The sequence below is a fragment of the Streptomyces sp. NPDC003720 genome, from assembly GCF_042875075.1.
In the GTDB taxonomy this organism is placed as follows: domain Bacteria; phylum Actinomycetota; class Actinomycetes; order Streptomycetales; family Streptomycetaceae; genus Streptomyces.
Map to the genome: position 1 here is coordinate 333277 of NZ_JBIANZ010000002.1, position 55651 is coordinate 388927.

At 68.2% G+C, this 55651-nt stretch carries 49 protein-coding genes and 11 pseudogenes (2 of these 60 running past the window's edge); 28 read left to right on the plus strand and 32 right to left on the minus strand.

What is annotated here, in order from left to right:
- The 3 genes and pseudogenes from ACFYU0_RS06990 to ACFYU0_RS07000 all read right to left on the minus strand — a co-directional run.
- On the minus strand, positions 1-519 hold the start of the coding sequence (locus ACFYU0_RS06990) for a glycoside hydrolase family 5 protein (protein ID WP_389298379.1). Its footprint begins 1407 nt before the window's first position; the window shows 519 of its 1926 coding nt (coding positions 1-519); the start codon lies at positions 517-519; the stop codon falls past the left edge of the window.
- Positions 520-744: 225 nt separating this feature from the next.
- A pseudogene (locus ACFYU0_RS06995) lies at positions 745-926 on the minus strand (transposase); the annotation flags it as partial.
- 20 nt (positions 927-946) lie between these two features.
- Positions 947-1027: pseudogene (locus ACFYU0_RS07000) on the minus strand (snapalysin family zinc-dependent metalloprotease); the annotation flags it as partial.
- A 62-nt stretch (positions 1028-1089) separates the two neighbouring features.
- Here ACFYU0_RS07000 and ACFYU0_RS07005 point away from each other — a divergent pair.
- From ACFYU0_RS07005 to ACFYU0_RS07015, 3 genes are all read left to right on the plus strand, one after another.
- Positions 1090-1527, plus strand: coding sequence for an NAD(P)H-binding protein (locus ACFYU0_RS07005; RefSeq protein ID WP_389298381.1), 438 nt, complete (start codon positions 1090-1092; stop codon positions 1525-1527).
- 199 nt (positions 1528-1726) lie between these two features.
- The gene (locus ACFYU0_RS07010; RefSeq protein WP_389298383.1) at positions 1727-2353 is read left to right on the plus strand and encodes an ISAs1 family transposase; all 627 of its coding nucleotides are present in this window, start codon (positions 1727-1729) and stop codon (positions 2351-2353) included.
- Positions 2354-2757: 404 nt separating this feature from the next.
- Positions 2758-3297 carry a manganese efflux pump gene (locus ACFYU0_RS07015; RefSeq protein WP_351669426.1) on the plus strand — a complete coding sequence of 180 codons (540 nt, stop codon included), beginning with the start codon at positions 2758-2760 and terminating at the stop codon, positions 3295-3297.
- Positions 3298-3363: 66 nt separating this feature from the next.
- Here the strand turns inward: ACFYU0_RS07015 and pqqE are convergent, their stop codons facing one another.
- The 9 genes from pqqE to ACFYU0_RS07060 form a co-directional block, all read right to left on the minus strand.
- Entirely contained in the window at positions 3364-4497 is a 1134-nt protein-coding gene (gene pqqE / locus ACFYU0_RS07020) for a pyrroloquinoline quinone biosynthesis protein PqqE (RefSeq protein WP_389298384.1), read from the minus strand.
- Positions 4490-4819 (minus strand): pyrroloquinoline quinone biosynthesis peptide chaperone PqqD, encoded by a 330-nt coding sequence (gene pqqD / locus ACFYU0_RS07025; protein ID WP_389298386.1) that lies wholly within the window; start codon positions 4817-4819, stop codon positions 4490-4492. The genes pqqE and pqqD overlap by 8 nt, the downstream gene beginning before the upstream one ends.
- Before the next feature lie 2 nt (positions 4820-4821).
- Positions 4822-5520 (minus strand): pyrroloquinoline-quinone synthase PqqC, encoded by a 699-nt coding sequence (gene pqqC, locus ACFYU0_RS07030; RefSeq protein ID WP_389298388.1) that lies wholly within the window; start codon positions 5518-5520, stop codon positions 4822-4824.
- Positions 5521-5524: 4 nt separating this feature from the next.
- Positions 5525-6412 (minus strand): pyrroloquinoline quinone biosynthesis protein PqqB, encoded by an 888-nt coding sequence (gene pqqB, locus ACFYU0_RS07035; RefSeq protein WP_389298390.1) that lies wholly within the window; start codon positions 6410-6412, stop codon positions 5525-5527.
- A 109-nt stretch (positions 6413-6521) separates the two neighbouring features.
- Complete coding sequence (gene pqqA, locus ACFYU0_RS07040) at positions 6522-6653, minus strand: pyrroloquinoline quinone precursor peptide PqqA (protein ID WP_351669435.1); 132 nt, start codon at positions 6651-6653, stop codon at positions 6522-6524.
- A gap of 47 nt (positions 6654-6700) precedes the next feature.
- On the minus strand, positions 6701-8410 hold the full coding sequence (locus tag ACFYU0_RS07045) for a PQQ-dependent dehydrogenase, methanol/ethanol family (RefSeq protein ID WP_389298392.1): 1710 nt from the start codon (positions 8408-8410) through the stop codon (positions 6701-6703).
- A 22-nt stretch (positions 8411-8432) separates the two neighbouring features.
- Positions 8433-8894 carry an MSMEG_3727 family PQQ-associated protein gene (locus ACFYU0_RS07050; RefSeq protein WP_351669439.1) on the minus strand — a complete coding sequence of 154 codons (462 nt, stop codon included), beginning with the start codon at positions 8892-8894 and terminating at the stop codon, positions 8433-8435.
- Positions 8895-9326: 432 nt separating this feature from the next.
- Complete coding sequence (gene katG, locus ACFYU0_RS07055) at positions 9327-11534, minus strand: catalase/peroxidase HPI (RefSeq protein ID WP_389298921.1); 2208 nt, start codon at positions 11532-11534, stop codon at positions 9327-9329.
- A 78-nt stretch (positions 11535-11612) separates the two neighbouring features.
- A complete protein-coding gene (locus ACFYU0_RS07060; RefSeq protein ID WP_389298394.1) occupies positions 11613-13007 on the minus strand; it encodes a LytTR family transcriptional regulator DNA-binding domain-containing protein in 1395 nt (464 codons plus the stop codon).
- A gap of 692 nt (positions 13008-13699) precedes the next feature.
- On the opposite strand from ACFYU0_RS07060, the gene ACFYU0_RS07065 reads away from it, so the two are divergent.
- Both ACFYU0_RS07065 and ACFYU0_RS07070 read left to right on the plus strand, forming a co-directional pair.
- Complete coding sequence (locus ACFYU0_RS07065) at positions 13700-14107, plus strand: TipAS antibiotic-recognition domain-containing protein (protein ID WP_389298396.1); 408 nt, start codon at positions 13700-13702, stop codon at positions 14105-14107.
- Positions 14108-14640: 533 nt separating this feature from the next.
- On the plus strand, positions 14641-14967 hold the full coding sequence (locus tag ACFYU0_RS07070; protein WP_389298398.1) for an STAS domain-containing protein: 327 nt from the start codon (positions 14641-14643) through the stop codon (positions 14965-14967).
- A 529-nt stretch (positions 14968-15496) separates the two neighbouring features.
- Here the strand turns inward: ACFYU0_RS07070 and ACFYU0_RS07075 are convergent.
- The 7 genes and pseudogenes from ACFYU0_RS07075 to ACFYU0_RS07105 form a co-directional block, all read right to left on the minus strand.
- The gene (locus tag ACFYU0_RS07075; protein WP_389298400.1) at positions 15497-16003 is read right to left on the minus strand and encodes a hypothetical protein; all 507 of its coding nucleotides are present in this window, start codon (positions 16001-16003) and stop codon (positions 15497-15499) included.
- A gap of 615 nt (positions 16004-16618) precedes the next feature.
- Positions 16619-16867 carry an XdhC family protein gene (locus ACFYU0_RS07080; protein WP_389298402.1) on the minus strand — a complete coding sequence of 83 codons (249 nt, stop codon included), beginning with the start codon at positions 16865-16867 and terminating at the stop codon, positions 16619-16621.
- A 39-nt stretch (positions 16868-16906) separates the two neighbouring features.
- Positions 16907-17383, minus strand: coding sequence for a (2Fe-2S)-binding protein (locus ACFYU0_RS07085; RefSeq protein WP_351669453.1), 477 nt, complete (start codon positions 17381-17383; stop codon positions 16907-16909).
- 9 nt (positions 17384-17392) lie between these two features.
- Positions 17393-19726, minus strand: a complete 2334-nt coding sequence (locus ACFYU0_RS07090; protein WP_389298404.1) for a molybdopterin cofactor-binding domain-containing protein — start codon at positions 19724-19726, stop codon at positions 17393-17395.
- 405 nt (positions 19727-20131) lie between these two features.
- Complete coding sequence (locus tag ACFYU0_RS07095) at positions 20132-20929, minus strand: hypothetical protein (RefSeq protein ID WP_389298405.1); 798 nt, start codon at positions 20927-20929, stop codon at positions 20132-20134.
- Between the two features lie 600 nt (positions 20930-21529).
- Positions 21530-21826: a hypothetical protein gene (locus tag ACFYU0_RS07100; protein ID WP_389298407.1), complete on the minus strand. Its 297-nt coding sequence runs from the start codon at positions 21824-21826 to the stop codon at positions 21530-21532.
- A gap of 229 nt (positions 21827-22055) precedes the next feature.
- Positions 22056-22274, minus strand: a pseudogene (locus ACFYU0_RS07105) (SOS response-associated peptidase family protein); the annotation flags it as partial.
- A gap of 975 nt (positions 22275-23249) precedes the next feature.
- Here ACFYU0_RS07105 and ACFYU0_RS07110 point away from each other — a divergent pair.
- The 4 genes from ACFYU0_RS07110 (at position 23250) to ACFYU0_RS07125 (ending at position 26357) form a co-directional block, all read left to right on the plus strand.
- Positions 23250-23411, plus strand: coding sequence for a hypothetical protein (locus tag ACFYU0_RS07110; RefSeq protein ID WP_389298409.1), 162 nt, complete (start codon positions 23250-23252; stop codon positions 23409-23411).
- 436 nt (positions 23412-23847) lie between these two features.
- Positions 23848-24051: a cold-shock protein gene (locus ACFYU0_RS07115; RefSeq protein ID WP_210867802.1), complete on the plus strand. Its 204-nt coding sequence runs from the start codon at positions 23848-23850 to the stop codon at positions 24049-24051.
- Between the two features lie 358 nt (positions 24052-24409).
- On the plus strand, positions 24410-25906 hold the full coding sequence (locus ACFYU0_RS07120) for a DEAD/DEAH box helicase (RefSeq protein ID WP_389298411.1): 1497 nt from the start codon (positions 24410-24412) through the stop codon (positions 25904-25906).
- A 46-nt stretch (positions 25907-25952) separates the two neighbouring features.
- Positions 25953-26357: a CBS domain-containing protein gene (locus ACFYU0_RS07125; protein ID WP_389298413.1), complete on the plus strand. Its 405-nt coding sequence runs from the start codon at positions 25953-25955 to the stop codon at positions 26355-26357.
- Positions 26358-26739: 382 nt separating this feature from the next.
- On the opposite strand, the pseudogene ACFYU0_RS07130 reads toward ACFYU0_RS07125, so the two are convergent.
- From ACFYU0_RS07130 to ACFYU0_RS07140, 3 genes and pseudogenes are all read right to left on the minus strand, one after another.
- Positions 26740-26842: pseudogene (locus ACFYU0_RS07130) on the minus strand (IS30 family transposase); the annotation flags it as partial.
- A 164-nt stretch (positions 26843-27006) separates the two neighbouring features.
- Positions 27007-27834, minus strand: coding sequence for a class I SAM-dependent methyltransferase (locus ACFYU0_RS07135; protein ID WP_389298415.1), 828 nt, complete (start codon positions 27832-27834; stop codon positions 27007-27009).
- Between the two features lie 690 nt (positions 27835-28524).
- A complete protein-coding gene (locus tag ACFYU0_RS07140) occupies positions 28525-29529 on the minus strand; it encodes an NADP-dependent oxidoreductase (RefSeq protein ID WP_389298417.1) in 1005 nt (334 codons plus the stop codon).
- A 100-nt stretch (positions 29530-29629) separates the two neighbouring features.
- Between ACFYU0_RS07140 and ACFYU0_RS07145 the strand changes: the two genes are divergently transcribed.
- Positions 29630-30529 (plus strand): LysR family transcriptional regulator, encoded by a 900-nt coding sequence (locus tag ACFYU0_RS07145; protein WP_389298419.1) that lies wholly within the window; start codon positions 29630-29632, stop codon positions 30527-30529.
- A 43-nt stretch (positions 30530-30572) separates the two neighbouring features.
- On the opposite strand, the pseudogene ACFYU0_RS07150 reads toward ACFYU0_RS07145, so the two are convergent.
- Positions 30573-30719 (minus strand): annotated as a pseudogene (locus tag ACFYU0_RS07150) (DNA primase); the annotation flags it as partial.
- Positions 30720-30830: 111 nt separating this feature from the next.
- Here ACFYU0_RS07150 and ACFYU0_RS07155 point away from each other — a divergent pair.
- Positions 30831-31034 (plus strand): hypothetical protein, encoded by a 204-nt coding sequence (locus ACFYU0_RS07155; protein WP_389298421.1) that lies wholly within the window; start codon positions 30831-30833, stop codon positions 31032-31034.
- Between the two features lie 199 nt (positions 31035-31233).
- Here the strand turns inward: ACFYU0_RS07155 and ACFYU0_RS07160 are convergent, their stop codons facing one another.
- Positions 31234-31392: a zinc ribbon domain-containing protein gene (locus tag ACFYU0_RS07160; RefSeq protein WP_389298923.1), complete on the minus strand. Its 159-nt coding sequence runs from the start codon at positions 31390-31392 to the stop codon at positions 31234-31236.
- 875 nt (positions 31393-32267) lie between these two features.
- On the opposite strand from ACFYU0_RS07160, the gene ACFYU0_RS07165 reads away from it, so the two are divergent.
- Genes ACFYU0_RS07165 through ACFYU0_RS07175 form a run of 3 tightly spaced genes read left to right on the plus strand, consistent with a single transcriptional unit; the run spans position 32268 to position 35365 of the window.
- A complete protein-coding gene (locus tag ACFYU0_RS07165; RefSeq protein ID WP_389298423.1) occupies positions 32268-34547 on the plus strand; it encodes a nitrate- and nitrite sensing domain-containing protein in 2280 nt (759 codons plus the stop codon).
- Positions 34537-34974 (plus strand): roadblock/LC7 domain-containing protein, encoded by a 438-nt coding sequence (locus tag ACFYU0_RS07170; RefSeq protein WP_389298425.1) that lies wholly within the window; start codon positions 34537-34539, stop codon positions 34972-34974. Before ACFYU0_RS07165 ends, ACFYU0_RS07170 begins: the two co-directional genes overlap by 11 nt.
- Before the next feature lie 7 nt (positions 34975-34981).
- The gene (locus ACFYU0_RS07175) at positions 34982-35365 is read left to right on the plus strand and encodes a DUF742 domain-containing protein (RefSeq protein WP_389298427.1); all 384 of its coding nucleotides are present in this window, start codon (positions 34982-34984) and stop codon (positions 35363-35365) included.
- A gap of 337 nt (positions 35366-35702) precedes the next feature.
- Here the strand turns inward: ACFYU0_RS07175 and ACFYU0_RS07180 are convergent, their stop codons facing one another.
- Both ACFYU0_RS07180 and ACFYU0_RS07185 read right to left on the minus strand, forming a co-directional pair.
- Positions 35703-36509 (minus strand): MarR family transcriptional regulator, encoded by an 807-nt coding sequence (locus ACFYU0_RS07180; RefSeq protein ID WP_389298428.1) that lies wholly within the window; start codon positions 36507-36509, stop codon positions 35703-35705.
- Positions 36510-36769: 260 nt separating this feature from the next.
- Positions 36770-37267, minus strand: a complete 498-nt coding sequence (locus ACFYU0_RS07185) for a hypothetical protein (protein WP_389298429.1) — start codon at positions 37265-37267, stop codon at positions 36770-36772.
- A gap of 9 nt (positions 37268-37276) precedes the next feature.
- Here ACFYU0_RS07185 and ACFYU0_RS07190 point away from each other — a divergent pair.
- Positions 37277-37591: pseudogene (locus ACFYU0_RS07190) on the plus strand (LysR family transcriptional regulator); the annotation flags it as partial.
- Positions 37592-37847: 256 nt separating this feature from the next.
- The gene (locus ACFYU0_RS07195; protein ID WP_389298430.1) at positions 37848-38960 is read left to right on the plus strand and encodes a catalase family protein; all 1113 of its coding nucleotides are present in this window, start codon (positions 37848-37850) and stop codon (positions 38958-38960) included.
- Positions 38961-39539: 579 nt separating this feature from the next.
- Here ACFYU0_RS07195 and ACFYU0_RS07200 read toward each other — a convergent pair.
- Together ACFYU0_RS07200 and ACFYU0_RS07205 are read right to left on the minus strand one after the other, a co-directional pair.
- Positions 39540-40592, minus strand: coding sequence for an alcohol dehydrogenase catalytic domain-containing protein (locus ACFYU0_RS07200; protein WP_389298432.1), 1053 nt, complete (start codon positions 40590-40592; stop codon positions 39540-39542).
- Positions 40593-40606: 14 nt separating this feature from the next.
- Entirely contained in the window at positions 40607-40834 is a 228-nt protein-coding gene (locus ACFYU0_RS07205) for a hypothetical protein (RefSeq protein ID WP_389298434.1), read from the minus strand.
- Positions 40835-41309: 475 nt separating this feature from the next.
- On the opposite strand from ACFYU0_RS07205, the pseudogene ACFYU0_RS07210 reads away from it, so the two are divergent.
- A pseudogene (locus ACFYU0_RS07210) lies at positions 41310-41573 on the plus strand (transposase); the annotation flags it as partial.
- Positions 41574-41762: 189 nt separating this feature from the next.
- Positions 41763-42028, plus strand: a pseudogene (locus tag ACFYU0_RS07215) (alpha/beta fold hydrolase); the annotation flags it as partial.
- Here ACFYU0_RS07215 and ACFYU0_RS07220 read toward each other — a convergent pair.
- Positions 42018-42194, minus strand: a complete 177-nt coding sequence (locus ACFYU0_RS07220; protein WP_351669492.1) for a hypothetical protein — start codon at positions 42192-42194, stop codon at positions 42018-42020. The pseudogene ACFYU0_RS07215 and the gene ACFYU0_RS07220 overlap by 11 nt on opposite strands.
- Positions 42195-42711: 517 nt before the next feature.
- On the opposite strand from ACFYU0_RS07220, the gene ACFYU0_RS07225 reads away from it, so the two are divergent.
- The 4 genes and pseudogenes from ACFYU0_RS07225 to ACFYU0_RS07240 form a co-directional block, all read left to right on the plus strand.
- Entirely contained in the window at positions 42712-43665 is a 954-nt protein-coding gene (locus tag ACFYU0_RS07225) for an ATP-binding cassette domain-containing protein (protein ID WP_351669494.1), read from the plus strand.
- On the plus strand, positions 43662-44459 hold the full coding sequence (locus ACFYU0_RS07230; RefSeq protein WP_351669496.1) for a hypothetical protein: 798 nt from the start codon (positions 43662-43664) through the stop codon (positions 44457-44459). Before ACFYU0_RS07225 ends, ACFYU0_RS07230 begins: the two co-directional genes overlap by 4 nt.
- A 33-nt stretch (positions 44460-44492) precedes the next feature.
- Positions 44493-45086 (plus strand): TetR/AcrR family transcriptional regulator, encoded by a 594-nt coding sequence (locus ACFYU0_RS07235; protein ID WP_351669498.1) that lies wholly within the window; start codon positions 44493-44495, stop codon positions 45084-45086.
- A 236-nt stretch (positions 45087-45322) separates the two neighbouring features.
- A pseudogene (locus tag ACFYU0_RS07240) lies at positions 45323-45601 on the plus strand (RNA polymerase sigma factor); the annotation flags it as partial.
- Between the two features lies 1 nt (position 45602).
- Here the strand turns inward: ACFYU0_RS07240 and ACFYU0_RS07245 are convergent.
- A pseudogene (locus ACFYU0_RS07245) lies at positions 45603-46047 on the minus strand (transposase); the annotation flags it as partial.
- Positions 46048-46457: 410 nt separating this feature from the next.
- Here ACFYU0_RS07245 and ACFYU0_RS07250 point away from each other — a divergent pair.
- The 3 genes and pseudogenes from ACFYU0_RS07250 (at position 46458) to wrbA (ending at position 50570) form a co-directional block, all read left to right on the plus strand.
- Positions 46458-47193: pseudogene (locus ACFYU0_RS07250) on the plus strand (beta-phosphoglucomutase family hydrolase).
- Entirely contained in the window at positions 47190-49535 is a 2346-nt protein-coding gene (locus ACFYU0_RS07255; protein WP_389298437.1) for a glycoside hydrolase family 65 protein, read from the plus strand. Before ACFYU0_RS07250 ends, ACFYU0_RS07255 begins: the two are co-directional and overlap by 4 nt.
- A 432-nt stretch (positions 49536-49967) precedes the next feature.
- Positions 49968-50570: an NAD(P)H:quinone oxidoreductase gene (gene wrbA / locus ACFYU0_RS07260; protein WP_389298439.1), complete on the plus strand. Its 603-nt coding sequence runs from the start codon at positions 49968-49970 to the stop codon at positions 50568-50570.
- A 141-nt stretch (positions 50571-50711) separates the two neighbouring features.
- Here wrbA and ACFYU0_RS07265 read toward each other — a convergent pair whose 3' ends face one another.
- Both ACFYU0_RS07265 and ACFYU0_RS07270 read right to left on the minus strand, forming a co-directional pair.
- Positions 50712-51917: a cysteine desulfurase-like protein gene (locus tag ACFYU0_RS07265; protein WP_389298441.1), complete on the minus strand. Its 1206-nt coding sequence runs from the start codon at positions 51915-51917 to the stop codon at positions 50712-50714.
- Between the two features lie 513 nt (positions 51918-52430).
- The gene (locus ACFYU0_RS07270; protein ID WP_351669508.1) at positions 52431-53024 is read right to left on the minus strand and encodes a hypothetical protein; all 594 of its coding nucleotides are present in this window, start codon (positions 53022-53024) and stop codon (positions 52431-52433) included.
- Between the two features lie 828 nt (positions 53025-53852).
- Here ACFYU0_RS07270 and ACFYU0_RS07275 point away from each other — a divergent pair.
- The 3 genes from ACFYU0_RS07275 to ACFYU0_RS07285 form a co-directional block, all read left to right on the plus strand.
- A complete protein-coding gene (locus ACFYU0_RS07275; protein ID WP_351669510.1) occupies positions 53853-54467 on the plus strand; it encodes a sigma-70 family RNA polymerase sigma factor in 615 nt (204 codons plus the stop codon).
- A complete protein-coding gene (locus ACFYU0_RS07280) occupies positions 54454-55245 on the plus strand; it encodes an anti-sigma factor (RefSeq protein WP_389298443.1) in 792 nt (263 codons plus the stop codon). Before ACFYU0_RS07275 ends, ACFYU0_RS07280 begins: the two co-directional genes overlap by 14 nt.
- Before the next feature lie 258 nt (positions 55246-55503).
- Positions 55504-55651, plus strand: the 5' portion of a protein-coding gene (locus tag ACFYU0_RS07285) for a hypothetical protein (protein WP_351669514.1). The gene runs 65 nt beyond the window's last position; only the first 148 of its 213 coding nucleotides appear in the window; its start codon is at positions 55504-55506; its stop codon lies beyond the right edge, outside the window.

The window sequence follows — 55651 nt, forward strand, 5'->3', positions numbered from 1 at the left end:
GAACCCGCTGCGGCTGAGCGCCTCCACGACGGCGTCGTAGACCTGGAGCGGCGTCCTGTCGCGCAGCTGGGGGTTGGCGGTCACGGCGTTGTTGGGCACCGAGGCCGTGCTGTGGATCATCTCGTTGGAGAACGGCAGCCGGACGGTGTTGATGCCCAGGTCGTGGAAGTCGGTGAGCAGGCTGTCCAGCGGCACGCGGTCGAGACCGAGCGGTATCCCGTGGGAGTCCTGGCCCGCGTGGTGGCTTGCGGGATCGCCGATGTCGCCGCTGCCCGTCCACGAACCTTGCGCGCCGTCCCAGTTGGCCGCCTTCAGCCGGAAACGGTCACCCCGGGCGTCGACTATGTAGCGGCCCCGGGTGGACAGCGGCGGATACCAGGTCTCGGCCGCCGCCGAGGCGGTGGTCGGGGCTAATGAGCGTGGCGGCGGCGCGGCGGACGCAGTCGTTGTCTGCGCGGTCAGGAGCACGAGGCCGGCGACCGCTCCGGCCAGACGCAGGACAGTTGGTGCCATCGACATGTGGCCAGCCCTCGGTTGGTGTGGGGAACCGTTCTCCGAGGCTGTACGGTGCCCTGTCCCGCCGGGAACGTCCAGACGGCCGACGCACGCGGCGCCATCCACGCACCGCGGCGGCTCAGACGTAGCTCGGGCCGCTTGCTGTGCCTTCCCTCTCGGTGACTGCATCAGCACCGGTTCGAGCGGCAACAACATTCACCAATGGGGGAGCACACGGGACACGAGCGTGTGGAGCCAGGCGAAGGTGCGCTCGACGACCCAGCGGGTTTTGCCGAGGTCGGAACCGTGGGCGATGCCTCGTCGGGCGATGAGGGGTTTGATGCCGCGCTTCCACAGCAGGCGACGGTATTTGTCGTAGTCGTGTCGTACCCACGGTCGGCGAACAGCCGCTTCGGTCTGTTGCGGGGGCGACACGGCCACTCGTCGACACACGCTCGGTGGCGTTCGGTTTGCGGTTGGTGCAGGACGGGCCAGGTCCGCCGCCCGACATCAGCTCACTGCACGGCCCGCTTTAGCAGGGCGGCGTCGTTCAGGCGGTGTGTCCGTCTTGATGCCGATTCAGGCAGCTGGGTGATGACGCTGGCCGGCACCTTCCACCTCCGCCGCCGGGAGTACAGCGCAATCGGCGCGAACGCCGTCACCCTGAGCGTCATGGCCGAACAGGGCATCCGCCGGATCGCCCTGACCTCCTCACAGGGCGCCGGCGACGACTGGGCCCGCCTCAACCCGCTGATGAAGGCATTCATCAACCTGTCGAACATCAAAGTCGGCTTCACCGACCACACCGGCGTCGACCAGGTCGTGCGCGCCTCCGACACCGACTGGACCCTCGCCCGCGCCGTCGCCCTCACCGACAGACCCGCCATCGGACCCCTGCACGCCGCCGCCCCCGGCACCACCGCCCCCGGGCGCTGGATCAACCGGGCCGACCTCGCCCGCTTCCTCCCCGACTCCGTCGAGGAGGAGACCTGGATCCGCCGCGCCCCGCTGGTGTGGAACGCTCGCGGCTAACTGGCCGTCCGCGGGACCGCCCGCCAGCGGGTAACCCGCGGCTGTACGCGGGGAGAGGATCTTGGCCGGTGTCATCACAAGGCGGGAGACCGTGCCTGCCCGATCATCGTCGCCCATCCCCGCCGGCCTGGGCGGGCTCGCCACCGGCCGTCCTGCCGAGCCCGGGGAACACGCGCAGCCGCTGGATCGCCCCGCGGCCGTGCCCGATCAACGGAGGGCCAAGGGGCGCCACCACCCCCTCGCCTTCGTCCTCGCACTCGCCGCGTGCGCGGTACTGGCCGGCGGGAAATCCCTGACTGCGATCGCGGAAGGGGCAGCCGACGCCCCAGCCGCCGTGCTCACCGCCCTCGGCGGCCCCAGTCGCGAACCCGCCAGGCCCACCACCCCGACCGAAGCCACCGTGCGCCGAATCCTGCAGCGCGTGGACGGCGACGCCCTCGACGAGGCGATCGGCGCCTGGCTCGCCGCCCGCGACCCCGACCGCCCGCCACCGGACCATGACTTGGGCAGACGCGTCCGCCGCTCGCTGGCCGTGGACGGCAAGACCGTTCGCGGCGCGCGCCGCGCCGACGGCATCCCGGTCCACCTTCAGGCCGCGATGACCGGGACCGGCCTGGTCGCAGCCCAGCGTGAGGTCAGCGCCAAGACCAACGAGATCACCGTCTTCCGGCCGATGCTCGCCGACCTCGACCTGGCCGACACCGTCGTCACCTTCGACGCCCTGCACTCCCAGACAGCCCATGCCCGCTTCCTGGTGGAGGAGAAGAAGGCCCACTACATCGCCGTGATCAAGAGGAGTCAGCCGCTGCTGCACCAGCACCTCTAGCAGCTGCCCTGGCGGGAGGTTCCGCTGCTGGACAAACACTGCCGAGACGCCACCCGACCACTGGCCACCCTCGGCATCATGTGATCAAACCGGACAGAACCCGTCGAGGAAGGGTGTGGCCGCTTCCGTGGCCGTCGGTAGAGGCGTGGGACCCGCGGGGGTCGTTGCCTCGGCGTAGGAGAAGTCGCCGCTGTCGTACTCAACCAATTAGGCGTGCTGGCTCGAACTGTGAGTCGTTGTATGCGCTGGTCACCCTCGGGTGAGTAGCGTCGAAACTCCGCCGAGAATTCGGCTTGCCGGGTTTTTTGGTCGATCCTGCCGAGATACCCTATAGGCATGATGGAAGTGAGTCGAAGCAGAGTCGCTTTCTCTAACGCCGGTCTTCATCGGGCAGTTGCATCGCCATGATCTGGGAAATACTGGTCCTGGGCTTCGTACTCAGTCTCGACAATTTCCGAGTATCGATCGCGCTCGGCACGGTCCCGTTCGGCTTGAAGCGCGCGGTGCAGGTCGCGCTGACCTTCGGACTGTGGGACGCCGTTATGCCCTTGGTCGGGCTGTTGATCGGTCGCCGGATCGGGGAATTCGTAGGGGGCGTCGCCGATGTGGTGGGCGCGGCCGCGCTCGGTGGGTACGGTCTCTACCTCGTCATCTCGTCCGTTCGCAACCCGGAGCCGGAGGAGTTGGACCACCCTTGGGCGTTGTTCGGTATTCCGTTGACGCTGAGCCTGGACAATTTGTTCGCCGGGGCGAGCCTGGGAGTTCTTGGTCTCTCGCCGTGGTTCTCGGCGGCAACGTTCGGCTTGATGACGGCAGTGTTGTCGCTGCTCGGTCTGCAGCTCGGGCGGGCCGCGGCGCGCCTCATCCGGATCCGCTCGGACCTGCTGAGCGGGATCACCTTGATCATCGCCGCTGCGGCGCTGCCGTTGTGGTTCGGCAACTGATCCGCTCCGCCGGGAGGCGGGCCCGCGGGCGGGGAGGAAGGAAGGTCGCCGAGTTACGAGTCGGCGTCAGCGCCTTCGATCGCCTTGGCGACCATGTGGACGGGTGACAGGTGGCAGACCTGGCCGGTGCGGGCGGGGGATCAGCGGAGCATCGCCGGCACGCGGGTCGGTGTTGGCGGCCTCGACTGCCCGGATGACGAGGTCGTGGTCGGGTGAGAGGTAGCAGACCGGGTCGGTGCGGGAGGCGTCACCAGTGAGCAGGAACGCCTGGCAGCGGCACCCGCCGAAGTCCAACTCCCGCCGGTAGCAGCTCCGGCAGGGCTCTGGCATCCAGTCGGTTCCCCGGAACGCGGTCATCACGGGGGCCTCGGCCCAGATCCGCTCCAGTGGGTCGTCGCGCACGCTGGCCCGCGGCAGCGGCAGGGGCTGGGCAGCCGGGCAGGGCAGGACGTCGCCGTTCGGCGTTACGGTCAGTTGCCGAGAGGCCCAGCCGCCCATGCAGGGCTTCGGGAAGCGGCTGTAGTAGTCGGGGATGACGTAGATGATGTCCATGCGGTCCCGCAGCCGCTCGCGTGCCGCCCGCACGACCACTTCGGCCGCTTCGAGCTGGGCCCGGCTCGGCAGCAGCGCGTCACGGTTTCGCCAGGCCCATCCGTAGTACTGGGTGTTGGCCAGCTCCAGCCGGTCGGCGCCCACGTCCTCGGCCAGTTCGAACAGGTCGGCGATGCGGTCGATGTTGTGCCGGTGCAGCACCACGTTGATGGTGAGCGGCCACCCCAGTTCCTTGACGATGTGCATTGCCTCGATCTTGCGTTGGAAGGAGGGGGTGCCGGCGATCCGGTCGGACACCTTCGGTTCGTCGGCCTGGATGCTGATCTGCACGTGGTCCAGGCCGGCGGCCCGCAGCTCGTCGGCCCTCGATCGCGAGAGCCCGAGGGCGCTGGTGATGAGGTTGGTGTAGAGGCCGAGGTCGTGGGCGTGCGTCACGATCTCCGCCAGGTCGCGCCGCAGCAGTGGCTCCCCTCCCGACAGGTGGCACTGGAGGACGCCCAGGTCGCTTGCCTCGGTCAGCACGCGCCGCCACTCCTCGGTGGTCAGCTCGTCCTGATAGCCGGCCATGTTCAGCGGGTTGGAGCAGTAGGGGCAGGCCAGTGGGCACCGGTAGGTGAGCTCGGCCAGGAGTCCGAACGGGCTATCCATCGGTGAGCTCCAGCCAGCGCCGGGAGACGAGCCGGGTCAAGAACTGTCGCACCTCGTCCTCGGGGACGGTCTGATAGCGCGCGCCCAGCTCGGTGACGATCTCGGCCACGGTGTGCCGCCCGTCGCACAGCTCGAGGACGGCCGCGCCGCTGCCGTTCAGAATTACCACCGTCTCGGGGTGCAGCAGAATTCGGCGCCTCCTGGTCCGGCAGAAGGCCAGCCGGACATGGCGCGACAGCCGGGGCCGGTCAAGGGCCGATATTCCGACGGCGGGTCGGATTCTGGTGCCGGTCCGGGTCGTTGCGGTGTGGGTCGGGTCCATGGTCACTCCGGGTAGGCCTGGTCGATGGCGTCCATCAGGCTCCACAGGACGTCGCACTTGAACGACAGCGCGTCGACGGCACGCGCCTGGGACTCGGCGGAGAGGCAGTACGCGGTGACCACCTGGAGGGCGTGTTCGCAGTCGCGGGGCGCCTGTTCCAGACGGGAGCGGAAGTAGGCAAGGCCCGCGGGGTCGATCCACGGGTACCAGCGTTCGAATGCCTGGAGCCGGGCCGCCATCAGGTCGGGCGCGAACAGCTCGGTGAGCGAGGACGCCACTGCTTCCACCCAGGGGCGGGTCCGGGTGAAGTTCACGTAGGCGTCGACGGCGAACCGCGCAGCGGGTACCAGGTGCCGGTGGTCGCGGACCTCCTCGCGGGTCAGCCCCGTGGCTTCGCCGAGGCGCAGCCATGCCTCGATGCCGCCCTCGCCGTCGGCGGTACCGTCGTGGTCGATGATGCGTCGGATCCAGCGGCGGCGGACATCCAGGTCGGGGCAGTTGGAGAGGATCGCGGCGTCTTTGCGGGGGATGTTCTCCTGGTAGTAGAAACGGTTGGCGACCCAGCCACGGATCTGTCGGCGGCTGAGCCTGCCGGCGTTCATCCGGACGTGGAACGGGTGCTGGTCGTGGTATTGCCGCGAGTGGGCCCGCAAGCTCTCGACAAAGTCGTCGGCGCCGGTTGTCGTGGTTGTTGTCGTCACGGCTCTACACCTGGACCTCGAGGCCGTCTATGGCCACTTCCATGCCGTTTTCCTCCACGGTACGCCGTTCGGGTGTGTCCTCCAGGAGGATGGGGTTGGTGTTGTTCATGTGCACGAAGATCGTCCGCCCCGCACGCAGCGAGGGGAGTTGGGCAAGGCTGCCGTCCGGGCCGTCGATGGGCAGGTGGCCCATGTCCCGGGACGTCTTGCCGGACAGGCCGAGTCGGACGAGTTCGTCGTCGCGCCAGCAGGTCCCGTCGATCAACAGGCATGTGCAGTCCTCGATCTCCATACGCAGCGCCGGCGTCAGCGATTGCACCCCGGGCAGGTACACCAACGTTCCCCCGCTGCGCTGGTCGGTCAGCCGGTAGCCGACGACGCGACCGTGGTCGACCGCGGCTGCGAACCGGGCGGGTTTGGTGGTGGGTACGTCGAAGACCCGGCAGGACAGCCCGTCCGCCAGGGCGAGGTCGGCGCCGGGAGTCGCTGCACGCCACTCGACCGGGCAGTAACGCTCGAGGGTTGGCAGAATTCCCGAGCCGTCACACAGTGTCGTGCGCGTGGCCGGTGTGGTGTACAGCCGCAGGGTGCGGGCCTCGCGCAACAGAAGCAGGCCGAGTGTGTGGTCCAGCTCGGCGTCGGTGAGCAGCGCCGCCTCCAGGGGTGTCGTCCGGTCGCCGCGCGGGTGCAGGGCGGGGAAGGCCTCGATCTGGGTGCGGACGTCGGGCGAGGCGTTGATGAGGAACCACCGGCGGCGGTCGGTGCTGACCGCGACCGACGACTGGGTGCGGGCGAGGCCGGACCGTGAGCGGACTTCGGTGCACACCGGGCAGCCGCAGTTCCACTGCGGGGAGCCGCCCCCCGCCGCCGAGCCCAGTACGCGCAGCAACACGCCAGCACTCCGTTCGCCGTATATCCGGGGCCGTTGCCGGCGCGGCCGTCCGGGGCCGTCCCGGGCTGTCCGGGGGCGCCGGACCAGGTCCGGCGCCGCCCCGGATCCGCTACTCCTCCAACCGATCGAGGTACATGGTCACCTCGGCCGCGACGGCTATCTCGTCGAACTCGGGCGTTTCCCACGCGGCGAGTTGAGATTCCGTCTCGGGGGTCTCCCACGCAGTGAGCTGGGATTCCATGGATTCACCTCCTTTCCGCGCGGACTGCGGCGGGCTCCGGTCGTGCGCTACGACGATTCAGGGAGGGCGAAGACGATCAGGGCGCTGCCGTGCCCCGCGCCGAGCATGCCGGGGAGGAACCCCTCGGCCCAGCCGCCCCAACCGACCGGCACGGCGATGTACTGCCTGTCGTCGACCATGTAGGTGCTCGGGCTGCTGTGGTGGCCGCTTCCGCACTGGAACTGCCACAACAGCTCGCCGGTGCGGGCGTCGAGCGCGTTGAACTCCCCGGAGGCTTCACCGGCGAACACCAGGTCGCCGCCGGTGGCCAGCACCGAGGCGCACATCGGGAGTTCGTTGCGCCAGCGCCACTTCTCCTCACCGCCTGCGTCGAACGCGCTGATGGACCCTGCCATGTCCTCAATGTCCACCTGAACGCCCGCACCCCAGTACGGAATGCTTTCCTTGAACTCCCGGCGTCGCCGCGTGGCCGTGGCGCCGGTGTCCTGGACCGGGACGTAGAAGAGCTGGGTCTTCGGGCTGTAGGCCGCGTGGGTCCATTCCTTGGCGCCGGCCGGGCCCGGGTAGAAGTGGACCGGTTCTCCCTCCTTGTCCGGGTACACCTTGGCCGTCACCTGGCCGTCCCTCGTGATCGCTCCCCATGTGATCCGGTCCACGAACGGGGTGATGTGTACTCTCTCGCCGTTGGTCCGGTCGAGTACGAAGAAGTAGCCGTTCTTGTCGAAGTGCCCGAGCAGTTTGCGCCCGTCGTGCTCGAACAGGATGCACTCGGCGATGCTGTCGTAGTCCCACAGGTCGTGCGGAGTGCACTGGTAGTGCCAGCGGATCTGACCGCTGTCCACGTCGACGGCGATGACGCTGTCCGTGAAGAGGTTGTCGCCCTCGCGGACACCTCCGTCGAAGTCGGGCGCCGGGTTACCGGTGCCGACGTACAGGAGGTTCGTCTCCGGGTCGAAGGTGCCGGTGACCCAGCAGTTCGCGCCGCCCCGTGCCCAGGCCTCGCCGTCGGCGGGCCAGGTCTCCGAGCCGGGCTCTCCGGGCTTCGGCACGGTGTAGCAGCGCCATTGGTGTTCGCCGGTTTCGAGGTCGAACGCGTCGAGGTGGCCGCGCACGCCGAACTCGCCGCCGGAGCTGCCCACGATGACCATGTTCTTCACGATCAGCGGGGCGACCGTGGCGCTTTCTCCGGCTCGGACGTCTCCGTAGGTTTTGTCCCAGACCCGCTTGCCGGTGGTGGCGTCGAGCGCGAGGATACGGGCGTTCGCCGTGACGAAGAAGACCTTCCCCTGAGCCACGGCGACCCCGCGGTTCACGTTCCCGCAGCACAAGGACACGTCGAAGGGGACCGCGTGCTTGTACCGCCAGATCTCCACACCCGTCTTCGCGTTGAGGGCCCAGACCCAGCCGTCCCAGCCGGAGACGAACATGACCCCGTCGACGACGATCGGGGTTGCCTCGAACGAATAGGTTGACGCGCCCGCGATCAGGCCGGTCGTGCCGGCCTGGAAGACCCAGGCGGGGACCATGCGCTTGACGTTCTCGGTGTTGATCTGATCCAGCGGGCTGTACCGCTGCCCGTTATAGGCGCCGTAGTAGGTGAGCCAGTTCTGGGGTTCCTCGCGGGCGTTGAGTATGCGTTCGTAGTCGACGCCCGCCACTACCGGCGGTGCGACCTCGCCGCCCGCAACCTTGCCGCTCAGGGCTCCCTGATCGACAGCCTCACCCGCGTCGACGTAGTCGGCGTAGTCGACGGTCATTTCCTCCACCTCCTACTTGTTGCTACGGCCGCGGCTGTTCGGGACGGTCGAGGCGGGCCTCTGGCGGAGCGTCCCCCAGGACGACGATGGCCCCGGTCAGCCCCCGCCCCTCGTCGTTGCCGGTGGGCGAGGCGTACCAGTAGTAGCCCGGCCCGTCGAGGTTGAGGTGCGCGCGTCCGTGTGAATGGTTCACCAGCCAGATGAACTTCCGGTCGCCGTTGCTCGGCAGGAGCGCGCAGTGCGTATTCTGGTCGTCGTTGACGAGATCCAGCTCGATATCGCCTCCGTGAGGCATAACGAGAATGGAGGGATCAAAGGTCAGCTCATCCGGGTGGATGCGAATTGTGGCCTCCATGTGGCCATCCGATTTCTCGGTGGCCTGCCCAATGCTTCCGGTTCCCAGCACTTGCCCCAGCGCTGCTTTGTTCTGTGCGGCCAGCCCGATCTTGTCCAGCAGGTCGGCTCGCTCCTGCGTGGTCGTCATGGGGGCTTCACTCCCCTCATCCCAATCTCTGCGCCCAATTCGCATAAGGCGCGCTTAAGCACACACTTCGCTGGCCGGGTGTCCTGTCACTCGGCGGGGATATTCTTTCTGAATTGATAGTCCGCTACGCCGGATGAGTCAGACCGAGAAGGGTGAGATATCTGTACTCAAAAGGCACGGTACGCCGGATGGATCACACCGACAAGGTGAGCCCCAGTTCGGGCGACTCACGCCGCTCGTCCGCCACCAGCTACCGTTCGCACCCGGATGGCCGCCGTTGGCAGGAGCCGGCTGCACTGCAGCGAGACGCGTCAGGTCCGGCCGCAGACTGACACAACCGTCGCCGGATATGGAGGTGCTGGAGCGTTTTGTTCGTCCACGCGCGCTGACCGGTCTGCACGCCCCTCCTGGCGGCTTGACCTCGACGGAGGATCATACGAGGTCGTAGCGATCAAGGTTCATGACCTTGTCCCACGCGGCGATGAAGTCCCGCACGAACTTCTCCCGTGCATCGTCGCTCGCATAGACCTCCGCGACGGCGCGCAGCTCGGGATTCGAGCCGAAGACGAGGTCGACCCGGCTACCGGTCCACTTGACCTTGCCGGTGGCGCGGTCGCGACCCTCGAAGATTTCCCCGGCCGCGGATGTCGGCTGCCATTGCGTGCCCGTGTCGAGGAGATTCACGAAGAAGTCGTTGGTGAGCGCCCCGGGCACAGAGGTGAAGACGCCCAGCGGCGATCCCTGATAGTTGGCGCCCAGCACCCGCAGGCCACCCATCAGGACGGTCATCTCGGGCACGGTCAGGTTCAGCAGGTCCGCGCGGTCGACCAGCTGGTGCTCCGGCGGTAGTCGGTTGCCCTTGCCCCGGTAGTTGCGGAACCCGTCCGCTTTCGGCTCGAGCGGGGCGAAGGACTCTGCATCGGTCCACTCGTGCGTGGCGTCCGTGCGTCCCGCAGTGAACGGGACCTGGACGTCGTAGCCGGCGAGCTTGGCTGCCAGTTCCACGGCGGCGGCTCCGCCGAGCACGATGAGGTCGGCCAGCGAGACCTTCTTGTCCCCTCTCTGGGAGGTGTTGAAGGACTTGGCAATCCCCTCGAGAGTGCGCAGCACCTGTGCCAGCTCGTCCGGTTCATTGACCTCCCAGCCCCGCTGCGGCTCGAGGCGGATACGCGCGCCGTTCGCCCCGCCACGCTTGTCGCTGACGCGGAACGTCGAGGCCGACGCCCACGCGGTCGAGACGAGCTGGGAGACCGACAGCCCGGAGGCGAGTATGCGGCTCTTGAGCGCGGCGATGTCCGCCGCCCCGACGAGCTCGTGGTCGACCGCGGGGACCGGGTCCTGCCAGCGCAGCGTCTCCCGGGGGACCAGCGGTCCGAGGTAGCGCTGGACCGGACCCATGTCGAGGTGCGTCAGCTTGAACCACACCCGGGCGAACGCATCCGCGAGCTGGTCCGGGTTCTCCAGGAACCGCCGGGAGATCGGCTCGTAGACCGGGTCCGACCGCAGCGCGAGATCGGTCGTCAAAATCGTCGGGGCGTGTGCCGTCGACGGGTCGTGGGCGTCCGGCACGGTGCCGGCCCCGCCGCCGTCCCTCGGGGTCCACTGCCACAGACCGGCTGGACTCAGCTCCAGGTCCCACTCGTAGCCGAACAGGGTCTCGAAGAAGGTGTTGTCCCATCTCGTCGGGGTGGGTGTCCACGTACCCTCCAGACCGCTGGAGATGGTGTCCCTGCCCTTTCCGGTGCCGTAGCTGCTCTTCCAGCCCAGGCCCTGCTCCTCAAGGGGGGCGCCCTCGGGTTCGGGGCCGAGGTAGGACTCCGGGTCGGCCGCGCCGTGGGTCTTGCCGAACGTATGGCCGCCCGCGATCAGCGCGACGGTCTCCTCGTCGTTCATCCCCATGCGCCGGAACGTCTCACGGATGTCCCGGGCCGCGGTGAACGGGTCCGGGACGGTGTTCGGCCCCTCCGGGTTGACGTAGATCAGGCCCATCTGGACCGCGGCGAGAGGGTCCTCCAGCTCCCGGACGCCGCCATGGCGTTCGTCTCCGAGCCAGGCGCGCTCGGGACCCCAGAAGATCCCCTCGTCGGGCCCCCAGACCTCCGCCCGGCCACCGGCGAAGCCGAAGGTCCTCAGGCCCATCGTCTCGAGGGCACGGTTCCCCGCGAAGATCATCAGGTCGGCCCACGAAATCTTGCGGCCGTACTTCTTTTTGATCGGCCACAGCAGCCGGCGCGCCTTGTCGAGGTTGCGATTGTCCGGCCAGCTGTTCAGCGGCGCGAAACGCTGCATGCCGGTGCTCGCGCCACCGCGGCCGTCGGCGATGCGGTACGTCCCGGCGCAATGCCACACCATGCGGATCACCAGCGGCCCGTAGTGGCCGAAGTCGGCCGGCCACCACTCCCGCGACGTCGTCAGCGCCTCGTCGACGTCCCGCGCCAGGGCGTCGAGGTCAAGCGTGAGGAACTCCGCGGCGTAGTCGAAGTCCTCGCCCATCGGGCCGGCGACGGCGGAGTGGTTCCGGAGCACCGTCAGGTTGAGCTGGTCCGGCCACCAGTCGCGGTTGCCCGCACCCCCGGTCGGACGACGACGGTGCTCGGCCGAGGCAGACAGGCCGAGGCCGCCCGCGCTCCCAGCGTTCATCTCGCCGCTCACAGCGTCCGGATTGTCAGACACGGGAACCTCCTTCCGGGCCCAGGGGCCGTGTCGGCCTCGCTTTAGTCAGATGTCCAGCGCGCGACGCACGGCCGGCGCGTTCCGTCGGGAAACCGGCACCATCTCCCGCACCCGGCCGTCCATGATCAGAATCAGGTCGCCCTTGACCCCCCGCTCGATCTCCCGGACACGGCTGAGGTTGACCACGTACCGGCGGTGCACCCGCAGGAAACCGAAATCCGCCAGCTCATTGTCGAGCTTGTCCAGGCTCACAGAGGCGGCTCGCAGTCGCCCCTGCTCGGTGCAGAGCCACACGTCGTTCCCCATCGATTCAGCGAAGGAGACCTCCGGCAGCTGCAGCAGCACCATCCGGTTGCCGCGTACCGCCACCAGCCGACGCGGCTGCACCGACGGGTGCGCGGAACCCTCCGCCTGGGGCAACTGCGCCCCGTCGGACGCACCGAACGCGACCAGGTTCCCGATCAGGTGCCCGGACGAGAAGACGGGTCGGAAACTGATCGATGTCGGCTCGTCGGCGAGATGGGCGAATATCTGCGTCGAGCCCACCCAGTCCGGGTTGTGAGCCGCCTGGCCGGCGGCGTATCGGGCGGCCGCGATCAACTCCGGCAGACCGGGGTTCCAACGCAGTGTCGGGTCGACCGCCGGGGTACACGCCGGGACGCCCAGGAGCACGCTTGCCATGTCGTCGGCGATCACCACCTTGCCCCCGGTGTCCAGCGCGGCGAGCGCCGCGCTGGAGCGTCCCCTGGCCTGGGTGTAGGCAGCGACCAGCTCCGCGCCGCTATCCCTGGCGCGCCTCTTCAGCGGGTGCTGGGTCATGGTCACCGCCTTCGCCAGCCAGCTTTCCGCGGACGCAGGAAGCTCGCTGCGCCAACAGCAGATGGTCAGCACCGCGATCGGTTCCGTGGTCACCACGTCACGCACCGCCATACCCGCGCAGAACCAATCGTGGAACGCCCGGCACCAGTGCTCCGCACCCCGGATCGGTACCGGACCGTGCGCCTCGAGCGCCGTCCCCATACCGTTCGTCCCGACCGCACACTCGGACCAGCAGAACCAGGGCGCCAGATTGCACCCGCCGGCCTTGGCGAGCGTGGCCTGATCACCCCACTCGGCCAGTATTCGCCCGGCGGCATCGGTGACGGTGACGACGCAACCCAGGCTGCCCACTTCATGCGCCACGGAGGCGGCACGAAAACCCAGCTCAGCGAACACGACATCATGCTCGGGGGCATGGCCGAACTCCGCGACGGCCACCGGAGCCTCCGTGAGGTAAGGATCGACCCGGTACTGCTCTCGGCAGCGATGCCAGGAGATCGCCACCAGAGGCCGGACACCCGGAATGTGATCCTCGCCCCGCACGAACCGCTCCCACGCCGCGAGCACGCTGCCACCGCCCGGGTCCGCCGACGTGGGTTCAAGCCGATGTACATCCCTCATGGTTCAGAACCGCCTCTGGTCCATCCCCAACGCCCGACGACGTGCGCGCGCTCCGCGCCGGCCTCCGCTGCCGGGCCTCCAGCTCACTGGGCGCCGCGTCGCGGGCCCTCCTGCTTCGTCACTCGTTCCAGGCCGTGTCACACACCTGCACCTCCCACCCTAGGTACGGTTGTCGGGCTGTGCACGTCCCCTCCGGGCCGCGTATGCGCCCCTCAACCCCGGGGGGAACTGGAGGTCGTGCGCAGTGCGCACAGCGTCCTGCACGACGTCAACGAAAACCAAGATCACCCGACGTGACGAAGCGACTACGGCCGCGTACCGGAAACAGATCTTGAACTGTGAATGGTCACGGCTCACGGGTCGGGCAGATCTCAGGGGCGAACAGTCATGGAACCGGCCCGCTGCCGGCCGAGATCGTCCTGCCGCGCGACGTCGCCGGGAGAATCCGGGCCGCGCGGTCGAGCGGCTGAACGCCCCGCCCCGACGGCTCGCCGTTCGAGCTGCACCTTTCCACCACCGGCTGACCGGGACTGAGCGCCGGAGGGCCCGAGAAATGGTTTGCCCACCCGGTAGCTCTGTGTCACCGTTCGGCCTGGACCGGCAGTTGATCATCTGCGGCCGGTCGACGTCGACGTATCGACGGCCTCTCGGGGATCCACCGCAGAGGTGACGAAACGATGGGAACCGGTGCCGTGGGGAACAGTTACGAGGACAAGTGCCGCCGGGCGTTGGCCGAGGAGCAGGCGAAAAGCCTTGCCCTGACCAACAACTGGGAACATGTGGACAAGGAGCAGGTCCACCAGGACTGGGACGTCCTGTACCGGGAGATCACGGCATTCCTGGACGGCGGCTCCCTGCCAGGGGACCAGCAGATCCAAGAGCTCGTCCGCAGGCACTTCGACATCGTCAGCCGGTTCTACACGCCCTCGAGGGAGGCTTACGTCGGCATATCGCTCTTCTACGCCGAGGACGAGGCCATGAGGGCGTTCCACGATTCCTACCACCCCGGGATGGTGGAGTTCCTGGGCGCCGCGATCAAGGTGTTCGCCGAGCAGGGGAGCGGGTTCGCCCCCCGCGCAGGGGCCGAGGCTTCGGCGTAGTCGGGCGACACGGGCCAGGATCCGCAAGGGCGGGGTTCAGCGTCCGGGGTGTCGGGCTGGTGCCCAGGCAGCCTCGTGCCTGAGGACGACTTCGCCTGCGTCTTGTGTGTGAGCGTTCTGCCGACGGCGTGGAACGAGGACCCGCCGCGTAAGACCGCGGGTCACAGCCACTCGTCAATGGTCGCGACGAGGACGCCCGAGATACCAGATTTGGCAGAGCAGGCGCAACCGCCGGAGGCTCGGCTTCCGCAGTGTGCGGGTCGACAGCGGACCGGATGGGAGCTGGGGGGAATGGGGGCCCGCTCCGCTCTGTGACTTCCCGTAGACGTGTTTGGACGTGAGTTCTGCAGTCACTCGACCGTTGAGCCAGGTCAGATTGCAGTGATGTCGCTCTGAGCTGCCTAGTGGGCGGCCGTGGCGGAGAGGATCGAGCCCCACGGCCCTCAGTGGCGCGCCAAGGCGGTTTGCAGTCTCCGCGCACGGCTCGTCGGGCAGGCGGTTGAGAGGACATGATGGGCGATTGCACGGTCGAGATGACAGCTTCGGACGATGGTGTCGTGGGCCTGGTACGAGGCGAGATGGACCATGAGAGCCGCTCGGCGTTGACCGAGGGTCTCAACCGACTCATCACTCGCAGTGCCCGACTCATCGTGCTGGAGCTGTCCGAGGTAACCTTTTGCGACTCATCTGGGCTCAACGTGCTGCTACTGGCCCGGCTGCGGGCGAACGAGCACGGTGCGGAACTGGCCTTGGCTCGTGTGCCGCAGCATCTACTGCGCATGTTGGAGATGACCGGAATCAGTCAGGTTTTGTCGGTCTATGACACTCCCGCCGAGGCTGAAGCGGCCCTCTCCCGCTAGTCGACGGGGCCTGACACTGATCACGTACTCCCATGCCGCAGCCGTGCCCGACCAAGCGGGAACCACGAAGGCATCAGACAGTCGCGGTGAAGGACACGAGAATGCCCCTTGACCAACGATCCAGGCCAGGAGCCGTTCTAACTGCACCTCGCGCTCGTGCGGGCTCAATGTGGGAAGGTGCGCGCTGGACCAGTGCAGCGCCGCCCCATGCGTAGGCACCGGTCTTGCGCGCGCACTGCCGTCGCGACGCTTTGTGGCAGCATTCGACGAGGTTCGAATGAATCGTCAGGGCGCGCGAGGGCAGGACGGGGCATGATCGAGCTCACTGAGCGCTTCAGTTGGCGGATGAGCGCGCCACCTGGCGGGGCTGAGCCGTAGATGGCGGTCGACTCGGCTCAGGCCTGTGCCGCTACGGAGCGCACGGAGGGAGACGGGCCCTCGCTCGCGGGCCGCTCCTATGGCAACGGGCCCGCTTGTTGATGTCGAGCAAGGTGACTTGCTCGCTGTACCCGTCGTGTTTGTCCGTCGATCACGCACTCGACTCCGGGGCTGATCCGTGAAACGGCTCTCCGGGGCGTTGTGCGTGGATATGGCGCACGCGCTTCACCGTCACCGCCGCCGGGAGACCGGCCAGGAAGAGAGACAGTCCCACCGGGAGCACCCCCGACCACACCGTCGGTGAGACATACGCGGTGCCGGATGTGCCGTCCACCAGCCACGCGCGGACCGGTTGCGAATCGATGTCGCCCTCGACGGGGACTTCGAACGACGAGTCGCCGTCGTCCGGGGTGAAGATGCCTGAGCAGGACGTTGACGTTCCCGCATTGGCCACGGTGTTGTCGTACGTCCGGCAGTCGACTTCGGTCACGGTGCCGGGCTCGCCCCACAGCGCTGCCCGAAGCTCTGCGGTGAAGTTCGTCAGTACGACGTAGGCCAGCAACAGCCCGACCAGACAGGCCAGCGCCAGCCACGGGGCGGGTCCGACCTGCTCCCGCCCGCTCTGTTGCCCGTCCAGAACGTTCCCACCCTCGCTCATCCCCACCCTCGGATCGCCGACGGACCTCCATGGTGACCGATCCGAGACGCCCTCGGAAGTCCGCCATGACGTGCTGGTGGGCTCGCACGATCGTCGAGTCGACCGGCACCGGGTCAACGCCCTTACCCCACCATCAAACTTCCCGGGCACCGCACCGCCGGCTGAGAAGCCGGGCACCAGGAACAGCGGACCTCAGCGCGCCGGGAAACGCAGCCACGCCGAGCGCAGACGCTGCCCGTCCTGCGGCCGCGGCAACGCCCTGCATACGGGCGCCGACAACTGGCCCGACCCCGACGCCCACGCCTGCGTGACCGTCACCGAGTGCCGATGGCGCGATCAGGGCCTGTGCGACTACCGCGAAACCAGCGAGCGGCGCATGCCGCCATTGCCTTCAGGACCGGATCGGCGAAGTTGCTGACGGCTGGTTCCGTCCGCCCGTACGCACACGACCTGGCCAGCTTGCTCGGCAGGTCCGCGGACGACCCGGGCCACGGTCACCGGGTCCGTGGCACCTGCCAAGGCCAAGGACCCATCATTTCCGGGTGCTCGGCCGGCAGGAAGGGCTGAACAAAGACGTCCAAGGACCCTCCGCAGGTCAGGCCGGTGGCGAAGGCGTCAGTACCCAAAGGACTCCACTGTGCAGGCGCCGGATGCCAGGGCTTCCTGGCACAAGTCGTACACGGCGCCCTCCACGCAACTGCCGGACGCACTTCCGATGACAGCCCTGTCGACACCTACGGCCAGCGCTGAACCGGGTGACCGGGGAGCGCTCCCGTGGACCGCCACCATGGTCGCGACGGCGAAGGCCCGCCCCTCCTCGTGCCAACGGAGCAACTGGTCTCTCAGGTCCAGCACGGTGCTCATTTCCCTGGTCGGATGGTCCTGAGACGTGCGGACGCGTCTTCACATACGTTCCGCGCCGGCCTTGATCGCTTCCCGGATGCGGTTGTAGGTGCCGCAGCGGCAGATGTTGCGGATCTCGTCGAGGTCCGCGTCGGTGATCTCGCGGCCGGCCGCCCTGGCCTGCCTGACCTTGGCGACGGCGGCCATGATCTGTCCGGGCTGGCAGTAGCCGCACTGTGCCACGTCGTATTCGAGCCAGGCCTCCTGCATGGGGTGCAGGTCGGCGTCGACTGTGTCGGCGAGGCCCTCGATCGTGGTGATCTCGTCGTCCGGGCCGATGTCCTTGACCTCGACGGAACAGGGGTTGAACGCCTTGCCGTTGACGTGGGACGTGCAGGCCTTGCAGACGTTGATGCCGCAGCCGTACTTCGGGCCGGTCACGCCGAGCACGTCCCGCAGGACCCACAGCAGCCGGACGCTGTCGTCCACGTCGACGGTGACGGGCTTGCCGTTGAGGATGAAGGTGTGGGTGCTCACGTGGGCTCCTCAGAAGGTGTGGCTCAGGCCGTCGGACGGCGACTGGGGGACCGGCGGGACGAACGGCTTGACCTCGAAGTCGACCGTGCTGTGGTTGACCGGGAAACGCGTCGGGACCGTGCCGGTCGCCCGCGCGTAGGCACACGCGACCGCCGCCACGGACGCGGCCACGCCCGCCTCGCCGGCGCCGCCGGGCTGCTGCGAGTCGGAGGGCATCACGACGCACTGGAAGTCAGTGGGGACGTTCCACTGACGGGTGTAGAAGTAGTTGTCCCAGCTGGCCTCGAGGAAATGCCCGTTGCGCAGGTGCAGGCTGCTGGTCAGAGCGAGCGCGATGCCGTCCGAGACGCCGCCCATCATCTGGGCCTCAAGCCCCTTGGGGTTGATCACGAGTCCGGCGTCGACGGCGATGACCGCCTTTGTGACGCGTGGCCCGGTCGCACCGTTCGGCACTTTCCGGTTCACCGTCTGAGGGCGGCAGTCGATCTCGACGAGCACGGCGGTCGCGCCCTTGTACTCGCTGTGGATCGCGATGCCCTGGGCCGTTCCCGCGGGCATCGACCGGCCCCAGTCACCCACCTCGGCGACCTTCTTCAACGCCGCCTTGACCCGCGCGTTCTTCAGGAACGCGAGCCGGAACTCGAGCGGGTCCTTGCCCATCTTCTTGGCGAGCTGGTCGACGACCAGCTCGTTCGCGCACGCCACGTCGGGGGAGTAGATGTTGCGCATGCTCCCGGTGTTGAACCGGGAGTCGGTCTCGCTGAGCAGTTGCGTCACGACACCGAAGTTGTACGGCAGCTCCTGGGTGAGCGTGAAGATCGTCTCCGAGAACGCCAGCCCGCCGAGCCCGGTGGGCAGCCGATCCGCCGTCGCCGTGATCATCTCGCCGAGCCCGTGACTGAAGTCGGTCACCACACTCGTGTGCCGCTGCTCGAAGGTGAGCACCTGTCCGGCCAGATACGTGGCCCGGATCCGGGACGTGGCCATGGGGTGCACGCGGCCCTGCCGGGGCTCGTCCGCGCGGTGCCACATCAGCTTGACCGGCTTGCCCATGGCTTTGGAGATCTTCGCGGCCTCGATCGCGGCGTCGCCGAAGAGTTTGTGCCCGAACGAGCCGCCACCCGTTATGACGTTGACCGTCACTGCGGTCTGCGGCAGTCCGACGGCCTTGGCGATGTCGCCCTGCGCCACGATCGGTGACTTCAGGCCCGCCCACACCGTCGCCCGGTCGGTGCGGACGTCGGCGATCGCGCAGTTCGGCTCCAGCGCCGCGCTGCTGCGGAACATGAATGTGAAGTCCGCCTCCACCGTCTTGGCGAGCAGCGGGATGTCCGGGACTGCCAGCGGCAGTTCGGCCTTCCGCAGCCGCGCCAGGATCGTCTCGTCGGACTCACCCTCCACCGAACCGGCCGCCCACTCCACTTGGAGCGCCCGCACCGCGTCGATGCACTGCCCGAACGTTTTCGCGCGCACCGCGACCCCGGTGTCGACCACGGCCACGTCCGTGACCCCCGGCAGCGCGAGCACCTCCGCCTTGTTGCGCACCGACTTCGGCGACCCGTTCAGCGTCGGAGGCCGGCACACCATGGTCGGCAGCGCGTCCGGCACCTGCAGATCCATCGCGTACTTCTTCTGCCCGGTGACCGCGAGCCGCGCGTCGTCACGACCGTGCGGCTTGCCGATCACCGAGAACTCCGAGACCGGCTTGAGCTCGGCCTCGACCATCTTGACCGTGCTGCTCGCGGCTCTGACCGCCAGCTCCCCGTACGACACCGACGATCCGTCCGGCGCCGAGATCACCCCGGCCTTGGACTTCAACAGGCCCACGACCGAGCCGAGTTCGATCGCCGCGGCTTCGAGTAGCGCCTTGCGGGCGATCGCCGCGGCCACCCGCACCGGGGTGAACATCGACACCGTGGTGTTCGACCCGCCCGTCAGCTGGTTGAGCAGCAACTCCGGACGCGCCGGTGCGAGCGTCACCCGTACCTTGTCGACGGGCAGGTCGAGCTCCTCCGCGATGATCATCGCCGTGGAGGTGGTGATGCCCTGTCCGACCTCCATGCGCGGCAGCTCGAACGACGCCGTGCCGTCCTCGTGCAGCACGATCCTGATCAGTGCGGACGTCGGCCGCGCGGCGTCGGTCTGCATGTCCTCCAGGTCGTACAGCTCCGGGATCTGCGGCACGGAGGGCACCGCCGCGTGAGCGGGCGCGCCCAGCGGGAGTTCGGCGGCGACAGCCAGGGTGGCGCCGGCCAGCACATACCCCATGAACGTGCGGCGTCCGATCGGCGCGCGTTCACCGCGACCAGAGGTGCGGCTCCCCTGGGCAGGGATGTCGGTCATCAAGCCTTCCTTTCCGATCCGGTCGTCCGCTCTGCTGCCCTGTTCGCCGGCGCACTCGGGCAGGACAGGGGGCGGGCTGTTCCTGGGCAACGAGAGATACAAGGGCGACTAGGCGCGGGCAGGCAGGTGTCAGCCCTCATCGGCGAACGGAACGAGGGTTTCCGTATGCGGGCGGGTCAGAGACTAGGTCCGCAGCACGTCGTGGTCTAGTGGCCGAGCACCAGTGAACTGGGCCAGTGAACTGTGCAGGGACACAACAGGTCACGCTGGACTCTGGTCGGCGAGCCACCTCAGTCAGAGTCCGCCAGCCGAATTTCCCGCCTACCAGGGCCTCACAGAACGACGGTGCCGAGACGTGCGGCCTGCAGGGCTACGGCGGTCGGGCTGGTGACCGTGGCACGGGTCTCAGGTCACGTCGACGTAGTCGCCGGAGGAGTTGCTGGCACCGGTGGTGGTGTTGCCGCTGTACCTCCAGCGCCAGGTGCCGTCCTGCGAGGCTGTCACGCTGGTCTTGAGGTAGCCGCTACTGCTGGCGGTGACCGTCTTCACCGTGGAGTAGCTGCTGGAACCGGCGGGCTTGAACTGCAGTTTCACCAGCCGGTCACCGTAGTTGTCGTAGCGGTGCCGACTCCAGTTGGCGCGCTGCACGGTGCCGGTGACGGTGATCGGCCTGCCCTTTGCGACGGGTTCGGGGGACGCGTTCGCGTTCTGGATACGCGAGGCACGCTGGAGGCGGACGGTCGCGGAGAGCAGGTCGGTGTCGTAACCGCCGTTCTTCTTGATGCCCGTTCCGAGGGTCTTCCACGTCGCGGCGTCACTGTTGACGAGATGGTTGCCGTTACCGCCCGACATGCCGTCCGGGTCGATGGTCATCGTCTCGTCGCAGTCGCGGAAGGTGTAACCCCCAGCGGAGGACGTCCGGCAGCCCCACTGCGTCGTGGAGATCGCGAGCAGGTACTTGGTGGACCCGTTGGTGCGGTACGCCTCGACCCACCAGTCGTCGAGTGACACGTTGCTCTTGACCGTGTAGGTCAGCGGGGCCTCGACCTCGGCGCTGAGGCCGACGACGATGGGCTTACCGTTGTTGAGGACGACGTTCGCGAACGAGATGTCGCCTTCGGCCGCGTGTGCCGCCGGCGCCGTGAGCCCCACGCCCACCAGCGCCATACCCCCGGCCACCGCCGCGGCGGCTGCCCGCCGCACGGTCGCCGGCATTCTCCGCTGCGCAGCAGCAGAATTCACAGTGATCAATCCCCACCCCTGAGTCGAGTAACTGATCGGCGGATCGATTAGCGCCGCCGGAACTCTAGATCATCCAGGAGCGGTACCCGGCACCGCTTCACACCCGATGGCAGGCACGGCCGACAGATCCGGCCGAGTCGCACGGGTGGTTGACTGTGCTGGTTGCAGACCACGCAGTGGTGCGGTGCACGTAAGCATCCAGGCCCCCCGGCAAGGCCGGACCACAACGCAGCCGGCAACGGACACCAGCGCGCACAGGTCGAGGCCGTCGCCAGGGCGACCACCATCAAGGTTCCTCCGCCTGCGCCCGGCCGTTCTGCCGTTGCAGCGGAGCGATCAGACCCCGCATATAAGCCAGTGCGGACTCCCGCGACGTGGCCAGGTTGGTCGTTGGTGTGGATATGGGCGGGGACCTGCCGGCCACGCAGGCCCGGACCGCAGGCCGGCGAGCCTCTGACGAGGCGGCGAGCGCAACGCGGCGCATCTGGGCGAAGGCCTGGCAATGCCGGCGGCACTGCGCGAGGCGGTCCGCGACACCGCCTCCCACACGGACCGGGACCGCTACCGCACCGCCAGCACGACCAAGGCCACCACCACGGCCGTCGCGTACGCCACCAGAAGCGCCGGAGGCAGCCATGGCTGGGGCAGGCGCGCGGCACGGGCTCGGCGAGCTCGCTGCGCGCACTCGCCAACCCCGGTCAGACCGCCGAGCAGGCTCAGCACGTAGATCCAACGATGCCAACCCGTGCTGTCATGGACCAGGGCGAACGCGCCGCCGCCAGTCATCACCGCCGCCCACAGGTACGCCGCGAACGGCACTACTGCGGGCTTGTCCTTGTCCGTCAAGCCTTCCGACACGGCTCCGCTCCCCTTTCACTGTGCAATCACGGACGCAGCCGGGCAGCCGCGGGTTGCCGGCGCCTGCGACGATCGACCGTTCCCGGACATAGCCGAGCCGGGAACGCTGTCGAGATTTCGCACCGCGCTTCGGCCGGGCAACCAGCGCTTGTAGCGGTCGGTCGCTTCGGTCGCTGGTGTGCTCCAACTCCCGCCAGACTGACCGTCTTTGACTGGCCCCTTACTGCGATTACAGGCTGACCGGGTCGAGGCGTTGGGGGCCGTTGTTGCGGACGTTGTTGACGGCTGTCGACACGGGGCGGGCGTCGAGGTGTCCGCCGGCGGGCTGGCCGAGGAGAGCGCGCAGGTGGTCGGGGTCTTGGTGGGTGGGGTCGAGCCAGGCGTCGTAGTGGTCCTCGGCGAGCGCCAGCGGGATGCGAGGGTGCACGTGGCCGGCTGCGTCGGTGGCGCTGGCACCGTACGCGACGGCGGGCGGCGGACACACCGCAGCCAGTGGCACGGCCCCCACAAGACGTGGCTCGCGCGGCAGCGGTCAGTCAGCAGCCGGGGTAGGTGCGCTGCTCGTCCTCGTCGTCCGTGCCGGGGGCGGTGATGTCCTCCATCCACGCCTCGGGCGGGGGCTCGCCGGCGAGGACGGCGGCCGGGGCGCGACGCGCGAGGCGCGCGTCCTGTGCTGCGTAGGAGGCGCGATTGCGCTCAACCGTGATCGCTCATGAGTAGGGCGAGAAGTGGTAGATGATCAACGCTGCCATGGCGGCGGCGAGCCACGGCCTCTTGATGCTCAGTCCTCGACTGTGCCGGTCCAATTGCCACACACACGTGAGCAGGGAGAACAGCAGGAGCGCACCTGCGAGCACTTCAACGATGTGGGATCTTCCTACATGGAGCATGACCGGAATGTAACTATGCGCTGCGGCCTTCCGTCCATAGGCGGTGCTGGTCAGCCCTGTGTTCGAGTCCCGGCCCGGCCGCCACACCACTGGCGTTCCCGGTCTGCCGAGACGGGTCGCGCCGCATGAGAGTTGGGCGAGCGCGGCGAGCACGGTGGCTGCCTCGGTGTAGGAGGCGAGGAGCCGTCCGGCGTCGCTGTGCCCAGGTGCAGCTCCCGCTGGGCGCCGCATCCCGATGTGCCCGGGCCTGCACGTCCGGACTGCCGGCCTGTTACTCACTTTCGGGTGAACCGTCTTCTGGGGCCGCCACCGCCGCGGACACCGCCACTGACCCCCTACCAGCGGCGGTAGGTGACGCCAGGCGGTGAGCCGGCGCCCACGACGGGCCGTCCCACCCAGTGGGGAGGCCCATCGGCCGTGCCAGGCCACGCACCATGCGGCCTGAGGCACGTCACACCGGTGTTGAGGCGGGCGTGGTCAACAGGTTGACGACGTGTCGAGTCGGAACTGGGCTCTCTGCCAGGCCGCGGATCATGGCTCACCGCCCTTACCCCAACCGCGAGCGCGCCCGCCGCCGGATCGACCGCCGCACCGGCACCGTCACCAGCTGGGCTCTGGGCAGCTCGCGTACCGACGCCACGCCTCCCGCAGTGGACGGATTCCGCGCCGATGGGTACCGCCTCTCCAATCGCTGATCCGAGGTGCCCGCGAAGCGGAGAGTAGTGCCGGAGACGTGACGCTTGCCGGCGCCACCCTGACCTCCACGCTCCCCTGCACCGTCCCTTGGAGGAGCACCTCTTACGCTGGGCGCCCCCAATACTTCCCGAAACGCTACGCCCGGCTGGGTCAATATCTGTGCTCGCGAGCTGAGATTTCAACGGAACGGGCAGACAGATTTCCAATCGCATTAGGCGGAGTGGGATTCTTCACCGTACACAGGCCGCTGCGGCGTGCTACTGTCGATGTCGGTTGCAGTTGTGGTTCCCAAAACTTCAAGTGCCCTCGGGTCGGTATCTGTGCCACCGGAGGCGCTTTTGTTATCCGGTTCTTTTTCCGGACGGGGTGATCATCGCGGCGACACGAGGTCCGCGCAGTGCGGATCCCGATGCACTGCCCCGAAGGAGAAATGACATGGCTGCTGGTACCGTGAAGTGGTTCAACGCGGAAAAGGGCTTCGGCTTCATCGAGCAGGACGGCGGCGGCGCCGATGTGTTCGCCCACTACTCGAACATTGCCGCCCAGGGCTTCCGCGAGCTGCAGGAGGGCCAGAAGGTGACCTTCGACATCGCGCAGGGCCAGAAGGGTCCGACGGCCGAGAACATCGTTCTCGCCTGACGCTGACTGTCGCGTACTCGTAGCTGGGGCCCGCGTCCTTCGGGGTGCGGGCCCCAGCTACGCGCATTTTCCCGCAGTGGTTTCGCCTGCGGACGCCCACCAGGAAACCGGTAGACGTACTCCTTACGGAGCATCCTTCAGGGGTGCACGCATCCCTGCGCATCCCTTCACGGCTTCATCGCGGTGGACTCCCGAGCATTGCGTCCGCTTCGCGCCACTCACTCCAGCTCCTCTGCCCGCACAGATTTTTCGTCGGTCAGATTCGCTTTCGCATTCCACCGGTCCATTCTTGCAATTCTCTGTGCTGCTGATCGCTGCGGGAATTCCTTGATATGTGCCGCGTCGAGGAAGGTTCCGCATGAACCGCACACGCACGAACGACCGCTTCACCCGCACCCGTAACGGCAGTGCCGAATCCGGAAGGGGTGCCAGCCGATTCGGTTCGTCGGCCAGGAGCCGCTCCGCCGGGCCGAGCCGTTCCGGTGGTTACGGCCGCCGGCCCGCCGCGGCCCAGGGGGAGTTCGCGCTGCCCAGGACGATCACTCCCGCGCTCCCCGCCGCGGAGGGCTTCGCCGATCTCGACATGCCCCGGGCGCTGCTGGGCGCGCTCAGCTCGCAAGGCGTGACCGTACCCTTCCCGATCCAGGCCGCGACCCTGCCGAACTCCCTCGCCGGCCGCGACGTGCTGGGCCGTGGCCGCACCGGTTCCGGCAAGACCCTCGCTTTCGGGTTGGCGTTGCTGGCCCGTACCGCAGGGCAGCGTGCCGAGGCCAGGCAGCCGCTGGGGCTGATCCTCGTACCCACGCGTGAGCTGGCGCAGCAGGTCACCGACGCGCTCGCCCCGTACGCCCGCTCCGTGAGGCTGCGGCTCGCCACGGTGGTGGGCGGAATGCCGATCGGCCGGCAGGTGAGCGCGATGCGCGGTGGCGCCGAGGTCGTCGTCGCCACACCGGGACGTCTGAAAGATCTCATCGACCGCGGCGACTGCCGGCTGGACCAGGTTTCCGTCACCGTCCTCGACGAGGCCGACCAGATGGCCGACATGGGCTTCATGCCGCAGGTCACCGCCCTCCTCGACCAGGTCCGCCCCGAAGGCCAGCGCATGCTGTTCTCCGCCACTCTCGACCGGAACGTCGACCTGCTCGTGCGCCGCTACCTCAGCGACCCGGTCGTGCACTCCGTCGACCCCGCGGCCGGCGCGGTCACGACGATGGAGCACCACGTGCTCCACGTTCACGGCGCCGACAAGCACGCGGCAACCACCCAGATCGCCGCACGCGACGGCCGCGTGATCATGTTCCTCGACACCAAGCACGCCGTCGACGGCCTCACCGAGCACCTCCTGAACAGCGGGGTACGGGCCGCCGCCCTGCACGGCGGGAAGTCACAGCCACAGCGCACCCGCACGCTGGCCCAGTTCAAGACCGGACACGTCAGCGTGCTGGTAGCGACCAACGTCGCGGCGCGTGGCATCCACGTCGACAACCTCGACCTCGTCGTCAATGTCGACCCGCCGACCGACCACAAGGACTACCTCCACCGCGGTGGCCGTACCGCCCGCGCAGGAGAGTCCGGCAGCGTCGTCACCCTGGTCACCCCCAACCAGCGCCGCGGCATGACCCGCCTCATGGCAGCGGCCGGCATCGTCCCGCAGACCACCCAGGTCCGCGTCGGCGAAGAGGCCCTGCACCGCATCACCGGCGCCCAGGCCCCCTCCGGCATCCCGGTCGTCATCACCGCACCGGTGGTGCAACGCCCCAAGAAGCGCGGCGCCACCTCACGCGGCCGACGCCGCCCCGTCCCGGCGGCCCGCCGCGCGCCCGTACGGCAGTCCACCGCCGGTGCGGCGGCATAGAACCGTGGTGATCAGGAAGCCGGCCCAACTCCGCAGGAGGCACCCTTTGACGCTGAACCAGACGCAGTTGCGCCCGGCGAGCGCCCACCCCGCGCACAGCACGGTGGCCGACACCATGGACGCGGCCGGACCGCAGGTCTGGGAGGACATGACCGTGGAGGTGGCACTGTCCGTGATGGCCGCCGCCCGTACAGGTCATCTGGTCGTCTGCGACGAGGACGGCTCGCACACCGGCCTTGTCACCCGGGCCGGGCTCATGGCCGTTCGTGACGGTTCCGCGTACACGGACCGGATCCGCCTGCGTGACATCGCTGACGTCATCGGGCCCTTCGCCTCGCCGCCGGCCACGGGGGCCGAAGCAGAGCGTGCGATGCGCTGCCGCCGGCTCGGAACCCCGCCCGTGGCGGGGGGACACGACAGCGCCCTGGACGTCGTCGCCCTCTCCCGCTGAACCACCCTTGCCCCTGGCCGGCCCGTCGAGCCGGCTTCCGCAACGCTCGGCGCTCCCCCTCTCCGCCTGACTTACGGACAGGTCTGAGCCGAACGAGCAGTGAGGCCCCACCGGCGTGAGCGAATTTCAGGGGGCGTAGCAACACCGCGGCGAGTCGATCAAGCCGCGAGCAGACTGTGCAGGCGCTCGGCCGGGGTCTCCCAGCCGAGCGCTTTGCGTGGGCGGCTGCTGAGTTCGGTGGCGACGGCGTCCAGGATCTCGATGCCCTGGTCCCAGGTCAGCGACCGCATCGGGGAGGCGGGAGGGGCTGGACGGTCTCGGTGAGCGCGTTGCGGAGCGGCGGCGCCGTCGTTGCGTGGGAGGTGCACGAGCATCAGGTGGTGGGTGCTGCGTTCGACCCGGGTGCCGATGGCGGAGCCGTTCCTCTCGCCGACCATCAGGTCGCCTTCCCAGTGCTGGACAGCTCGGTCGGCGGCATCGGCGGGCAGTGCCGGAGGGGCGGGGCCACCGTAGCGACCGGACCGGTGACCGGACTCGGAAGCGGGGGCGCGCTCCGGCTGCCGCGCGCCCAGCTGGTGCCCCTGTCCGCCCCGCCCTCGTCGTACAGCACGGCGGTCGAGCGGTGCCGGCAGGTCCTTCACGACTGGGCTCACTCGGCGCGCTCTCCGACGCGGAGCACGCTCAGGTAACGGCGGGATGCTCGATCGCCCATCCGCGTGCGGATGCGCTCGGCGATTGCATCGAGCAGGGGCTCACGGACGTCGCGGTCGAGCCTCCGGTACAGCGACAACGAGCGAAGGTGATCGGCAAAGCCGTCCCCGTTGAACCACTGCACGGTCGGGTACCAGCGCACGATCATTGGGCCGAACAATTCTCCGGGGTCGTCGACCAGACCCCAGCCCTCGTCGGTGGTGCGCACGTCGTCCTCCAGGGGAGGGTGACCCCAGCCGGGGTTCCCGGGGCAGAACCGCTCGTGGAGATCGGCGGTCTCGGCGTACACCTCCGGCTCTCCAACTCGGCGGACGACGACGTTGCCGAGCAATGCCATCCAGCCTGCGGGGCGGAGCACATCGTGCGCTCGCTGCCAGCCGATCGACGGGTCGACCCAGTGCCACGACGACGCAGCCACAAGGACATCGAAGCGTCGACCGCGGTCGTCCCACTCCTCAAACATCGACGTTTCGACTTCGACGTTGCCGAAGGCGGCGATCCGCTGGCGAGCGAGTGCGGCCATGTCCGCGCCCGGCTCGATGGCGGTCACCGAGCACCCGAACGCTGCCAGCGAGCGCGTCGTCTGGCCGGTACCGCAGCCCACCTCCAGCACCGACGACCTTTCGTCCATGCCAGTGACGGTGACAAGGTCCGCGAACAGTTCGTCAGGGTATCCCGGCCGGACCCGGTCGTAGAGCTCGGGCACTTCGTTGAACACTCGGCCGAGATCCTGTCGATTCGGGCGCATCTGCGGATCATCAGTCACGAGCGCACAAGTTATGAGGCTCGTCCACGCGGCGCCACTGGTTTAACGGCAGCTCCTCAACAGCAGCCGTGCCGGTCTTTTCTGTCTGCTCCGCCAGCACCGTTCGGCCGTGGACCCCTTCCCAGGCAGCCGCCAAGAGCGCCCGCTCTCCCTTCCAACCGCATCTCGGCGGTCTGCTCGATCTGGTGTTTGAGCAGGGTTTTGGGCGATGGCCGCGCAGCGGCTCGCGGCTGTGCCGACCTGCTCCAGCCAGTCGGCGAACTGGGCGGCGAGCGTACCGACTGAGCCGGCAGCGGCGTGGACAGCACGCTTTTCGCCGGGCCGCACGCGCGCGGCGGTTTGATCAGGTCGTAGGCGGTCGGTACGCCCCACCCGAGACCTGCGGCTGTCCTCAGCGGCATGTTGCCGATGCCGAACGTGAGCGTGACGGGTGCCAGGACCACCTCGGCGTAGGCGTCTGAGGTGATCGGAGCGGGGACAGGCTCAGGGACACAGCGTGCGTCTACGCCCTCGCCGACCGCGGCGATGTGACCGGTGCTGGTGCCCGCCGAAGGGCTCACCACCGGCCCGTTGGCTGAGGGGGTTGCCGGGTTCTGTGCGCAGCCGTCTTCCTGACCCGCCGTCGCGGTCGCCGCCGCCGTCGGAGGAGCAGCCATGCGCGTCGTGCCGCGCGCGACGGCCGGGCGAGGCCTACGCGTGGTCCCGCACGATGATCTTTCCGGTGTTCTTGCCGTGCAGCATGCCCAGGAATGCGGCCACGATGTGCTCGAACCCGTCCACCACCGTCTGGTCCAGCGTCAGTCGGCCACTCTGCAGATGGGGGACGGCGAACTCGTACAGCTCGTCCTGCAGGCCGCGGTAGTTGCTGACCAGGAAGCCCTCCATACGGAGGCTCTTCTCCACGATGTCCGAGTAGTTGAAGTACGGCGGGGGCGCGTAAGGGTTGTTGTAGCGGCTGATGGTGCCGATCCGGACGATGCGCCCGAACTCGCGCACTGCGCCCACCCCGGCGGCCAGTTGCTCGCCGCCGACGTTGTCGACGAAGACGTCGATGCCGTCCGGTGCGGCCTTGGCGAGCAGTTCAGCGGCTTGGCCGTCATGGTAGTTGAACGCTGCGTCGTAGCCCACCTCCCGGGTCAGGTGCTCGACCTTGGCCGCCGAGCCCGCGCTGCCCACGAGTCGGCCGGCGCCCAGCAGCCGGGCGAACCTGCCAGTGGCCGTACCGACGCCGCCGGCTGCGGCGGAGACGAAGAGGTCGTCGCCCGCGCGGAGCCGGGCGATGCGGGTGAGGGCCACGTAGGCGGTCAGTCCGGTGCCGCCGAGGACGCTCAGGTACGCCGTCAGGGGAACCCCGTCGAAGCGGGGGAGTTTACGGATCTCCTCGGGTCGGACCACGGAGTGCGTGCGCCAGCCCTGCCGGTGGAAGACGATCTCGCCCTCGGGTAGCTTCGGCGTCCGCGAGGCGACGATGCGCCCGAGGGTCCGGCCCTCGAGCGGTGTGTGGAGCGCGAAGCCGCCGGGCACGTCGTCCATCATCTCGCGGTGGTACGGGTCGACGGACCAATAGAGGTTCTCCACGAGCGCGGTGCCGACCGCAGGAGCGGGAATCGCGGACTCGACGAAGGCGAAGTCCTTGGTGGTGGGAAAACCGTGGGGGCGGGCGGTCTGCTGGACGGTGATCGCGTTCTCGGTCATGACGGGACCGTAGGACGGGAATGGAGCCCTCGGGCAGGCGGTTGGGCTCATGTGACGCCCCGTTCCATGAGCAGTTCTCATACCTTGAGGTGAGCGCCCTGTGGCCCGCACGACCGACACCGATCTCGCGCCGCAGGAACTGCGCATTCTGGTGGCGGTTGCGGACGCCGGCGGCTTCTCGGCCGGGGCCGACGCACTCGGCCTGACACAGTCCGCGGTCTCCCACTCGGTGCGCGGCAGCGAGCGCAAGATCGGCGCCGTCCTGTTCGAACGCGGCCGCAGCGGTGCGAAACCCACTCCGGCGGGGGAGAGGGCTGTGACGCATGCACGCCGTACTCTGCGGCTGCTGGACGTGCTCGTCGCCGAGGCGCGGCAAGCCGCCCAGTCCGAGGCGACGCAGGGGCTCGAGGGCCCGCTGCGGATCGCGGCCTTCCGCAGCACCGCGTTGCACCTGCTGCCGCCGGTCGTGCAGCGGCTGCGCGCGAGGTATCCCGGGATCGAGCCGCAGGTGCGGATCGTGCGCGAGGTCGGGCGCGGCACGGCGGGCGAGGTGGCCGACGGGCGGTCGGATCTCGCCATTGCCACCTTGGACGGAGCGCAGCTGCCAGCGGGGCTGGTGGCGAGCGGACTGTTCGAAGAGAGCTACTCCCTGGTGCATCCGGCCGGACACCCGGCTCCGCGCTCGCTGCCGCTCGTCGACTGGGCCGAGAACTGCGGCTCGTACACCCGTGCCTGGTGGGGCGCGCAGGACTGGATCCCGAGGGCCACCATCGAGGCCGAGGACGACGGAGCAGTGCTCTCGTTCGTGAGCGGGGGGTACGGAATGGCGATTATGCCCGCGCTCTCCCTGATCGGAGCGACGGACTCGATCGAGATCACCGATCTCGGTCCGGAGCGCCCCACGCGCCGTGTCGGCTATGTGACCACCCCGGAGCTCGCCGGCTCCGCCGTCGTGCGCGCTCTGGTGCGGGAGCTGCGGGCCGAAGGCTCCGCCCTCTGATGGGGTCCAGCTCCAGCCGACGGCGCCTTTGGCGATCAGCCGCGCGGTCCCGGCCGCACGTGTAGGCCAGCGGCGGGATCAGCTCCTCGGCGTCCGGCAGCCACTGGTTCGCGGGGGTCGGCCGGCAGGCCCACTGCACGGCGCCCCGGGAGCCGAACAGGGTCGGGGGAGCGGTGACGGAGTTCCCCTCATCTTCGACTAGCCCTGTCACCCGAATGGAGCAACATGACGTGCCACCCACATGGGTGAAGATCAAGCTGGCTAGTGCCCCAACCAAGGCAATCCGTGAAAGGGAAATCGGATGCGCATTCGACGAATTTTCGCCGCCGCCATCGCCACGGCCGCCTTCGCTGGACTCGGCCTCACAGGCGCCGCCACCGCCACCGCCGCACAGGGTGCCCCGTCTGACGTCACCCCTTCTCAGTGCACGCAGGGCGGCGGAACGGCCGATCTGACGGACAACACCTGTAAGGGCGGTATGTACGACGGGCAGAAGGTCGACTAACCCCACAAGGCGCCCCGCAGCCACGCGCCGCGGGGCGTTTTGGCGCGAAAATCGCAGGGACTGTGCCGACTGCCGACCCGACCCCGCGACCGGACCGACCCCGCGCCCCGTCGGGAACGCTAATTGACATCCTCGCCCGCCTGAAAAAGCGCGCTTCCCGTCTGCCGCACCGTTTGTCGGGTGCGGTTCCGGGTGGGTTTCAACGCTTCGCCGCGCTGTTCGGGGGCGGGTCCCCGCTTACCTGCGGTCCACGGGCTGTCACGGCCTGTCCGGCCGCCTTGGCGACGTTGACCGCCGCGTTGATGTCCCGGTCCAGGACGGCCCCGCATGTACCGCAGGTCCACTCTCGGACGTGCAGGGGCTTGGGGCCGTCCTGGACGCCGCACCGCGATCACACCTGGGAGGTCGGCTGGAACCGGCCGACCTTCACGAAGGTGCGCCCGTACCGGGCGGCCTTGCACTACAGCATGGTCACGAACGCCGCCCATCCGGCGTCGTGGACTTAGCCATACGCGTGCGGGCAAGTCCTTTCACTGCCAGGTCCTCCCGGCGACCGCTTGGTTTCGCGGAGAGCCGGCGGTGGAACTCGCGGCGTGCGTCGGCGACCCGGGCGTGTCCGCATCGAGAGAGTTAGAGCTTCCAGACCGGGGCTGGCCATCCACGCGACCACCGCCAGGGATAGCCTTGCCCTCCGTTCGAAGGTCCCTGGAGGCTCCCTGTGCACACGACTGTTTTCCTGCTGCGGAGCGCGCTGGGTCTTGGTGGCGGTCTGGTGTTCATGTGGGAACTGAACCGCCGGGCTTCGGGTGCAGGCTGGAGGAAGCAGCGGGTCTTCTCTGCGGCGGGGGCTGTGGTGCTCGCCGGGCTGCTTGCAGTCTAGGGATGGTCAGTCGACATGCCCCTCCCATGCCCGTTGGGTCGGGAAACAGCGGGGAACCGCGGTCGCTGGCTGACAACGCTCACGAGAACGGCCCCTGACCGAGCCACTAGGTCAGGCCGCTCTCACTGCTCACGCGCGGACCCTGGTCACCGGCACCCCGCGACCGTGGCTCGACGAGTCGGGCAACGACTGCCCTTCGGGCCACGCGGCGGTCGTCACGACCTTCGGGCAACCCCGGAGAGCGGCGCCCCGGAAGTGGCCCTGGGTTACGGCAGGTCACCATTGCGATCCAGGTGGTGATGCCGTAGGTTGTGCCGAACTTTCTACTGACTGGTAACACCGGCAGGTATCCCATGCGCTGGCCCGTCGGCCGTCCCACCACCGTCCGCGCGCGGATCGTGGCGCTCGCCCTTGCCCCGGCCGTCGCCCTGATGGCCTTGTGGAGCTTCGCCATGGTGTCGGTCACGGCCGAACTGCGCGCGCTGGTCAGGCTCCAGGGGGTGTACGAGAACTTCGGCACGCCCGTGGACACCGCGATCGGGCAGATCCAGATCGAGCGCCGGATGTCCGCCGCCTATCTGGGTGCCCGCCTCGACACGGCCGCCGGCGGCGACCTGCTCGGACAGCAGCGCCGTACGGACCGGGCCGTCGACGCCATGCGGCATGCTGTGCGGGACGGGGACCGCGGCCGGCTCACGGACCGGCAGCGGCAGGCCCTGGACGCCGTGGTCAGCGCCACCGGGAACCTGGAAGGGCTGCGCGAGCGCGTGTTGTCCAGGGACATCACCTGGGACCGGGCGGTGGACGAGTACAGCGCCCTGGTCGAACCCGGCTTCGACGTGCAGTCCACGCTCACCGCGCTCCAGGCCGGACAGCTCGCCCGCGAGGCACAGGTCGTCATCGAGCTGGTACGGGTACGGGAGTTCGTGTCCCGGGAGGACGCCCTGGTCGCCGGGGCGCGGGCGGCCGGGACCCTGACCGACCGGCAGTACGACGCCCTGACCGCGACCATCGAGGACCGGCGTGTCTTCGAGCGGACGTACGTGCCGGACCTGCCCGCCGACTCGCGCGGGTTGTTCGAGCAGTTCCAGCGCGATGACCTGCACCGCTCGCTGATGCGGGGCGAAAACGCGCTGCTGCGGGCCGGTGCCGGGCGGGCGGGAGAGGCCGTCGCCGCGGACACCTGGCGGTCCACCACCGACCGGGCCGTCAAGCGCTACATGCAGCTGTGCACCCGCTCCGCCGAGAACTCCGCCGCGCGCGGCCGTGCCTTCGCCTACCGCGAGCTGACCCAGGCCGCCGTCGTCGGCGCGGTCGGGCTGGCCGCGGTTGCGCTGTCGCTGTGGTTCGCGGTGCGCGGCGCGCGGCGCATCTCACGCCGCCTGGAGATCCTGCGAGACGCGGCGGACGTGCTCGCCTCCCGAAAACTTCCGGACGTCATGCGACGCTTGAGCGCCGGCGAGGAGGTGGACGCGCTCGCCGAGGCGCCGCCGCTCGCCGCCGACGAGGTCAGGGACGACGAGATCGGGCAGGTCGGCCGGTCGTTCAACACCGCCCGGCTCGCCGCCGTGGAGGCCGCCGTCAAGCAGGCCACCCTGCGCCGGGGGCTGTTCGCGGTGCTGCTCAACATCGCCCGGCGCAACCAGGCGCTGGTGCACCGGCAGTTGAAGCTGGTCGACACCCTGGAGCGGCGTACCGACGACCCGGACGTCCTGCACCAGCTGTTCCGCATCGACCACCTGACGACCCGTATGCGCCGGCACGCCGAGAGCCTCATCGTCCTCTCCGGCGCGGCACCCGGCCGCCGCTGGCGCAGGCCCGTGCCGGTGGCGGACGTCGTCGCCTCGGCGGTGAGCGAGATCGAGGACTACACGCGCGTGGTGGTCCCGCCGATGCCCGAGACCGGCGTCGTGGCGGACGCGGTCGCCGACATCGCGCATCTCCTCGCCGAACTGCTGGAGAACGCCACGATGTTCTCGCCGCCGCACACCCAGGTCACGTTGCGCCCGGGGCGGGTCGGCAACGGCTTCGTCCTGGAGATCGACGACCGCGGCCTCGGCCTCGACGCCGAGCAGCGCGCCCAGGCCCACCGCACCCTCACCGACCCCGACGCCTTCGACCCCACCCGGCACGACCGGCTCGGCCTGTACGTCGTCGGCCGCCTCGCCGCCCGGCACGGCATCGAGGTGAACCTGCGGGATTCGCCGTACGGCGGTACGACCGCGGTGGTGCTGCTCCCGGAGGAGGTGCTGGCCGACGTGGAACCGGCGGCCGCGGGGCCCGGGGCCGGCGCCGAGGTGCTGCGCCGGACGCAGCGCTCGGAAAACGTCGCACCAGTGACGGAGCTGCCGTCGAGGGGGCGGAGCACGCCCGAGGCCGCCCCCGAGCCGCACGACACCCCCGCCCTGCCCACCCGCACCCGCCAGGCCTCGCTCGTGCGGGAGCTGCGGGAGGAGCCGCCGCCCCCTGACCCGGCACCGGACCGAGGAATCGACCCCGAAGAGATGCGGGCGATCTTCGGCGCCTTCCAGCGGGGCCGGGATCGCGGCCGCAGAGGCCTGCCGGCGACGGGCACCCCAGAGGACTCGCCCGCCCAAGCAAACGAAGGGACGGACACCGACGATGCACGGTGACGACCACACCCCCGAGACCCCGGCCCCACCCGCCGGCGCGCCCGGCACGGACCTCGGCTGGCTGCTGGACGACCTCGTGGCCCGCACCGACCACGTCCGCCAGGCCGTGCTGCTCACCGCCGACGGCCTCCCCCTGAGCTGCTCGGAGGGCATGCGCCGGCGGGACCTCGAACACCTGGCCGCCGTCTGCTCCGGTTTCCACGGCCTGGCCCGTTCCGCGGGGGAGCGGTTCGAGGCGGGAGAGGTGCGGCAGACCATGGTCATGCTGGAGGACGCCTACCTCTTCATCACCCCGGCCGGCCACGGCAGCCGCCTCGCCGTGCTGAGCGAGGCGCAGACCGACGTCGGACAGCTCGCCCACGAGATGGCCCTGCTCGTCCGCCGCCTCGGCCGCCACCTGGACGCCGGCACCCGCTCGACCCCCTGATCCCGCGGTGAGCGACGAGCACTGGTACGAGGACGAGACCGGGTCGATGGTGCGCCCCTACACCGTGACCCAGGGCCGCACCCGGCCCTCGGACCGGCATGCCGTCGACCTGTTGTCCCAGGTCACCGCGGTGGAGCCGGACGACGCGGCACAGCCGGAGCTCGACCATGCCCGCGCGTCCCTGCTCGACCGGATCCGCCGCGGCCCACGCCCTGTGGCCGAGCTGGCCGCGGACGCCGACCTGCCCCTGACCGTCGTCCGTGTCCTGCTCGGCGACCTGGCCGAGGCAGGACTGGTCCGCATCGACCGGCCCCGCCGCGTCCAGGCCGCCGGCCCGGCAGCCGATCCGCAGCTGCTGCGGGAGATCGTGGAACGACTGAAGCAGCTGTAGCGGCGACCTGGCTCCGGCGCGCGTGGCGGGCTCCAGCCGGCTGACGCGCCGCGGGGTGCGCCGGTCGCTCAGCAACGCTGCTCGACCAGCTGGGCTTTCCTCAAGCCACTGAGCCCACACCTGAACCATGACGATGGATCTGTCCGAGTGCACTGGGTCGTGGAAGGGGGCCGCCAACCGGCTGTGGAGGTGGGATATGCGGGAGGGGCGGGTATGGCGCGAGCCGCGGAACCCGTCGTACGACCCGATCCCAGGCTATGACAGCCGCGTCCTCCGTGGGGGTCGTCGGTGTCCTGTGCCTTTCCTGATCATGTAGGTCCAAGGCAATTTCTGCGTGTCACTGCGAGCCTGTGGCCACCAGGGTCGCAGTGATGGGTTCAAGCTCGGTGATCAGTTCGTCGAGTTCGGCGGGGGACAGGGCGTCGTATGGCGGGGTGGCGAGTTCGTCGGTGAGGGTTTCGATGCGCTGTTTGGTCGCGCGGCCGGCGTCGGTGAAGCGGCCGTCGGTGTCGATGAGTCCGCGTTCGCGCATGCCGTCCATGACCGCGGACAGACGTTCTTTCGGCAGGTGATGGATGCGCCCGAACGACTCTGGAGGGTGGATGCCCTGTTCCAGAGCTGAGAGCACGTGGGCCTCGGTGCCGCCGATGCGCGCGCCGACGAGGGCGGCGATGTGCCCGTCGCCGCGGTGCTCGCGCAGCATGGTCGCGGAATGCCACAGCCGGGCGACGGGGTCGCCGGGTACCTGAAGGGTGCGCATGCCGGCGTACATCACCCTGCCTTCGGTGGGGGCGTTCGTCGCGGCCTTGGTGGTGAGGTCTGCGGCGCGCGCCAGGCCTGGGGAGCCGGCCAGCGCGTCGCCGAGGATGCGCCGTAGGGAGGCCGCGCTGCCCCGCTCCCGAGCGGCGAGGGAGGCCTCGGGCGGGATCGTCTCCCAGGCGCTTGGGATGTGCCGTGCGGTTTCCCCGTCGCCGAAGTTGTAGAAGGCTGCGTGCACGACTTGGGCCGACACCCGTCCCAGTGGCGCCGCACGGCTGGCGAAGTAGCCGTCCCAGTAGGTGCGATGGCCGAGTGCGGCCAGTTCCTCGTTGCACTCGTCGGCGCAGTAGGTGACCAGACAGATCGGCTCCAGGAGCTCGAACATGCGGCGGGCGATGTCAGTCCTCGTGTGCAAGTGCGTCCTGCCCATCGGGCTCCCCCTTTGTTGGGTGTGCCGACTTGGACCGTCCGGCACACCACAACTCATCGGCGGCCGTGCAAATGGCGTGTCGTCTGCGTGGCTGTGTGCGCGCCCGCAGGGTTCTGGTCCCTCTGCTGCCGTTCGTCGAAGTGGTCCGGGTCCACGTCCGACCAGCGCAAGCCGGCGTCGGCGAGACGTGGTGCGGCAGTTCACGGGTGTGTCCCTTACGGCTTGAGGACGACTTTCCCGCAGTGGTCCTTCTTGTTCTTGAACAGGTCGTAGCCGGCCGGTGCCTCGGTCAGGGGCAGCCGGTGGGTGATGACCCGGGTGGGGTCGATCCTGCCCTGTTCGATGAGGCTCAGCAGCGGTTTCATGTACTTGTGCACGTGGCACTGCCCGGTGCGCAGGGTCAGGGACCTGTTCATCCGGGCGCCTGCCGGGAACTTGTCGATCAGTCCGCCGTAGACGCCGATGACGGACACCACGCCTCCGCTGCGGCAGGACAGGATGGCCTGGCGCAGGGCGTGTGGCCGGTCGGTCTCGGAGCGGACCGCCTGCTTGGCGCGGTCGTAGAGGTGGATGTGGGACGCACCGTGTGTGGCCTCCAGGCCGACCGCGTCGATGCACTTGTCGGGGCCCTGGCCGCCGGTGTGTTCGAGCAGTGCCGAGCGTACGTCGGTGTCCTCGAAGTTGATGGTGGCGTAGCCCTGGGCGGCGGCCATGTCTAGCCGGTATGGATCGTCCGCGAGGTCGGGCGCGGCACGGCGGGCGAGGTGGCCGACGGGCGGTCGGATCTCGCCATTGCCACCTTGGACGGAGCGCAGCTGCCAGCGGGGCTGGTGGCGAGCGGACTGTTCGAAGAAAGCTACTCCCTGGTGCATCCGGCCGGACACCCGGCTCCGCGCTCGCTGCCGCTCGTCGACTGGGCCGAGAACTGCGGCTCGTACACGCGTGCCTGGTGGGGCGCGCAGGACTGGATCCCGAGGGCCACGATCGAGGCCGAGGACGACGGAGCAGTGCTCTCGTTCGTGAACTCGTCCGCCGGGACGTCCCGCCCGACCGCCGGTCGACGGACGGAACTTCGTCCCCTCGGCCCGCATCTGTTCCAGCCGCTGCTTTAGATGCCGCTTGGGCGGCCGCGCGGTCCGCCTTCAAGCACCGTATGCATGGCCCCTGGGGTGTGGGTGCTCCCGACGTGGTGGTGCTCGCCGACGTGTGATTCACCACAGGCGGTTATGTTGTGCACAATTTAATTGCTGGCTACCGTCTGAAGTCGATACCACAGCACAGGGAGGCAACACCATGGATCCCGTCCGCTACGAGGATTACCGCCCCGCCGAACGTCAGACGTACCAGCAGGAGTTGGATGCGGTGGTGGCACAGGTGGCGCAGCGCACCCGCACCTCGGTCGAGCGCGAGGTCGTCGGCCGCGCCGTCCGCACGGCCCACGGAAAAACCTACGGCCTTCTCAAGGCCACGGTCACGGTCGGTGACAACCGCGGTTTCTACGGTCAGGGCATCTTCGCCCGACCCGCCGTGTACGACGCCGTCGTCCGCTACTCCAACGGCCTTGGCCATCAGCGCCCCGACCATCAGCTGGGCGCGGCGTGTGGGATGGGCATCAAGCTGTTCGGGGTCCCCGGCCCCTCACTGCTGGACGACGAACCGGACAGCGGTACTTTTGACCTCAACTTGATCAACAACGATGTCTTCTTCGCGAACACCGCCTACGACTACATGGTCATCGAGGACCTGTTCGCGGAGCTGCCGGAGGCCCTGGTGAACCCAGCCCGCCGCAAGACCTGGATGGCGGAGTTTCTGACCCGCCGGGGCACGCTCATCGATCCCGACAGCTGGCTGTGGGACGAACTGTTCGCCATGCTGTCGTTCACCACCGTCCCGCGCAGAAACCTGCTGTCGTACACCTACAACAGCATGGGCGCCTTCCGGTACGGCGACCACATCGCCAAGATCCGGACCGTGCCCACGACCGAGTCCGTGGCCTCCCTGACGCACGAAATCGTGGACGTGCGCGCGGACAATGAGGCGTTCCGCCACACACTCGTCGCCGAGGTCGCGGAACGGGATCACTCCTTCGAACTTCAGGTGCAGCTCAACACCGATCTGGCCCACATGCCGGTGGACAACACCTCCGTGAAGTGGCCCCAGGAACTGTCCCCGTGGGTGACCGTCGCCCGTGTGGCCCTCCCGCGCCAGGACATCGGCGGGGACGAGAACGTGGCGGCCGCCGACGCCACGTCGATCACACCGTGGCGTTCACGAGAGGAGCACCGGCCTATCGGCGAGATCCAGCGGGTGCGGCAGGAGGTGTACCGGCGTTCGTCCATCGAACGGCACCGCATCAATGGACAGCAGCGGCGCGAACCGGTCAGCAGCGCGCAACTACTCGGATGAGCCGGCTCAGCCGCGTCCCGCCGCCTGCGCCGACCGCACTGGGTTTGCGGCAGGGCGACAAGTGACCCGGCAACGGATTCTCGACGCCGCTCACGTGCTCTTCCCGGAGCGTGACCACGCGTAGCGGCGGGCTCTCCCAAGTGGCGAGAACCGCCCGCACGGTGGGGCCCTGGGAGCGGCTGTAGCGGCGTCGGCCCGGCTCGGTCGACGGCCTGCCTCCTTCAGGGGCGCGGCGGAGTCGTGCCATCGCCGTCGCATGACCGCGGCTGCGCCGCCCGTACATGCCGGACGGACTACCGCAACCACGCAATCGCTCTGGGGGAGTGCGCCCTACCCCCTGCTCGGGAACGGCTATCTCGCCCAGCGGCGACCAGTCGTCCTGCGGAACGTTCGCGCTCATGATGCGGGGTGTTTCGACCGATAGCGCCAGCAGCGTCTGCTGCACGGTCTTGAAGTGCGCCCAGCGCACGCTCGTAAGCGGGAAGACCGCGGGTGCCCTGGTCACGTCCACGCCGGAACGGCGCACCCGTGCCAGGGCCTGCCGCAGGGGATCGGACGAGGCGGCCCCGCGCAGGAGGGTCAGCGGGTGGGGTCGAGAAGGATCTTGCGGACGCCGTCGGAGCGTCCTGCGAACAGTTCGTACGCCGCCGGGCCTTCGGAGAGGGGGAAGCGGTGGGAGACCAAGACCTCTGGCTTGATCCGGCCGGCACGGGTGAGGGCGATCAGAGTAGGGAGTTCGTAGTGCACAGAGCACAGCCCGATGGCGAACTCCAGTTCCTTGATTTGCGCAAGTCCCATATGGAAGGGGAAGGCCTTGCTCTGGCTGACTCCGATGACGCTGACCCGGCCGGCCTGCCGGACGGCCTTGAGGGCGAGCTCGATGGTGGCGTCCGAACCCACGGCCTCCACCACGGCGTCCGGCCCGCGTCCGTCGGTCATGTCCCGTATGGCTGTCCGCGCGTGCTCGCCCTCGACCGGCTCGACACCCAGGGTGGCGGCGAAGGCGCGGCGCTCCGCGACCAGGTCTGCGCCCAGCACCCGCGCGGCGCCCATCGCGAAGGCGGACTGGGCGGCCATGAGGCCGACCGGGCCGAGGCCGATGACCAGGACGGTCTCGCCGGGCTGGATGCGGGCTCGGCGGCAGCCGTACCAGGCCGTGGGGGCGTTGTCCGTCAGGGCGACGGCGGCCTCGTCGGAGATGCCCTCGGGCAAGTGCATCAGATTGACGTCGGCGTATGGCACCGTCAGGGCCTGGGCCTGGCTGCCCGGGAGCTGCGGACTCACTCCGTAGCAGAGGTCAGTGCTGGACGTGGCGCGCTCGCACCGGGCGGTGAACCCGGCCGCGCACGACCGGCACTGGTCACAGCCGACAGAGGCGGGCACCAGAACTCGGTCGCCGGGCCTGAAGCGGGTCACCTGGCCGCCGGCCTCGACAACTACGCCGACGCACTCGTGCCCCGGCGTGTAGCCCAGTTCCGGACTGAACGGGTTGCCGCGGAAGATGTGCAGGTCGCTGCCGCAGATGCCGGCCGCTGTCACCTGCACCACCGCGTCGGTGGGGCTGGTGACGGCCGGGTCGGAGACATCCTCGTAGCGGATGTCGTGACGGCCATGGTAGGTCAGTGCTTTCATCTTGTTTCTCCCCCTCAGGCCGGTCGGTCCGCGATCTTCAGCACGAGCTCGCCGTGGTTACCACGGAACAGGCGCAACAAGATCGCCTCCTCGACGTGCTGCCAGCCGGTGGGCCGCGGCTCTCCCACCGGACGTGCGGCCAGGCGCACATGGCCGTTGATTCTGCTCAACTCCGGCGGCTCCTTCGACGGTCGCGTTGGATCGGCGGCCGGCACGGTCGGCAGGCCGGCATCGGCGCGCACTAACGTTTGCACAGAGCATACCGTCCAGTCGGTACGGGTGGTGAGCGTATGGGTGCCGTGCCGTCGGAGACAAGGGGGAGCCCGGCGCGACATACGATTTATGCGCTCGGCCGCCTAGGGTCCGTCTTCAAAGATCGTCGACTGTTGGATCATGGTGGGGTGATACGTCGCCATGAACTCACCGATCGAGAGCCAGGCTCGGCGTCGCGTTCCACGCGGACCGGGGCACGGGAAGCTGTCGCCTGACCGTCTGCACCGTGTGGTCGGAGCTCTCCGACTCACTTGCAGGGGCACGCGGCTGGCTGCTGTGACCGCTGAATCAAGCGAAGCATCCACTCTTCCCGTTCCATGGCGCGGACCAGAGGTCAAGATCCTTCCCTGCTCAGCCCCGCATGACGGGATGCAGCAGCTTAAGAGGTCCTAACAGAAGCCGTTGATCATGTGACTGTCAGCTCGGTTGCTCGTTGGTCCTGTTGTGGGGAAGAGGGAGGCGCGGCCATGGATCGTCTCGGACGAACTGTGGTCGCTGATCGAGCCGTTGCTGCCCAAGCCTGGCCCGAAGCTGGTCGAGGGCAGACCACGGGTGCCGGACCGGCAGGCGTTGTGCGGGATCTTGTTCGTGCTGCACACCGGCATCCAGTGGGAGTACCTGCCGCAGGAGCTGGGCTTCGGCTCGGGCATGACCTGCTGGCGGCGCCTGGCCGCGTGGAACGAGGCCGGGGTGTGGGACCAGCTGCATGGCGGACCGTCCGGGGCGACAGCTCACCGGCGGTTCACCGAGTGGACGAATGCTTGCGTGTGGGCCAAGCTGCACCGCCTGGTCCTTGACGAACTCGGCGCCCGCGGGGAGTTGGACTGGTTGCGGCACGCCGCAGCCACGGCTCGCAGCGACTCGTCCCGCTGGGACCCCGGGCTCCGCAGATCCGCCATGATGGGCGCCGCGAACGCGCACTACGAGTGCATCAAGGCGTTCGCCGAGACGGACTTCACCGAGGATCTGGAGAAGATCGATGTCACGGTGCTCGTCATGCACGGTACTGACGACCAGGTCGTGCCCTACGCGGACGCAGGTCCGAAGAGCGCGGAGATCCTGCGGAACGCGACCTTGGAGACCTACGAGGGGTTAGCCGCACGGCATGCTGCGTCCACCCGGACGTCCTCAACCCCGTCATCCTCGAGCTCCTCAAGGCGTAACCGGCCCGGCGATCAGCCGGTCAGGCCGATCACCAGCAGCATCGAACTCCTCGACGCGGAGTTCGGCGGGCGAGCCGTCGGGCAGTCCGGGCTCGGCGAAGCGGCTGCGGACGATGTCGAGGGCCTGTTCGGCAGTGGCCGGCGGGGCTGGGTGGTCCGAGGTCACAGAATGCCCTCCCTGATTCGGCTTCGCTGAGTGCTGGATCTTTATGCCCGTCAGAGCAGGCCGCAGCACATCTGCTCGGCGATCAGCCGCTACTTATGACAATGGCGGGCTATAAAAGTCGGCGAGGTAGATGGTCGCTGTCTTGTCATATCGAGTGGCCAAGCACGCACCACTGCTTGAGTTTGTCGATGCGGTGCTCGTCGGCGCTGCGGGGTGAGGAGCAGGGCAGTCGGACCGCGTGCACTTCCCGTGGAGAGCGCGTACGGGAAGTGCACGCGTGGGGATAGGGCGGGACTGCGCCCAAGGCGCACGGGAGCCCGTTTCGGCCCGCCCGTCATCCCGGTACCGGCAGCAGATCCCGCACTCCCACCGTCCCGTGGCTCTGGGCGGGTGCGCCTCGCGGCCAAACTTCCGCAGCAGGTAGTGGGCCCGACCACCTGCTGCGGCTCGGCCGCATTGACAGCAGGACTCCTCCAACCCACTATGTGAGTGAGTGCTCACACGCTTTGGAGGAACGATGAGTGTGATCAGGACGGCTGGGCTGACCCGCCGTTTCGGTGATGTCACGGCTCTGGACGGGCTGACGCTGGAACTGCCGCGGGCGGGCGTGATCGGCCTGGTGGGCCCGAACGGGTCGGGAAAGTCGACTCTGATCCGTATGTTGCTCGGCTTGATCGCGCCGACGTCGGGAACGGCAGAGGTACTGGACGAGCCGATCAGCACGCCCGGCCGCTATCTGAGCCGGGTCGGGGCTCTGGTGGAAAGCCCAGCGTTCATGCCCGGTCTGTCGGCCAGGGCGAACCTCATGTCGCTGGCTAGGCTTCGGGGCCTGCCTGCCTCGCGGGTGGAGGACGTACTCCAGATCGTCGGTCTGACCGGCCGGGACGCCGAGCCGGTCAAGCAGTTCTCGTTGGGTATGAAGCAGCGTCTGGGAATCGCCGCGGCCCTGCTGCCCGATCCGAAACTGCTGATCCTCGACGAGCCCACCAACGGTCTCGACCCGTCGGGCATCGTCGAAATCCGCGGGCTGCTCGCAGATTTGGCCGAGGCGGGCCGGACGGTCATTGTCTCCTCGCACCTTCTGGCTGAAATCGAGACGGTCTGTGACTTCCTGGTCGTCATCCGTTTTGGCCACCTCGTCTACTCCGGACCCGTCACCGACCTGCTCGCCCGCACGAAACAGCGCATCGAGATCACGGCCGAACACGAACGGGACACCTCGTCCCTGCTCGCACTGCTGTCTGCCGACGGCTGGCAGGTCGAGCACACCGCCAGTGGCCGCCTCAGCGTGACAGCGGACGAACGCCAGGGTGCCGAGCTGAACCGATGCGCCGCCCGCGGCGGCATCACCCTCACGTCGATGACCCCGGTGCGCGGCAGCCTGGAGGAGATCTTCCTGCAGATGACCGGCAGCAGCGACCAGGACCTCACTGCGGACCGCGCGGCGGCCGCGGAACGGAAGGCGTCATGATCAACACTGTGCGCAGCGAACTCCTCCGGACCCGCCGAAAGGGTGTCGTTCTCGGCTGGTTCGGCCTGACGATCCTGTTCACCGTCATGATCAACATGGTGATGGCGCAGGTCGTCGGCTCGTCCAACGCGCAACCACCAGGCGGCCCCGGGGTGTCGTTCCCGACGCTCGACCAGTGGCAGGCAGCCGACGGCATCACCGCGGGTCTGTCCTCGGCTGCCAGCATGTACGGAGTGGTCGCCCTGTCGTTCTGGGCGATCGTGACGGCCGGCGACTACAGCAGCGGCCTGATCCGGCTGACCGCCTCCGCCCAGCCCGACCGCGTCAAGCTACTGCTCGGCAAGGTCGGGGCACTGGCGCTGTGGACGGCCGCCGTCACGACGGTGGCGCTCATCGCCAACCTGATCATCGCCCCCATGGCGGCCCGGAGCGCGGAACTGGATGTCTCCGCGTGGGGCCAGGACGTCCTGCCGACCCTGGCCGGGGCGTGGTTCAACCTGTTCGTCACGCTGCTCGTTTGGGGTGTCATCGGACTCGTGCTGGCGCTGGTCACCCGCTCCGCGGCCGTCTCGATCTCGGTCGGCGTCGGTTACGTCCTGGTCGTCGAGGCGGTCATCACCGCTGCCCTCGACGCCATCGCGGACTGGACACCCGGAGCAACCCTCAGTGCGCTGGCCCAGGGCGGCACCAGCGTCATCCCCTACGGCACCGCCCTGGCGCTCGGAGCCCTCTACACCCTTCTAGGCTTGGGTGTCGCGCTCACCGTGTTCAAGCGCCGCGACATCACCGACTGACCACAGCCCGCACGCCTTGAAGGGGAAGACGCCATGAGCGCACGCGGCGACGCCACCCGGACCAAGCTCGTCGACACCACCATCCGGCTCGTGAGTGAGGTCGGCTACGCCAAAACCACCACGCGTGCCATCGCACAGGCGGCCGGCGTCGCCGAAGGCACCCTCTACCGGCACTTCCCCGACAAGGCCACTCTCTTCGCCGAAGCCGTACTGCAGCAGAACAAGCACGTCGTCGACTGGATAGACACGCTGCCCGCCCGCGCCGGCACCCACACGGTCGCCGCCAACCTCACCGACTGCCTCACTCAGCTCGCCACCCTGCGCGCCGACATCCTGCCCCTCGAACTGGCCATCCTCACCGACCCCGAACTCGCTCGCGTCGCACCGCCCCCCGGTGCGCTGCCGGGCCCACCGGGACGTCTCGCCGAGTACCTACGCGCCGAACAGAAACTCGGCCGCTTGCGTGCCGATGCCGACGCCGACCACAGCGCCGTCGTCCTGCTGGCCCTGCTGTTCGGCATGGCTTTGAACCCGCCCATGGCCCCCGATCAGAATCTCCTCCCGTCCTTGCCCACCATCGCCGACACGGTCGACATCATCCTCAAAGGCATCGCACCTCGCCCCTAGGCAGTCGGGCCGACTGCACAAGCTGATGCGCCGCACGGCCGACATCCAGCGCCGGTCGGATACAAGGTCCCTCACGTCCTGCCGCCAGCGGTACTACGGCGAGCTACCGGCTCGCCGCTGGAGTCGTGCGATCAACAGCGTCATGACGCAGATCACTTGCAGGAGACGGGTGACCACGACACCACGACCCGATTCCCGAGGACGTGCATGAACCACAGAGGTGGAACGTGACCCCGATGCGAGACAACGGCGCCGCGACCGTCCCGGCGACGGCCGCGAGCGGCGGGTGCGACGGCTCGGTCATCGAACGGTCCTGGGAGACGCCCGACGCGTTCGCCGTGATCTTCGACCGCTACGCCGACGACATCCACCGCTACATCGCCCGGCGCCTCGGCTCCGACACCGCAGACGACCTGATGGCGGAGACCTTCGTGATCGCCTTCCAGCGGCGGCGGCGCTACGACCCGGCCATCCCGCACGCCCGCCCCTGGCTGTACGGGATCGCCACGAACATGCGAGTCTGCGGTAGCAAATAAGGGTGCAGGCGATGCTGGTGAAAGCGAGGAAGTGCTCGGCATTGCGCTCATAGCGGCGTTGGAGGCGACGGCCTCCAACGAGCCAGGCCATGTTTCGTTCGGCGGTCCAGCTGTGCCGGCCGAGTCGCTGGCAGGTCTTGATTCCCTTGCGGGCCATGCGGGGCCGGATGCCTCGCTGGGATAACCATCGCCGCAGGTGACAGTGGTCGTATCCCTTGTCGGCGTACAGCTTGCCGGGCTTGCGCCGACAGGGTCCTCGCCGGGATCGGATCGGCGGTATGCCCTTCACGAGCGGCGTCAGGGCCTGGCTGTCGTGGACGCCTGTCAGGTCCCCCTTTCAGGGCCTGCATGTTCACCGAGTCGATCGCCCGGCGGGACTCCGGCGTCGATCCCGACGCATGGATCAGCAACCTCCTGGACCGAGCCGACCGCATGCGCCGCATATTGCGCTCCCGCGACTGAAGCCCTCCCGACCCACCCCCACCAGCCCGACCCCCTCCCGCCGAGACGATCACCATGTGCTTGTCGTGGCAGTCCGCCCACCAGGCCGAGTACCGGCGACAACGCTCATCAGACGAGGGCTTCCTCAACGGGTGGCGAGTAGCAGGTCAGCCCCACACCCGCACACCGGCGGAGCATCGCACACGGCGGGCGTGCCGGGCGGCGCGTCTGGCCGATCAGGCTCGTGACAGCTGCGGGGGAGACTCGGTGAGGGGGCAGACTTCCCGGTTCGTGCGCGGAGGACGGCGACGCGGTGACGATCGGCACAGACCCACACCAGTCAACTTGCGCGGCACGTACCGGACGGGAGACTGGTGGTGTGGGCAGGGATGACTTGGGCCTCCCGGACGTCGTCCGGGCCTGTCTCTTCGACCTCGACGGGGTGCTGACGAAGACGGCGGTCGTGCATGCTGCAGCGTGGCAAGAGACCTTCGACGACTTCCTGCGGCGCCATGACGGTCCCGGCTTCCGCGCCTTCGACCCGGTGAACGACTACGACGAATATGTGGACGGTCGCCCCCGCGCCGACGGGGTGAGAACGTTTTTGGCCTCGCGTGGCATCGCGCTTCCTGAGGGCTCGGACAACGAAGAGCCCGAGGCCGACACCGTGCACGGGCTCGGTAGACGCAAAAATGAGCTCCTGCTGCAAAAGATCCGCACCGAGGGGGTCGAGGCCTATCCTGGTTCCCGTCGCTACGTCGAGGCGGTGCGGGCGGGCGGATTGTCCACGGCCGTGGTGTCTTCCAGTGCCAACTGCCGCGACGTCCTCCTCTCGGTTGGTATGCACGATCAGTTCGACGTGCGGTTCGATGGCATCGTCGCCGCGCAACGCCGTCTTCCGGGCAAGCCGCATCCCGCCACCCTTCCTCGCGGCTGCCCAGGACCTCGGTGTGGAGCCTGAGACAGCGGCAGTCTTCGAGGACGCGCTGGCAGGTATGGACGCCGGGCGATCCGGTCACTTCGGCTACGTGATCGGCGTCGACCGCGTCGGTCAAGCAGAAGCGCTGCGTCGCCACGGTGCCGACATCGTCGTCGAGGATCTTGCCGAACTGTTGAGGGGCAGGCCGTGATCAATCATTCTGCCTACGAGGTGGAGCCATGGCAGGTACGTGAAACGGCGCTGCACTGGGACGTGCTGGCCCAGAGTGAATCCATCTTCGCTCTGTCCAACGGTCATGTGGGCTGGCGTGGCAACCTCGACGAGGGCGAACCCCACGGCCTGCCCGGCTGCTATCTCAACGGTGTCCATGAACGACACCCGCTGCCGTACGCCGAGGCCGGTTATGGGTTTCCCGAGTCCGGCCAGACGGTCATCAACGTCACCAACGGCAAGCTCATCCGACTTTTGGTCGAGGACGAGCCGTTTGACCTTCGTTACGGTCGGATACGCATGCACGAGCGGATTTTGGATTTGCGCGCCGGACTGCTGCATCGCACCTGCGAGTGGACCTCGCCCGCCGGCAGGACCGTCAGAGTGCGCTCCACTCGTCTGGTCTCTTTCACCCAGCGGGCCGTCGCTGCCATCGCCTACGAGGTGGAACCACTCGACGGCCCGGTAAGCCTCGTCATCCAGTCCGAACTCATCGCCAATGAGCAGCTACCCACTCTCACCGGCGATCCGCGGGTCGCGGCTGCTTTGGAGCACCCACTACGAGCAGAGGAAAACGCCGCTCAGGAAGCACGGTTGCGTCTGATCCATCGCACAGTCGACACCGATCTGCGGATCGCGGCCGCCGCCGACCACAACGTGAGCGGGCCGGCAGACCTCTGTACCTCGTCGGAGAGCGCGGTCGACGTGGGCCGCTTCACGGTCATCACCGAACTGAAGGACGGCGAAACGCTCCGTCTCGAGAAGTTCGTCTCCTATGGCTGGTCGGCGGCTCGATCCCTGCCTGCGCTGCGAGACCAGGTGGAGGCCGCCCTCGCCAGCGCTCGAAACACCGGCTGGCAGGGTCTGGTCGACCAACAGCGCGCATTCCTGGACGACTTCTGGAGACACGCGGACGTGGAGATCGAAGGCGACACGGAAATCCAGCAGGCTGTCCGCTTTGCCCTCTACCATGTGCTTCAGGCCGCCGCCAGGGCCGAGCAACGTGCGGTACCGGCCAAAGGATTGACCGGTTCCGGATACGACGGACATGGGTTCTGGGACACCGAGATATTCGTCCTCCCATTGCTCACTTTTGTCCACCCTGCCTGCGTCGCCGAGGCCCTGCGCTGGCGCCAGGACACCCTCCCCGCGGCGCGCGCACGTGCCCGTCAATTCGGTCTGAGGGGTGCGGCATTCCCCTGGCGCACCATCGACGGATCGGAGTGCTCAGGTTACTGGCCGGCCGGAACCGCCGCTTTTCACATCAATGCCGATGTCGCCCATGCTGCGGTGTGCTACGTCTCAGTCACCAACGACCAGGAATTCGAACGCGACACTTGCGTGGAGTTGCTGGTGGAAACGGCGCGGCTCTGGCTCTCGCTCGGTCACCATGACTCGCACGGTCGTTTCCACATAGACGGCGTCACCGGCCCCGACGAGTACAGCGCAGTGGGGAACGACAACGTGTACACCAACCTCATGGCCCAGAAGAACCTGCTGGCAGCCGCCGACGTTGCCGAACGCCACGGCCAACAGGCCGCAGCCCTCGGCGCGGAGCAGGAAGAAATCGCCGCCTGGCGAGACGCCGCCCATGCGATGGCCATCCCCTACAACGCTCAGCTCGGCATCCATGAGCAGTCAGCCGGCTTCACCCGCCAAGCAAGGTGGGACTTCTCCGCCACCGGACCTGAAGACTATCCACTGATGCTGCATTTCCCCTACTTCGAGCTGTACCGAAAACAGGTGGTCAAGCAAGCGGATCTCGTACTGGCCATGTACCTGCGAACGGATGCTTTCGATGACGACCAAAAGGCCCGCTCGTTCGCCTACTACGAGCCGCTCACCGTCCGTGATTCCTCTCTCTCGGCGTGCGTCCAGGCTGTTATGGCCGCCGAGGTCGGACATCTGCGCCTTGCCTACGACTACCTCGGCGAGGCCGCGCTGATGGACCTCGACGATCTGGAGAACAACACCCGCGACGGCTTGCACATCGCATCCCTGGCCGGCTCATGGATCGCACTGGTCGCCGGCTTCGGGGGCATGCGCTACGGCGACGGCACTCTGCACTTCGCTCCCAGATTGCCCGAGAGGCTCGCCCGCCTGACGTTTTCGGTGCATGTGCAACACCAGTGCCTACGGGTGTCGATCGACCACTCGCAGGCTGTCTACTCACTGACCGACGGGGAATCGCTGACACTACTGCACTACGGAGAGGCACTGACAGTATTCCGTGACAGACCGCAGACACGTCCCGTCAAACGCCCTGCCCCCCTGCCAGAACCTGCTCAGCCCAAAGGGCGCCGCCCTGGACGCCCTCACTGAACGGGGGCAGGACGAGTGGGTGTGACAGAGGTCCGAGAGAGGGTCGCAGGATTCCCCTTCGGCCTAGACCTCCTCGACCTGGTTGATTGTGGATTTGGCCTGCGGCCCGCATCAGCGCCGCGATGCCTTCGCCGAGGGCCTCGCCTCTATGGAACGCAGCTGAATGTCCTGCCAGCGCGGGTCAACGATGCCCCGATAGTGCATCTGGGCCACCGGACCTCGCCCGGCCTGTCGTCTGATAGAGCTGGGATGACGAATGTATCGAAGCCGTTGTCTTCCACGGATTCCGGTGCGTCGGCGCCCCATTCGCCGATCCCTCGTCCTATTCAGTACGTTACTCCCTTGGAGGGCTGCCATCGCCTGTGTTCGGTGTGTTGGCAGCGATCTGGCGTTTGCATCAGAAGAGTTGGGCTCGACCGGAGGGAGCCTGTTATGAGTGTTCGGGTCGCAGTGATCTACTACAGCGCTACTGGGAACGTCCATCAGCTAGCTCAGTCGGTTGCAGAAGGGGCTGCTGCCACAGACGCCGAAGTCCGTCTGCGCCGGGTTGCCGAGCTGGCACCCGACGACGCGATCAACTCGAATCCTGCATGGCGAGCCCACGTCGACGCCACAAAGGATCAGGTGCCTGAAGCGACTATTGAGGACTTGGAGTGGGCCACGGCATACGCGTTCGGTACGCCCACGCGCTTCGGTAACGTCTCGGCGCAGCTCAAGCAGTTCATCGACCAAACGGGCAAGCAGTGGCAGGCGGGCGTCTTCCACAACAAGCCCGTAACCAGCTTCACTTCGGCCATGAACCGCCACGGCGGCCAGGAGTCGACCATTCTCTCCCTCAACAATGTCTTTTACCATTGGGGCTGCATCATCGTGCCGCCGGGATACACGGACCCACTGCTGTTCGCTGCCGGCGGCAATCCGTACGGCACGAGCTGGCCCAGTGGAGGCGGTGAGGGTCCTGACGGAAGCACCTTGGCAGCGGCCCATTACCAGGGACGCCACTTGGCCGACATCGCCACACGCCTGCGCGGCTGACATCGTGCAGTCTTGGCCTGTCGGCTCGTGGCACACCGTCGGGTTGGGAGCAGGCCAGCCGCTCCCAACCCGAGGTCAGTCAGCCGATGATCTTGACGGTGAAGCCGTCATCAAGACCGTTCAGGATTGACAGGCCGTAGATTAGATGAACGTGGACAGGCCCTCGAGGAGCCGGTCCACGTCGTTGGTGGTGCTGTACGGCGCGAGGCCGGCTCGCAGTGCGGGGTCTTCGAGTTTGAGGGCGTTGAAGGGCTCGTAGGCGTAGAACGAACCCGCGGGAGCCACCACGCCGCGGGCGGCCAGGTGTGTCTGGGCTTCGCGGGCGTCACGGCCGTCGAAGCTCATCAGCAGGGTCGGGGTGCGGTCGGCCGCCCTGCTGTGCACGGTCACGGCAGCTCCCAGGGCTCGAAGGCCCTCTCCCAGCCTGGTGCTCAGGGCCTGCTCGTGCTCGTGCAGGGAGCCCAGCGAGTGTGTGAGCCGCTCTCGACGCGTCGTCCGGGTGCCAGGGTCGAGGGCGGTGAGGAAGTCCACGGCGGCGGTGGCGCCCGCCAGGATCTCGTAGGGAAGGGTGCCGAACTCGAAGCGCTCGGGCACCGCGTCGGATGACGGAAGGAGTTTGTCGGGCCGGATCGTCTCCAGGAGTTCCGGGGAGCCAGCGAGCACACCGCAGTGTGGTCCCAGGAACTTGTAGGGGGAGCAGACGAACAGGTCCGCGCCCAGGGCGGGCACGTCGACGAGGTGGTGGGCGGCGTAGTGAACGCCGTCCACGTACACGAGGGCGCCGGCCTCGTGCGCCAAGTCGGCGATCTGCCGGACGGGCGGCTTGGTGCCCAGCACGTTCGAAGCCGCGGTGAGTGCGACCAGACGGGTTCGCGTCGAGAGTGCCCGCTGGAAGGAACATAGGTCGAGGTCCGTGGTGTCGGGATCGATCTCGATCCATCGAACCTTCACGCCGGCGCCGGCGCGCTCGGCGGCCTGGATCCAGGGGCGGACGTTGCAGTCGTGGTCCAGACGGCTGAGGACGATCTCGTCGCCGCTCTTCCAGTCCTTGGCTAGGTGACGGGAGAAGTCGTAGGTCAGCTGGGTGGCGCTGCGGCCGTGGACGATACCGTCGGCGGGCATGTTCAGCAGGTCGGCGTAGGCGGCCCGGAAGGCCATCACCGTGTGCTCGGCGTTCAGTTCGGACGGGCTGGTGACGCCCCGGTTGGAGAGGGGGCCGGTCATGGTGGCGGTGATGGCGTCGGCGACGGGGCGGGGGGTCTGGGTCCCGCCGGGGCCGTCGAAGAAGGCGAGGCCGGTGTCGAGGGAGGGGAAGTGGGCTCGCACAGTGTTCAGATCGAGGGCCATGGCCTCAGCTTTCCGGGGGGACAGCGGTCGTGCGGAAGCCCCGCCTCGTTGGCGTGCGGCACCGGGAGGGGGACGTCCAGTGAGTCGACTGTGCCGCGGGACAGTGCTACATGCAAAGCGATCGTCACGATACGAGAGCTCGCGAGTGATCACGCAAATGATCAAGCAACCGGATATGAAGCACCCGTGTCACCCTTCGCAGGCATGACCGCAGGCCCGACGACGACGGCTGAGACGGTGCATACCGCCGGCTCCTTGAGAATGGGCCGATGCTGAAGCCAGAAGCCACGCCGCGGCAGCAGAGGGTGAGGCGGCCTCCGTCTCCTTTGCCCGTACGCCGCTCGGGCGCTGACCGGAAGACAAACCGGGCCCTCACCCGCGCCGAGGACGGGCCGGGACGGACCGTCCCGCCCCCGTGGTGCCTGTGAAGGGGATGTGGGCTTCCGGCTGACGGAGTGGTGCAGGCGGTGCCTGATGGTGAAGGCACCGCCTGCTGGTGTTGCTGGGGGTGGGTCAGAAGGTGGGCTGCGTGTCCGCAGTTCCGACGGTCAGGCCGGTGCTGAAGACCTTGGTCCTGAGACTGGTGTTGAGGGCGCCGGCTGCTTCCTTGGTGAGCTTGAGGGTGACGTTGCTGGCGTCGGCCTTGTGATTGCCGAGATGGACGTGGGCGGTTGTCAGGTCGAGCTTGAAGACGGGCACACGGGTCTTGGTGCCGGCGACGAGGCCGGTCAGCCGCGCCTTGGTGAGGTCGATAGTGAAGTTCTTGACCTCCAGAGAGCGGCCGTTGAAGACGTTGGTGAACTTCAGCCCACCGCTGTGCCTGATCTTTCCGCCGAGGGGGCTGGTGGTCAACGAACCGCCGGTCACCGGGTAGGTGGCCTTCAGTGTGGGCTGGCCACCGACCGTGGTGAGACTGGGCTTGCCGGGACGGGTGACAATCGGGGCGATCCCGTTCGACAGCAGCGCCGTGGCGATCGCCGGAGCCACCGTCACGGCGGTGTGGCCGCCCCTGATGTGAACGGTGTGGGGCGTTGCGGAGGCGGTGGGCGCTGCGATCACCAGAGCCGCGAGTGCAGACACAGCGGGGACAAGTGCGTTGCGGGTCATGGCAGTTCACTCCTGAGCCGTGTTGTACCGGGTGAAGCAGATGACGAGGAAGCATTCCGCCGCAGCCGCGGGAGTGGATGCAGCCGACAGCCCAGCACTTTGCGCGTGGGGAAGGTTGGTCCGCCTCGTACCTCATCTCCAGGTTCTGTTGTGGCCTGGAGCACTGAAGTCCCCGTTCTGTCTTGATCGCTCGAAGATCTGCAACCGAAACGGGCCCGGGGACGGAATCTCTCCTCGACTCATCCAATGGAGCGCAGGCTGGAAGAGAAACCGTCATGGACGCTGGCACGGCACGCCACGGGGTCCGACCAGCCTCCGGACCTGACGACGTGCCGCCCGGGGTCGGCAACTCACGATGCAGCAGCACCCTTCTTCCTCATGGCGAAAATGGCGGTGTTTCATGAGCAGGCTCGGGCCATGGCGCTCTCAACGGATAGCGATCGTGTATTTCTGCCACACAGGGGCGTCGCCGCATCGTTGGACACGGTCGGAGCCGCGATGCCGCTCTGCGTCATCGGGTCGAGCCACCGCCGGAGCGTCCTGCCGGACTTCTGACTTGAGCGTGGGGGAGTTGAGTCAAGTCGAGCAATCCGCGACACCTAACCGAAAGGGTTGGTGGCGCTGCTCACCTGCCCGGGGAGCGGCAGCGGTGATAGACGGGGCCATATCTGCAGGACAGCGGGAGGCCGCCAAGAACCGCTCGGGGGCAGCGAGCTCGTGTGGTCCGCACGGGGCGGCGTTGTCGCCAATGGCTTGCACGCGCCCGCACTCCGCCGAGGTGAGGGGTTACAGAAACGATCTGATGGTCGATGCGGGAGGAGCTGACCGATGACGGCGCTCTGGGCCGGATCTGAGGTACTGGCGGCTAAGGTGGCGCCGGTGACCAGACCATTGTCCGATGATCTGCTGGCTCAAGGGTTCACCGATGGAGATGAGGCATGTCTGACCGAGGCTTACCGACGCTGGGGAGCTCTGCTCTTCACCATGGCCTTCCGTAAGCTCGGTGATTCTGAAGAGGCCAAGGATGTCACGCAGCAGGTGTTCGTCGGAGCGTGGAGGGGCCGTAAGGGCTTCGATCCTGACCGGGGCGCGCTCAAGACATGGCTCGTGGGTATCACGTACAAGAAGATCGCTGACGCGCTGGAGCGGCGGTCGCGGAATCTACGGAACCATGAGGCTGTCGCCGAGGTCGCGTTCCCTGACGACGAGGCGAATTCCGCTGCGACGGCGGATGCGATAGTCGACCACATCCTCATCATGGATGAGCTGGGCCAGTTGCCCGCACCTCAACAGACGGTGCTACGACTGGCGTTCTACGACGACTTGAGCCAGTCGCAGATAGCCGAGCGGACGGGCATGCCGCTGGGAACGGTCAAGAGTCATACACGGCGCGGGATGATGCGCTTGAAGCATCGACTGGAGGTGGACGGTGAAGCACACTGATGAGGAGAAGCTGGCCCTGATGGCGCTCGGAGAGCTCCCTTCGGACAGCGGCGACCTCCACCTGCAGACCTGCCTGGCCTGTCGCAGTGAACTTGAAGCGCTTCGAAGCGTCGTCACGGCGGCTCGGGTGCCAGAGCCCGAGGACATCGGACTCCTCCAGCCGCCGGCGGAACTGTGGACCGAGATCGCAACCGAACTCGCCCTCGGCCAGGCGCCTGACGGCGCTGTCGACGCCGTCGGCGAAGGGCGTCATGCGGTCACCGCCGACAAGGAAGGACGCATCGGCTCTGCTGCCGAGCACAGTGCTCCCGCCTCAAGAGCAGCGCGTCGACCGCTGCTTTCGCGCCGAGCGCGCTTCAGTGTCGTTCTGGCTGTGTGCGCGGCCCTGCTCGGCGCCACGGCGGGGAGCGTGGTCACGTGGTGGGTCACTCGCGGGGACAGCACGGCGGCCGTCGCCCACACCAGAGCGCTCGACTCTCTGCGACCCTCGTCGACCGGCTACGCTAGCCTCCGCGGGACGGGGGCTCACCGCAGCTTGACCATACAGGTCAAGGGGCTTCCCACGACCCCGGGCTACTTCGAGGTGTGGCTCATGGACCGCTCCCACACGAAACTCGTGTCGGTGGGGGTCTTGGCCCCCGATGGAAAGGCAACCCTGCCCGTCCCGGAGAACATCGACCTCAGGGAGTACTCGATCGTCGACGTTTCCGTGCAGCCCTACAACGGCAAGCCCGATCATTCCGGGAAGAGCATCGTTCGTGGACGTTACGCCGGTTGAGCACGAGCAACCCGCGACGCGAGGCCGCCGAGATCCTACGCGGCCGCCAGTCACCCGCCCACCTCGGAGCTGCCGCCGAGCGAACCTCCGGCTTGTGATCACCCCCGTGGCCGGGCGCAGGCCGCGCGGCGCGGCCTACCAGCACCAGACGACGCCGTGTGCACGAGTGGGCCAAATGGTCCCCCACCCCTCGCCGATTCCCACCGGCCGCGGTGAGGCTGAACTGTCACTTCGGCTGAGGCAGGGAGCGAACCTGCGATGCTCGTCAAGAAGCTGCACGAGTCCGGCATCCGAGCGGAGCATGCCTACACCGCCGCATTCGTCTCAATCGGCCTGTCCGTCATCTCCTGGGCCGCCTCCCTGCAGGTGGAGAAGAAGGGTGAGGAGCGCGCCGACCGATGGGGCA

What these genes read in the sequence shown, in the direction of transcription:
- ACFYU0_RS07005 (WP_389298381.1), top strand. Translation starts at nt 1,090, where the DNA reads ATGACGCTGGCCGGCACCTTCCACCTCCGCCGCCGGGAGTACAGCGCA.
- ACFYU0_RS07015 (WP_351669426.1), top strand. Translation starts at nt 2,758, where the DNA reads ATGATCTGGGAAATACTGGTCCTGGGCTTCGTACTCAGTCTCGACAAT.
- pqqE (WP_389298384.1), bottom strand. Translation starts at nt 4,497, where the DNA reads ATGGATAGCCCGTTCGGACTCCTGGCCGAGCTCACCTACCGGTGCCCA.
- pqqD (WP_389298386.1), bottom strand. Translation starts at nt 4,819, where the DNA reads ATGGACCCGACCCACACCGCAACGACCCGGACCGGCACCAGAATCCGA.
- pqqA (WP_351669435.1), bottom strand. Translation starts at nt 6,653, where the DNA reads ATGGAATCCCAGCTCACTGCGTGGGAGACCCCCGAGACGGAATCTCAA.
- ACFYU0_RS07045 (WP_389298392.1), bottom strand. Translation starts at nt 8,410, where the DNA reads ATGACCGTCGACTACGCCGACTACGTCGACGCGGGTGAGGCTGTCGAT.
- ACFYU0_RS07050 (WP_351669439.1), bottom strand. Translation starts at nt 8,894, where the DNA reads ATGACGACCACGCAGGAGCGAGCCGACCTGCTGGACAAGATCGGGCTG.
- katG (WP_389298921.1), bottom strand. Translation starts at nt 11,534, where the DNA reads ATGAACGCTGGGAGCGCGGGCGGCCTCGGCCTGTCTGCCTCGGCCGAG.
- ACFYU0_RS07060 (WP_389298394.1), bottom strand. Translation starts at nt 13,007, where the DNA reads ATGAGGGATGTACATCGGCTTGAACCCACGTCGGCGGACCCGGGCGGT.
- ACFYU0_RS07070 (WP_389298398.1), top strand. Translation starts at nt 14,641, where the DNA reads ATGACAGCTTCGGACGATGGTGTCGTGGGCCTGGTACGAGGCGAGATG.
- ACFYU0_RS07075 (WP_389298400.1), bottom strand. Translation starts at nt 16,003, where the DNA reads ATGAGCGAGGGTGGGAACGTTCTGGACGGGCAACAGAGCGGGCGGGAG.
- ACFYU0_RS07080 (WP_389298402.1), bottom strand. Translation starts at nt 16,867, where the DNA reads ATGAGCACCGTGCTGGACCTGAGAGACCAGTTGCTCCGTTGGCACGAG.
- ACFYU0_RS07090 (WP_389298404.1), bottom strand. Translation starts at nt 19,726, where the DNA reads ATGACCGACATCCCTGCCCAGGGGAGCCGCACCTCTGGTCGCGGTGAA.
- ACFYU0_RS07110 (WP_389298409.1), top strand. Translation starts at nt 23,250, where the DNA reads ATGGCTCACCGCCCTTACCCCAACCGCGAGCGCGCCCGCCGCCGGATC.
- ACFYU0_RS07115 (WP_210867802.1), top strand. Translation starts at nt 23,848, where the DNA reads ATGGCTGCTGGTACCGTGAAGTGGTTCAACGCGGAAAAGGGCTTCGGC.
- ACFYU0_RS07120 (WP_389298411.1), top strand. Translation starts at nt 24,410, where the DNA reads ATGAACCGCACACGCACGAACGACCGCTTCACCCGCACCCGTAACGGC.
- ACFYU0_RS07140 (WP_389298417.1), bottom strand. Translation starts at nt 29,529, where the DNA reads ATGACCGAGAACGCGATCACCGTCCAGCAGACCGCCCGCCCCCACGGT.
- ACFYU0_RS07155 (WP_389298421.1), top strand. Translation starts at nt 30,831, where the DNA reads ATGCGCATTCGACGAATTTTCGCCGCCGCCATCGCCACGGCCGCCTTC.
- ACFYU0_RS07165 (WP_389298423.1), top strand. Translation starts at nt 32,268, where the DNA reads ATGCGCTGGCCCGTCGGCCGTCCCACCACCGTCCGCGCGCGGATCGTG.
- ACFYU0_RS07170 (WP_389298425.1), top strand. Translation starts at nt 34,537, where the DNA reads ATGCACGGTGACGACCACACCCCCGAGACCCCGGCCCCACCCGCCGGC.
- ACFYU0_RS07180 (WP_389298428.1), bottom strand. Translation starts at nt 36,509, where the DNA reads ATGTTCGAGCTCCTGGAGCCGATCTGTCTGGTCACCTACTGCGCCGAC.
- ACFYU0_RS07185 (WP_389298429.1), bottom strand. Translation starts at nt 37,267, where the DNA reads ATGGCCGCCGCCCAGGGCTACGCCACCATCAACTTCGAGGACACCGAC.
- ACFYU0_RS07195 (WP_389298430.1), top strand. Translation starts at nt 37,848, where the DNA reads ATGGATCCCGTCCGCTACGAGGATTACCGCCCCGCCGAACGTCAGACG.
- ACFYU0_RS07200 (WP_389298432.1), bottom strand. Translation starts at nt 40,592, where the DNA reads ATGAAAGCACTGACCTACCATGGCCGTCACGACATCCGCTACGAGGAT.
- ACFYU0_RS07225 (WP_351669494.1), top strand. Translation starts at nt 42,712, where the DNA reads ATGAGTGTGATCAGGACGGCTGGGCTGACCCGCCGTTTCGGTGATGTC.
- ACFYU0_RS07230 (WP_351669496.1), top strand. Translation starts at nt 43,662, where the DNA reads ATGATCAACACTGTGCGCAGCGAACTCCTCCGGACCCGCCGAAAGGGT.
- ACFYU0_RS07235 (WP_351669498.1), top strand. Translation starts at nt 44,493, where the DNA reads ATGAGCGCACGCGGCGACGCCACCCGGACCAAGCTCGTCGACACCACC.
- wrbA (WP_389298439.1), top strand. Translation starts at nt 49,968, where the DNA reads ATGAGTGTTCGGGTCGCAGTGATCTACTACAGCGCTACTGGGAACGTC.
- ACFYU0_RS07265 (WP_389298441.1), bottom strand. Translation starts at nt 51,917, where the DNA reads ATGGCCCTCGATCTGAACACTGTGCGAGCCCACTTCCCCTCCCTCGAC.
- ACFYU0_RS07270 (WP_351669508.1), bottom strand. Translation starts at nt 53,024, where the DNA reads ATGACCCGCAACGCACTTGTCCCCGCTGTGTCTGCACTCGCGGCTCTG.
- ACFYU0_RS07275 (WP_351669510.1), top strand. Translation starts at nt 53,853, where the DNA reads ATGACGGCGCTCTGGGCCGGATCTGAGGTACTGGCGGCTAAGGTGGCG.